At 38.9% G+C, this 56,383-nt stretch carries 56 protein-coding genes and 2 pseudogenes (1 of these 58 only partly in view); 12 read left to right on the forward strand and 46 right to left on the reverse strand.

Going from position 1 to position 56,383, the window contains the following annotated elements; all coding sequences use genetic code 11:
• Positions 1-598, reverse strand: partial view of an SPFH domain-containing protein gene (locus tag DVW06_RS07735; protein WP_029486658.1) — the 5' portion only. 359 nt of this gene lie to the left of the window's left edge; only the first 598 of its 957 coding nucleotides appear in the window; it begins with the start codon at positions 596-598; its stop codon lies off the left edge, out of view.
• Positions 595-807: a hypothetical protein gene (locus DVW06_RS07740; RefSeq protein ID WP_029486656.1), complete on the reverse strand. Its 213-nt coding sequence runs from the start codon at positions 805-807 to the stop codon at positions 595-597. Before DVW06_RS07740 ends, DVW06_RS07735 begins: the two co-directional genes overlap by 4 nt.
• Before the next feature lie 236 nt (positions 808-1,043).
• Here DVW06_RS07740 and DVW06_RS07745 point away from each other — a divergent pair, with 236 nt between their 5' ends.
• Entirely contained in the window at positions 1,044-1,454 is a 411-nt protein-coding gene (locus DVW06_RS07745; RefSeq protein WP_003126120.1) for an Ohr family peroxiredoxin, read from the forward strand.
• A gap of 57 nt (positions 1,455-1,511) precedes the next feature.
• Positions 1,512-1,943, forward strand: coding sequence for a MarR family winged helix-turn-helix transcriptional regulator (locus tag DVW06_RS07750; RefSeq protein ID WP_003126119.1), 432 nt, complete (start codon positions 1,512-1,514; stop codon positions 1,941-1,943).
• Between the two features lie 109 nt (positions 1,944-2,052).
• Here DVW06_RS07750 and DVW06_RS07755 read toward each other — a convergent pair whose 3' ends face one another.
• The 3 genes from DVW06_RS07755 to DVW06_RS07765 form a co-directional block, all read right to left on the reverse strand.
• Positions 2,053-2,454, reverse strand: a complete 402-nt coding sequence (locus tag DVW06_RS07755; protein ID WP_003126118.1) for a hypothetical protein — start codon at positions 2,452-2,454, stop codon at positions 2,053-2,055.
• Positions 2,455-2,679: 225 nt separating this feature from the next.
• A complete protein-coding gene (locus DVW06_RS07760; protein ID WP_003126117.1) occupies positions 2,680-3,069 on the reverse strand; it encodes a DUF7006 family protein in 390 nt (129 codons plus the stop codon).
• 356 nt (positions 3,070-3,425) lie between these two features.
• Positions 3,426-5,258: a heavy metal translocating P-type ATPase gene (locus tag DVW06_RS07765; protein ID WP_005471057.1), complete on the reverse strand. Its 1,833-nt coding sequence runs from the start codon at positions 5,256-5,258 to the stop codon at positions 3,426-3,428.
• Between the two features lie 333 nt (positions 5,259-5,591).
• Here DVW06_RS07765 and DVW06_RS07770 point away from each other — a divergent pair, with 333 nt between their 5' ends.
• A complete protein-coding gene (locus DVW06_RS07770) occupies positions 5,592-5,768 on the forward strand; it encodes a hypothetical protein (protein ID WP_005471055.1) in 177 nt (58 codons plus the stop codon).
• Between the two features lie 71 nt (positions 5,769-5,839).
• Here the strand turns inward: DVW06_RS07770 and DVW06_RS07775 are convergent, their stop codons facing one another.
• Genes DVW06_RS07775 through DVW06_RS07785 form a run of 3 tightly spaced genes read right to left on the reverse strand, consistent with a single transcriptional unit; the run spans position 5,840 to position 9,620 of the window.
• A complete protein-coding gene (locus tag DVW06_RS07775) occupies positions 5,840-8,002 on the reverse strand; it encodes an L-type lectin-domain containing protein (RefSeq protein ID WP_137264538.1) in 2,163 nt (720 codons plus the stop codon).
• Between the two features lie 5 nt (positions 8,003-8,007).
• On the reverse strand, positions 8,008-9,030 hold the full coding sequence (locus DVW06_RS07780; RefSeq protein ID WP_137264539.1) for a DUF916 and DUF3324 domain-containing protein: 1,023 nt from the start codon (positions 9,028-9,030) through the stop codon (positions 8,008-8,010).
• Between the two features lie 14 nt (positions 9,031-9,044).
• Positions 9,045-9,620, reverse strand: a complete 576-nt coding sequence (locus DVW06_RS07785) for a WxL domain-containing protein (protein ID WP_131732083.1) — start codon at positions 9,618-9,620, stop codon at positions 9,045-9,047.
• A gap of 216 nt (positions 9,621-9,836) precedes the next feature.
• Here DVW06_RS07785 and DVW06_RS07790 point away from each other — a divergent pair, with 216 nt between their 5' ends.
• The gene (locus tag DVW06_RS07790) at positions 9,837-11,357 is read left to right on the forward strand and encodes a helix-turn-helix domain-containing protein (protein WP_086269123.1); all 1,521 of its coding nucleotides are present in this window, start codon (positions 9,837-9,839) and stop codon (positions 11,355-11,357) included.
• 136 nt (positions 11,358-11,493) lie between these two features.
• Here the strand turns inward: DVW06_RS07790 and DVW06_RS07795 are convergent, their stop codons facing one another.
• Complete coding sequence (locus DVW06_RS07795; RefSeq protein WP_137264540.1) at positions 11,494-12,381, reverse strand: SDR family oxidoreductase; 888 nt, start codon at positions 12,379-12,381, stop codon at positions 11,494-11,496.
• A 182-nt stretch (positions 12,382-12,563) separates the two neighbouring features.
• Here DVW06_RS07795 and DVW06_RS07800 point away from each other — a divergent pair, with 182 nt between their 5' ends.
• The 5 genes from DVW06_RS07800 to DVW06_RS07820 all read left to right on the forward strand — a co-directional run bounded on the left by DVW06_RS07800 (position 12,564) and on the right by DVW06_RS07820 (position 16,804).
• Positions 12,564-13,271, forward strand: coding sequence for a DUF1576 domain-containing protein (locus DVW06_RS07800; protein ID WP_029486647.1), 708 nt, complete (start codon positions 12,564-12,566; stop codon positions 13,269-13,271).
• A complete protein-coding gene (locus DVW06_RS07805; RefSeq protein ID WP_005471043.1) occupies positions 13,268-13,615 on the forward strand; it encodes a hypothetical protein in 348 nt (115 codons plus the stop codon). Before DVW06_RS07800 ends, DVW06_RS07805 begins: the two co-directional genes overlap by 4 nt.
• Positions 13,616-13,857: 242 nt before the next feature.
• Positions 13,858-14,223 carry a YxeA family protein gene (locus DVW06_RS07810; RefSeq protein WP_003126104.1) on the forward strand — a complete coding sequence of 122 codons (366 nt, stop codon included), beginning with the start codon at positions 13,858-13,860 and terminating at the stop codon, positions 14,221-14,223.
• A 7-nt stretch (positions 14,224-14,230) separates the two neighbouring features.
• The gene (locus DVW06_RS07815) at positions 14,231-14,983 is read left to right on the forward strand and encodes an ABC transporter ATP-binding protein (protein ID WP_137264541.1); all 753 of its coding nucleotides are present in this window, start codon (positions 14,231-14,233) and stop codon (positions 14,981-14,983) included.
• A 12-nt stretch (positions 14,984-14,995) separates the two neighbouring features.
• Positions 14,996-16,804, forward strand: coding sequence for an FtsX-like permease family protein (locus DVW06_RS07820; protein ID WP_021150003.1), 1,809 nt, complete (start codon positions 14,996-14,998; stop codon positions 16,802-16,804).
• 173 nt (positions 16,805-16,977) lie between these two features.
• Here the strand turns inward: DVW06_RS07820 and DVW06_RS07825 are convergent, their stop codons facing one another.
• The 7 genes from DVW06_RS07825 to DVW06_RS07850 all read right to left on the reverse strand — a co-directional run bounded on the left by DVW06_RS07825 (position 16,978) and on the right by DVW06_RS07850 (position 24,461).
• On the reverse strand, positions 16,978-17,691 hold the full coding sequence (locus DVW06_RS07825; RefSeq protein WP_137264542.1) for a demethylmenaquinone methyltransferase: 714 nt from the start codon (positions 17,689-17,691) through the stop codon (positions 16,978-16,980).
• Between the two features lie 329 nt (positions 17,692-18,020).
• The gene (locus tag DVW06_RS17825) at positions 18,021-18,092 is read right to left on the reverse strand and encodes a hypothetical protein (protein ID WP_081131684.1); all 72 of its coding nucleotides are present in this window, start codon (positions 18,090-18,092) and stop codon (positions 18,021-18,023) included.
• Complete coding sequence (locus DVW06_RS07835) at positions 18,089-20,038, reverse strand: Ig-like domain-containing protein (protein WP_238696170.1); 1,950 nt, start codon at positions 20,036-20,038, stop codon at positions 18,089-18,091. Before DVW06_RS07835 ends, DVW06_RS17825 begins: the two co-directional genes overlap by 4 nt.
• Entirely contained in the window at positions 20,023-21,039 is a 1,017-nt protein-coding gene (locus DVW06_RS17475) for an adhesive domain-containing protein (protein WP_005471024.1), read from the reverse strand. Before DVW06_RS17475 ends, DVW06_RS07835 begins: the two co-directional genes overlap by 16 nt.
• A 700-nt stretch (positions 21,040-21,739) precedes the next feature.
• A complete protein-coding gene (locus tag DVW06_RS07840; protein WP_005471022.1) occupies positions 21,740-22,471 on the reverse strand; it encodes a GntR family transcriptional regulator in 732 nt (243 codons plus the stop codon).
• Between the two features lie 153 nt (positions 22,472-22,624).
• On the reverse strand, positions 22,625-23,971 hold the full coding sequence (celB, locus tag DVW06_RS07845; protein ID WP_131732080.1) for a PTS cellobiose transporter subunit IIC: 1,347 nt from the start codon (positions 23,969-23,971) through the stop codon (positions 22,625-22,627).
• Positions 23,955-24,461 carry a hypothetical protein gene (locus tag DVW06_RS07850; RefSeq protein WP_005471020.1) on the reverse strand — a complete coding sequence of 169 codons (507 nt, stop codon included), beginning with the start codon at positions 24,459-24,461 and terminating at the stop codon, positions 23,955-23,957. The genes celB and DVW06_RS07850 overlap by 17 nt, the downstream gene beginning before the upstream one ends.
• Before the next feature lie 336 nt (positions 24,462-24,797).
• Between DVW06_RS07850 and add the strand changes: the two genes are divergently transcribed.
• A complete protein-coding gene (add, locus tag DVW06_RS07855; RefSeq protein ID WP_003126094.1) occupies positions 24,798-25,820 on the forward strand; it encodes an adenosine deaminase in 1,023 nt (340 codons plus the stop codon).
• Between the two features lie 90 nt (positions 25,821-25,910).
• On the opposite strand, the gene DVW06_RS07860 is transcribed toward add, so the two are convergent.
• The 3 genes from DVW06_RS07860 to DVW06_RS07870 form a co-directional block, all read right to left on the reverse strand.
• Complete coding sequence (locus tag DVW06_RS07860) at positions 25,911-26,708, reverse strand: ABC transporter permease subunit (RefSeq protein WP_003126093.1); 798 nt, start codon at positions 26,706-26,708, stop codon at positions 25,911-25,913.
• Positions 26,705-27,526 (reverse strand): ABC transporter ATP-binding protein, encoded by an 822-nt coding sequence (locus DVW06_RS07865; RefSeq protein ID WP_034704267.1) that lies wholly within the window; start codon positions 27,524-27,526, stop codon positions 26,705-26,707. The genes DVW06_RS07860 and DVW06_RS07865 overlap by 4 nt, the downstream gene beginning before the upstream one ends.
• A 544-nt stretch (positions 27,527-28,070) precedes the next feature.
• Positions 28,071-28,556: a sigma-70 family RNA polymerase sigma factor gene (locus tag DVW06_RS07870; RefSeq protein ID WP_021150014.1), complete on the reverse strand. Its 486-nt coding sequence runs from the start codon at positions 28,554-28,556 to the stop codon at positions 28,071-28,073.
• Positions 28,557-28,724: 168 nt separating this feature from the next.
• Here DVW06_RS07870 and DVW06_RS07875 point away from each other — a divergent pair, with 168 nt between their 5' ends.
• Positions 28,725-29,501, forward strand: coding sequence for a hypothetical protein (locus DVW06_RS07875; protein ID WP_137264543.1), 777 nt, complete (start codon positions 28,725-28,727; stop codon positions 29,499-29,501).
• 249 nt (positions 29,502-29,750) lie between these two features.
• Positions 29,751-29,882, forward strand: a complete 132-nt coding sequence (locus tag DVW06_RS17665) for a hypothetical protein (protein ID WP_005471013.1) — start codon at positions 29,751-29,753, stop codon at positions 29,880-29,882.
• Between the two features lie 219 nt (positions 29,883-30,101).
• Here DVW06_RS17665 and DVW06_RS07880 read toward each other — a convergent pair whose 3' ends face one another.
• The 27 genes and pseudogenes from DVW06_RS07880 to DVW06_RS08020 all read right to left on the reverse strand — a co-directional run.
• Positions 30,102-31,466 (reverse strand): peptidoglycan DD-metalloendopeptidase family protein, encoded by a 1,365-nt coding sequence (locus DVW06_RS07880; protein ID WP_131732078.1) that lies wholly within the window; start codon positions 31,464-31,466, stop codon positions 30,102-30,104.
• Positions 31,467-31,852: 386 nt separating this feature from the next.
• Positions 31,853-32,695 (reverse strand): acyltransferase domain-containing protein, encoded by an 843-nt coding sequence (locus DVW06_RS07890; protein WP_021150021.1) that lies wholly within the window; start codon positions 32,693-32,695, stop codon positions 31,853-31,855.
• 483 nt (positions 32,696-33,178) lie between these two features.
• Positions 33,179-34,354, reverse strand: coding sequence for a UxaA family hydrolase (locus tag DVW06_RS07895; RefSeq protein ID WP_021150022.1), 1,176 nt, complete (start codon positions 34,352-34,354; stop codon positions 33,179-33,181).
• Complete coding sequence (locus tag DVW06_RS07900) at positions 34,354-34,626, reverse strand: UxaA family hydrolase (protein ID WP_034706817.1); 273 nt, start codon at positions 34,624-34,626, stop codon at positions 34,354-34,356. Before DVW06_RS07900 ends, DVW06_RS07895 begins: the two co-directional genes overlap by 1 nt.
• Positions 34,627-34,645: 19 nt before the next feature.
• Positions 34,646-35,047, reverse strand: a complete 402-nt coding sequence (locus tag DVW06_RS07905) for a PTS sugar transporter subunit IIA (protein WP_029486633.1) — start codon at positions 35,045-35,047, stop codon at positions 34,646-34,648.
• A pseudogene (locus DVW06_RS17480) lies at positions 35,044-36,033 on the reverse strand (D-isomer specific 2-hydroxyacid dehydrogenase family protein). Before DVW06_RS17480 ends, DVW06_RS07905 begins: the two are co-directional and overlap by 4 nt.
• 11 nt (positions 36,034-36,044) lie before the next feature.
• The gene (locus tag DVW06_RS07920) at positions 36,045-36,515 is read right to left on the reverse strand and encodes a PTS sugar transporter subunit IIB (RefSeq protein WP_096710649.1); all 471 of its coding nucleotides are present in this window, start codon (positions 36,513-36,515) and stop codon (positions 36,045-36,047) included.
• A 21-nt stretch (positions 36,516-36,536) separates the two neighbouring features.
• Entirely contained in the window at positions 36,537-37,394 is an 858-nt protein-coding gene (locus DVW06_RS07925; RefSeq protein ID WP_137264546.1) for a PTS system mannose/fructose/sorbose family transporter subunit IID, read from the reverse strand.
• Entirely contained in the window at positions 37,395-38,324 is a 930-nt protein-coding gene (locus tag DVW06_RS07930) for a PTS sugar transporter subunit IIC (RefSeq protein ID WP_137264547.1), read from the reverse strand.
• A 559-nt stretch (positions 38,325-38,883) separates the two neighbouring features.
• Positions 38,884-39,714 carry a dTDP-4-dehydrorhamnose reductase gene (gene rfbD / locus DVW06_RS07935; RefSeq protein WP_029486629.1) on the reverse strand — a complete coding sequence of 277 codons (831 nt, stop codon included), beginning with the start codon at positions 39,712-39,714 and terminating at the stop codon, positions 38,884-38,886.
• Positions 39,715-39,769: 55 nt separating this feature from the next.
• On the reverse strand, positions 39,770-40,798 hold the full coding sequence (gene rfbB, locus DVW06_RS07940; protein WP_029486628.1) for a dTDP-glucose 4,6-dehydratase: 1,029 nt from the start codon (positions 40,796-40,798) through the stop codon (positions 39,770-39,772).
• Positions 40,799-40,812: 14 nt separating this feature from the next.
• A complete protein-coding gene (rfbC, locus tag DVW06_RS07945; protein WP_029486627.1) occupies positions 40,813-41,394 on the reverse strand; it encodes a dTDP-4-dehydrorhamnose 3,5-epimerase in 582 nt (193 codons plus the stop codon).
• A 2-nt stretch (positions 41,395-41,396) separates the two neighbouring features.
• Entirely contained in the window at positions 41,397-42,266 is an 870-nt protein-coding gene (gene rfbA / locus DVW06_RS07950) for a glucose-1-phosphate thymidylyltransferase RfbA (RefSeq protein WP_029486626.1), read from the reverse strand.
• 59 nt (positions 42,267-42,325) lie between these two features.
• On the reverse strand, positions 42,326-43,744 hold the full coding sequence (locus DVW06_RS07955) for a lipopolysaccharide biosynthesis protein (protein WP_029486625.1): 1,419 nt from the start codon (positions 43,742-43,744) through the stop codon (positions 42,326-42,328).
• Positions 43,741-44,736 carry an alpha-1,2-fucosyltransferase gene (locus DVW06_RS07960; RefSeq protein ID WP_238696171.1) on the reverse strand — a complete coding sequence of 332 codons (996 nt, stop codon included), beginning with the start codon at positions 44,734-44,736 and terminating at the stop codon, positions 43,741-43,743. The genes DVW06_RS07955 and DVW06_RS07960 overlap by 4 nt, the downstream gene beginning before the upstream one ends.
• 11 nt (positions 44,737-44,747) lie before the next feature.
• Positions 44,748-45,854, reverse strand: coding sequence for an EpsG family protein (locus DVW06_RS07965; RefSeq protein WP_238696172.1), 1,107 nt, complete (start codon positions 45,852-45,854; stop codon positions 44,748-44,750).
• Complete coding sequence (locus DVW06_RS07970; RefSeq protein ID WP_137264548.1) at positions 45,854-46,705, reverse strand: glycosyltransferase; 852 nt, start codon at positions 46,703-46,705, stop codon at positions 45,854-45,856. The genes DVW06_RS07965 and DVW06_RS07970 overlap by 1 nt, the downstream gene beginning before the upstream one ends.
• 33 nt (positions 46,706-46,738) lie before the next feature.
• Positions 46,739-47,965 (reverse strand): glycosyltransferase, encoded by a 1,227-nt coding sequence (locus DVW06_RS07975; RefSeq protein WP_029486621.1) that lies wholly within the window; start codon positions 47,963-47,965, stop codon positions 46,739-46,741.
• 1 nt (position 47,966) lies between these two features.
• Entirely contained in the window at positions 47,967-48,983 is a 1,017-nt protein-coding gene (locus DVW06_RS07980) for a GNAT family N-acetyltransferase (protein ID WP_029486620.1), read from the reverse strand.
• Positions 48,983-49,615, reverse strand: coding sequence for a sugar transferase (locus DVW06_RS07985; protein ID WP_029486619.1), 633 nt, complete (start codon positions 49,613-49,615; stop codon positions 48,983-48,985). Before DVW06_RS07985 ends, DVW06_RS07980 begins: the two co-directional genes overlap by 1 nt.
• Before the next feature lie 11 nt (positions 49,616-49,626).
• Positions 49,627-50,691, reverse strand: coding sequence for a hypothetical protein (locus DVW06_RS07990; RefSeq protein ID WP_238696173.1), 1,065 nt, complete (start codon positions 50,689-50,691; stop codon positions 49,627-49,629).
• The gene (locus DVW06_RS07995; RefSeq protein ID WP_029486617.1) at positions 50,691-51,218 is read right to left on the reverse strand and encodes a GNAT family N-acetyltransferase; all 528 of its coding nucleotides are present in this window, start codon (positions 51,216-51,218) and stop codon (positions 50,691-50,693) included. Before DVW06_RS07995 ends, DVW06_RS07990 begins: the two co-directional genes overlap by 1 nt.
• Positions 51,215-52,345, reverse strand: a complete 1,131-nt coding sequence (locus tag DVW06_RS08000) for a DegT/DnrJ/EryC1/StrS family aminotransferase (RefSeq protein ID WP_029486616.1) — start codon at positions 52,343-52,345, stop codon at positions 51,215-51,217. Before DVW06_RS08000 ends, DVW06_RS07995 begins: the two co-directional genes overlap by 4 nt.
• 16 nt (positions 52,346-52,361) lie before the next feature.
• Complete coding sequence (locus DVW06_RS08005; protein ID WP_117474408.1) at positions 52,362-54,179, reverse strand: polysaccharide biosynthesis protein; 1,818 nt, start codon at positions 54,177-54,179, stop codon at positions 52,362-52,364.
• Positions 54,180-54,191: 12 nt separating this feature from the next.
• Positions 54,192-54,956: a tyrosine-protein phosphatase gene (locus DVW06_RS08010; protein WP_029486614.1), complete on the reverse strand. Its 765-nt coding sequence runs from the start codon at positions 54,954-54,956 to the stop codon at positions 54,192-54,194.
• A gap of 20 nt (positions 54,957-54,976) precedes the next feature.
• Positions 54,977-55,681 (reverse strand): CpsD/CapB family tyrosine-protein kinase, encoded by a 705-nt coding sequence (locus DVW06_RS08015; protein WP_029486613.1) that lies wholly within the window; start codon positions 55,679-55,681, stop codon positions 54,977-54,979.
• A gap of 11 nt (positions 55,682-55,692) precedes the next feature.
• Positions 55,693-56,277: pseudogene (locus DVW06_RS08020) on the reverse strand (YveK family protein); the annotation flags it as partial.
• Between the last annotated feature and the right edge of the window lie 106 nt (positions 56,278-56,383).

Raw genomic sequence — 56,383 nt, forward strand, 5'->3', positions numbered from 1 at the left:
CAGAAGATTTCTCCCCTTGTGCCCGCGTGATCATGGATTCTTTATCCCGTGAAGCAGTGATCAGTTTGTTCATTGATTCAATGATTTCTTGCGAAACTTTGATCTCACCAATATTGATTCGGTCGATCGCCAACCCATACCCCGCTGTGATATCTTTAATGGAAGTAAACAACGCCACGTTGATTTCTTCTGTTCCGTTGAGAACTTCATTTAGATCCATTTTCCCAATGATTCCTCGCAAATTGGATTGCGCATCTTGGATCATAGAAACGACCGAGTTTTCATTATCATAAACAAACGCCCGGACATCTGTGACATGGTATTTGATGGCTTCATCAATTTGAACGATAACATTATCCTTCGTGATAGCACTTTGCGGTTCAATTTCTAAAGGAATCTGTTTAAGTGATACTCGTTCTCTGACTGTATATAAAATAGGGACTAAAAAGTGTAGACCTGGTTCAAGTGTCTTAACATACTTCCCAAAACTCTCAACTACTTTTACTTCACCTTGTCGAACGATAACAGCAGTGCTTGCCAACAGCCAAATCGCGATCGCTATGACAAGAACGATTAACATAATTTGTACGATGATCATTGAATATACCCTCTTCCATTTTCAAATAATGTATTGTTCACTTGTGTCAGCAAGATCCCATTTTCAACGCCGATGATCTCCAGCATCACATTCTCTGCTGGAATACCGGCAACAACCCGATATTCAGTATACGTACCAAAGATTCGAATGAATCCGGCATAATGATCTGTCGTGGAACGAAAATATTTCCCGACTGCGCGGTTTTCCATATATTCTACGATTTTAGTCACCCTCTTCACTAACTAACTATCCTTAGATTCTGTGCTATCATCATATCATGTTTTACCTTGCTACACAGTAATTATTTAAACTTTTACTTTCAATTTAATGTAAAAACAAGTAAAAATAAAAAAACCTGCTTTTGCAAGCAACTTAATTGCTTTCCACAATTAAATTGCATACAATCTAATTGTACAAAATCAAAAAAAAACAGGAGTGAAGTTAGATGAAAAAAATGTATTCTACAAAGATGATCAACACAGGTGGCCGTTCAGGAGAAGTTCATAGTCCTGATCATTCCTTCGAATTATCCATCGCAGCACCTGGTAAACGGGTCGAAAATGCCACTAACCCAGAACAACTTTTTGCCGCTGGTTTTAGTGCTTGTTTCAACAGTGCTCTTGAACTTGTAAAGCAAAGGAAAGGAATTGATGGCGCATCAACTGTAAGTGCACAAGTTTCACTTTATGCCGAGAATGAAAGTAGTTTTGTTTTAGGAGTAGAGATTGAAGGATTCGTAGAAGGTCTTTCATTAGATGAAACACAAGAATTACTAGAAATTGCTCATACCGTATGTCCTTATTCAAAAGCAACAGCCGGCAATATTGAAGTAACCGTCAAAGCTGTTAGTGAGTAGACTTTCCGATACAAAAAAGCTATGATAAGAAGCGTCAGTATAAAAAGGAGTGAGGACATGAATGACTTAGCACTTGAAAACCAACTATGTTTTCCTCTATACGCCGCTTCGAAAGAAATTATCAAGCATTATAAAGGATTACTGGACCCTCTGGACTTGACCTATACGCAATATCTCGTGATGCTCGTCTTATGGGAGCAAGGAACATTGACAGTAAAAGAATTGGGCGATTCCCTGTGTCTGGACTCTGGAACTTTGACTCCGGTTTTAAAGAAACTCGAAATGAAAGGCTATCTTTCAAGAACTCGCAATCAAGAGGACGAACGTTCTTTAAATGTGTCATTGACAGGAAAAGGGCAGCTGCTCCATGATTCTGCGGTGAATATTCCCAGTAAAGTCAAAGACTTCCTGCCATTGTCTCCTACAGAACTAGCTGATTTGCATCGCTTGACGACAAAAATGCTGCATCAGTTTCAGAAAACTAGCTAAAAAAGATCCGACTTACCGGATTGCTCGAAACGTTAGCCGAAAAACTAACTTCTTAAGCGCAGTCCATAAGTCAGATCTTTTTTTGTTGGCTCTCTTTGGACAAGCAAGATCACTGATGGTCTTTTGGCATTGAAAGCTCTTGTTTTTTGGCAGTAATTTTGTCCATTAACATCGCTAACTGCTTTTCTTCGAGACGACCAATCGCCACCTGAAGCATAGCAAAAATCTGATCTTGATTAAGAATCGACTGCAGTACTTCTAATTCAGTCACTTTGGGTTGAAAACGACGTGCTAAAACCGAACCGCTCATTTTGATGCTCGCAACTTCCAGTATGCCTTTATTGACTAATTTTCTGATGACTGATAACGAAGTGTTGCGATTCAAGTTAAAACGCTCACTAAAATCACTGCAACATAGTGGTTCCTGAGCATTCCAAAAACAAATCAGAATCTCCCACTCTTTTTTTGAAAAATTCAAATAATCCATATATGCCCCTTTCTCTTTGCTCATTCCATGAACAATGTTATATAGCTAATTTCCTGAATCCAGTCTAACTGTAACGCTGAATTGAAAAGACTTTTCAGTTATTCTTCATTCATACATCAATAATAATCTATATTTACCATTTTTTCAAAATATTTTTAAGATTATTGAATAAACTAAGCGTAAATTTAAACAAATAAACAGCCGACCACTGATGCTGGTCGGCTGCTCCTTGCGATTTTAGGAAATCATTTATTTGATATTGAAGATAAGGCTTTCATGTTCCTGATCTTTCAAAGAATAACCGCAAGATTCTTTATTTAAATGAGTATAATCGGTTTCGATCATTTGGATGATTTCTTCTTCTGTCAAGAATTCATCTCTTACTAGAATCAATGAGTTCAATAAAACAAACCGTGAATCATACCCAAGTATTTCTGGAAAAAGTTCCCAAAAATTTGAACCATCTATTTGTTGGACAGCACATTTGAAAGAATCAATCAATTGGTGGATGTAAGTATATACCTTAGGGTACTCTACTTCCACAAGGTCAAGCACCTCTTTATCGATCACTTTCTCCAAATAGTCGGCTGTTTCTTTATAGAGCATTAAATCAATCACGCGAATTATCAATCCTTTCATGCGGACAGTTCACAGTCAATCTACTGAAACTTCCTACGTATATATATATCATAAAATCGGCTAAAATTATTCTCATTTTGAGGGAATAACGAAGAAAAAAATGAGAATAACATCACAAAGTATGAGTGAAGCTGAATTATACTCAACAAAACAATGATTTTAGCTAAGAAAAATTCGTTATATATAACGGTAGTATTATTAAAAAAAAGGAGGATTTTTACGGACCTGCTTTAAGAATCAAAAAGGCCCGTAACTTATAAGGCAAACATAGCCAGATAATCTAAGTGTCTTGCATCTGCTATCACAAAAATCACAGTTATCAGGTTTGTTTGCTCTTAGTCACGGACCTGCACCTATTAATGTGCCTGATGATTGACTGAAAGAGATGATGCTGTGCTAGTAGAATGATCATTCTTAGCACGAAGTGCAGATAGAATGGATACTGTATCGATCACTTCTTGTAACAAAGCGCCAAACAACGCTGGGATCACACCCGTGCTGGCAATCAACATTAAAACGATACAAATGAAGATTCCTAGCAACACGGATTGGCGGGCGATTCTCATCGTGTCTTGAGAAATCTGTACGGCTTGAGAGACCTTGCTGAGATCATCTTGTAGTATTACCGCATCTGCTGCTTCCGTTGCAGCACTAGTACCATGGGCTCCCATAGCAATGCCTATATCAGCTGCTGCTAAAGCTGGGGCATCATTGACCCCATCCCCCACCATGATGATCGGGCGTTCAGCTGGTTCTGTTTCTTTTATAACGGCAATTTTTTTTGCCGGCAAGCAGTCTGCTAGAACGGTTTCGATCCCTGCTTCAGCTGCGATCTTCCGAGCAACGAATGCTTGGTCACCTGTCAACATGATCGTCTTTTTCAATCCTTGATGACGCAACTGCTCAACCGTTTGTTTGGCTTCCTTGCGTAATGTATCTTCAAAAAAGATCGTTCCTATCCATTGGTCATCTTTCCCAACACAAACATTGGTTTTAGCTTCATCTACACCAACTGCTCCAACAAATTCAGGTTTACCGATTTTGATCTTGTGTCCAGCAACTGTTGCTTCGATCCCTTGCCCTACCACTTCTTTCAAGTTGGTGACTGGCAGCAAAGTCAGCTTTCGTTCCATAGCAGAAGCAACCAGAGAGCGGGCGAGAATATGAGTGGAATCCTGCTCAGCACTAGCCGCAATGCGCAAAAGCTCTTCGACCGATAGTTGATCAGCAGTCACAGTTATTTTTTCAACGTGCAACTTTCCCTCTGTCAATGTGCCTGTTTTGTCAAAAGCGATCGTTTTTGCTTTGGCTAATTTTTCGATCGTGGTGCCGTTTTTCATGACAATCCCATTGCGGCTTGAGCGACTCATGCCTGCTACTAAAGCTACTGGTGCTGCCAAGATTAATGGACAAGGTGACGCCACTACTAGGACTTCCGCAAAGCGGACAGGATCTTTTGATACAAACCAAGCAATCCCCGCAATCACATAGGCTGCCAACGTAAATGGTACGGCATACTGATCCGCTAAACGAACAAAGCGCGCAGGTTTTGCTTCAGATTCTTTGACTAAACGAACAAGAATTTGATATTGGCTATCTGCTGCTTTTTTCGTCACTTCAAAAGTAATCGCAGTTTCCCCATTGACTGAGCCAGACATCAATTCATCACCAGGATTTTTCTCTACAGGTCGTGACTCACCAGTCAAGGATGATTCATCGACAAGGGTATTTCCTTCAGTGACACAGCCGTCTACGGGAACGATTTCTCCCGGGCGGACGATGACCAGATCACCAATAGCTAGTTCTTCAACCGGAACATCTTTTTTATCATTCAGCCGATGGGCGGTCTGTGGAGAACGTTGCAACAGTTGCCGAAGTTCTCGGCTGGCTTGTTTGCTGGCGTATTCTTCCAAACTATCGCCGCCTGTCAGCATGATCAAAACCATCAAACTGGCCCAATATTCGCCAACAGCAAGTGTAGCAACAATGGCTGTGATCGCTAACAGATCCACGCCATATTTTCCTGAACGCAATGTTTGGATCATGTCGATCAACATCGTCAACGCTGTCAATCCGCCGATGATCGCGATCAAACCAAAAGCAATGGGAGGTCGATCAAAGCCAAATTCAGCGATCAACGCCGCAGCTCCTACGCCGATGGCAATCAAAAATTTACTTAAACGATTCATTTTATGCACCTCACCTTTCACCAAAAGCGTACCACTTGCAGGAATGAAATGAAACAAAAAACCGTTAAATGAGAAAGAGAATCGTTAACGTAGCAGGCTTTCAAGCCGTTTTCAAAGTTCATCCGCCTCATTGTAGATAAACCTACTGCTGGTGTTTTAAGGTAGCACGTCAAATCTCCCGAATCATTCATACCCAAGAAAATAGCCTATCCGCGTTCACTGATTGCTTTGCGAGGAGAACAGCGTTATCTCGGACATAAACCCGTTGTCCATGTATAATTGATAGTAAGAGATTGATGAAACATCGATAAAATTGTAAAGGAGACGGATCAAATGAAAAAACACTGTAGGTGCGGAAAAAAACTAGATGGTGCTGAAACGAAATGTGCTGCTTGCAAACAAAGCAAAAAACAAAAAATCGAGTCACTTGAGAAATTTGTCAAGTATGGCAGTTTTGCCTTGGCCGCCCTTTCTTTAGTACTAAAAGTAGTCAAAGATCGGGAAAGCTGAGTTCTTATCCTTAGACAGACAAAAAAACGCCGAAATGGCGTTTTTTTGTCTGTCTTTCTGACCAACGTGCATTAGTCTGTGATCGTGCTGTCTAACTGCCAATTGACTTTTCCTTGATAGGTTCCTGGGGAAAGGGTCTCTATCTTAGGGGCAAACCGTAAATAACAATCATACTGACTTAAATCGAGAGAGAGAGCTTTATCGCTAGGCGTCTGCTCAAAAAGTACTTTTTTATCTGAAGTAATGGTGCAAAACAATGAATTATCAGTAGAATCGTATAGAACTAGTTGGACTTCATCAGCCAATGAGGCGCCACTATTCATAAATGGGGTGGTTTGTCCCGATAATTTCCATGTACCTTCACTCGTATTGCTGATTGCGAGAGGCTTGCTGGTTGTTGCAATTGGAACTTTTATTGGTACCAAGCCATTAGAATCCATTGCTCGAGCCAACTCGTTGATTGTGACTGTTGTTCCTTTGAAAGATTCTGGGACTGATTTTAATTCGACGATTCCTCGAAAATCAATGGCAAAGTAATGGATTGCTGATGAATTGCCTTCTGTGTCGACGACATATGTTGCAAAATAATAGGTAGTCCCTGGGGAAAGATCACTCGTCTCTGACTCTAAAGTGTAGTGGAAGGGATCTGACAAATCTGTTCGTTCAAGAACTGTTTTTAGAGTAAAGTCTTCTTCCTGTAATTCCTTCTCTTGTGAAAATAAATCACTTATAAATAATTGCGCCTGCGTAGAATTACTATCTTCCACAGAGATGTCAGTATAGGCATTTCGATTTTGTCGAAGGATCGGCGCAGTTTTCTGCGCTTCTGACATTGTGGCTTGTCCGCTGGTCAATGTTGGTGGGAATTTGCCTTTTACCGTATAAAAATGGGTAGCGGCTCCTCCTGAAGTAAAACTGGATATAAAAGCATTTCCACTAAAGGTAGTCTCAACTGGTATTACTTCATCAATATTCGCATCTATAGGGGTCCCACTATACTTGACCCTAAAATGAACAATATAGGCATTCCCTTTTTCCAATTTCGGCAATACTACACTTATTTGTCCTGTCTCTCTTATATATTCGATTGGGGACCCCCCATCAGGAAAACCGTTGATCATGGTATCTTCTGGTTTACCAAAATAGACAGTATCTTTCACAGATACATTATCTGGAAGTGTGAGTTTGAGTTTAATCCCTGGATTCAAACTTGATAGATCGCTTGTTTGTTTAAAATCAATATAGGTTGCATAAGTAATCTCTTTACTTGCATCCACTTCAATTGGTTTATCCATTACTGTTCCCGTGTCCAGCATAAACTGATCTGGCTCTCTTTGGAAGACGCCCGTCCGCATATCAATTTCGACTAGACCTTGAACATCGACGAAAGCGACTGCTTTGTTTTGGGCAAATCCGCCATTGGCACCGGTAAAACCAAAATAAACTGGCGCCGAATTTGTTAAATTAAGATTGTTTTTAAAAGTATCATCGACAGGAATCGATACATCTACATTAAAATCTGGAACAGCATAATGAAATTGTTGCGTAGATTCATTGTAATCCACGATAAAGGTATGCCAATTTCCATCGGAAATGTCCGTAACGCCAACCGTGTTATAGTGATTTAAGACTTTATCCACCATCAGCCAGCCGTCTGTCGTATAAGAAGCATCGGAACCAGGGTAAGACCAAGCAATATGGTGTCCCTTTGTTGTCACATCACGATCCATCATCCGATCAGTAGCAAGGATACCGCCATTATTGTTGTAATATGTATCAAATTCAATTGCGATACTATTTGCGATTGCACCTTGACTAAGTGGGTCTGATCCAGAAATATTCGACCAAACTCCAATTGTTGATCCAGCTTCTGAAGCTAGTGCTTGAGGCCCGCTACTTTGCAACACAAAAGCCAGTCCGTCGCTATCATTAGCCGTATTCTCAATATAGAAAGCCATTTCCAAATGGAAATCTCGTGTGAAAGAAGTCGGATTGTTGAACCAAACTGCCCCGCTAGAATTTATGGTTGTGTCATTGATTTGAACGTAGTTATGCCCTTCTACACCTTGCAATGAACCTGCTTTACCTGCAGTAGAGATCATTACTTGATTAATTGGTAAAGTAGCAAAGTCCGGCGCAGTGACCGCCGCAAAGACTGTTTGCTGTCCTTGCAACAGCCAAAAAGTTCCTATAAAAAGAAGCGATAAACAAAAAGATTTTAGCATTTTTTTCATTCTTCTCACTCACTTTCATCGGAGTTTTTACGCCGCTTCACTAACAAGAAAAGGATGATTGCAATCAATAGAATGATTAAAGCAATCAATAGATAGAACAGAAAATTTCTTTGAGCGATAGCCGCTGCATATATCGTAGTTCGGTTGACAGCTTTTGCTGCTTGACGATCGATAACGACCTTATCATCAAAAACCCATGTGCCTCGCTGAGAGGATAATTCGATGCGAATCGTATAAGTGCCCGGTTTGAGTTCTTCTTGTTCAAATTCACTATAGAGATCTAAGACAGAGTTTTGTGCGAATTGAAAATTTTCTGACTTAAAGCCACCGACGATAGCTTGATTCTTGTCACGTATCATCGTATTCACGGAAATATTCCCAAATGCGACGGGACGAATATTACTGATACTGCTTTTTAAAGTTGGCTTGCCATTTTTTTCGACTGCTTTAGTTTCAACTAGTTTTAAATCTGGCTTTGGCAGCTCTTGTAGACTTTGACGCATTCGTACCCCTAACTGCAACTGATAGTTTGATTCCAAACTTGCATCAGCTTCGTGAGCCGTTTCCTGAGGTTTGACTTCTTCGAACAAAAAAGCCCCTAAGATTTCTCCGTCAAACACTTTTTCCTTTAAATCAAGTGTAAAAATCACCTTTCGTTCCTCACCAGATTTTAGGCGTACTTCTTGAATGGGGTTTGAAACAAAGCTAGTAAAAGACTTACCTCCATAGTCTTCGGCCGTTTTCTTTCGTTGATAACTGATGATTCCAGTGGAAGCAGAATAACTATTCAGTGCATCAGCGGTGATCGTTATCTCTTCGGAACTCGTATTGTGTACGGCGATAATCAATTCCTGAACAGTCTCTTTATTTACCAGCAAATCGAAATAAGTTGCTTCACTTGCTTGATTTTGGGGAAGTTCTGGTATAACAGTAAATCTGGGGGTCTCAGCATAACCACGAGTCACAGGAAAATAAACAAAGCTGATAAATGAAAAGATCCATACTGCATTCTGAAGAAGTCTTCTCATTGTCATCCATCCTATTACTGTGCTTGATAAGAATTAGATAATGTCCACGTAATCGTTCCTGTATAGTCACCACTATAAACATTTTGTTGGGGAACGGTCAACGTTGTGGTCGAAAAATCAAAGGTATTGATTGCTAACCCAGTTGCGCCATCTGCGGTTGCTACTGAAGTAGGATCGGTAGCTCCAGCAACCAATTCAGCATTTGCTGATAAAGCTGCATCTCCTGCTGTTTCGGTACCTTTTAGTGTAATCTTTGCATTTGCTAATTCTTTTTGATCGGCATTCGAGATTTTTGATAATTTTGCTGTTAATTGCCAACCAACTGTGTTTGGACCACGAAAATCAGAAACAGATGACGTTTCATTTGATACCGTGGTGATCACTTTCTCTTGTTGAGCGAAATCTGCGATATTCCCAGTACCAAAATCAAAATTTGAAACACTACCAAGGGACAAAATCCCTGGATTGATGGTTAGTGCTGCTTCACTGGTCATTGAAGTAGATGGATTTGCTTCCGCAGCTAAACCAGTCACTGGGACCCCTAAACTACTTATTCCTAAAATACCTAATGCCAACACCATTTTTTTCATAAGTCATTCCTTCTTTTTTGTTTATTAAACAAGATGCCAATTTTCTGGCAATACTTTCATTTTTTCAACCACAAAAAAATGATTGTTTCTTCATCGCCTCACATTGACTTCTCATTTGTACTTAGTATAATCAAAAGTACCAAAAAAACGGATCACAAAACCTTACAAATAGGCTTCATATTGTGCGTAAAAATGGAGCAAAAAAGGAGAATACTGATGTACCGAGAGTTCATTTCTCCCGCAGAGGAAAAAAAGCTTGATATATTCAAAGCAGTATGTAACACCAATGGAATCAGCTTATTAAAATTATCAAGAGTATTGAAAATCCCCATCAAAAGCTTGCAAAAACATATCTACTTTTTGAATGAAGACTTGAAATATCTGTCCGTCAACCTTTGTCTCGCCAAAAATTCCTACAACCAATATTGTATCGAAAGAAATGGAGATAGTGCCGAACCTTCTTATTCACTGCTGGTCTATCATTACTTGCTCAGTTCTCCACAATATCAACTGGTTCAGTACCTTATTGGGCATACAGATTCTTCAATGTCCCAGTTATGTTCGGATCTTCACGTTAGCCAATCTCACATGTATCGTCTGATAAAAAAAGTCAGTCTAATATTAAAGAAATTTTACCTCTCAATCTATTCCAATGAAGAAAATATTGTCGAACTTGCTGGAAGAGAGTTGGATATCCGCATCTTTATTTATAGTTTTCTTACGCAAAGTGCACCAACCGAGTTTCAGCTTTTATCTGATCAATATATAACAGAATTCGAGCAATTCAACAGCTTTTTTGATGCTACTCTCTTAGATCAGTTGACTAAAAATAAATTGTTTGCCTTTTGGAAAACAATTACCATCCGACTTTCTCAAAAGAAATATTTGCCTGAAATCGAGAAAAAAGCTCAAGCACTCTTGAACTTTTACTCCTTTTTGCCGATGGAAGTTCTCGATTCGTTCTTTTTCTCCAAAACTAATTTAGATAAACGGATCGCTCAAGCCGAATACTTGTATTTAAATTTCTTTTTGCATATTTTCCTTCCTGCAGTTGTTGATCGCCAAAAGATTCAAGAGAGTATTGCGCTGGTTTACCAATCAAAAAAGCCTCTCGTTCATTTTTTTATTGATATGATCGAAGATTGGCGACAAAAATTTGTGCCGACTATGAAGCAAGATTCATTTGACCAACTTCTAAACAGTTGTCTCTTATTTTTTAATCTATCGATTTTTATCGATGTTGATTTGCTGAAAGTTTGGAATTTAGACTATAACTTGCCCGATGAAAGTTCGATTGACAACAATAGTCAAACTTATACAGCAATTGCTCACTTGTTAACAGAACATGTCAATACCTTTCCAAACAATGATTTAGACAAAGAATTCTTTCACCGTAAACAATTGCGTTATCTTGCCCAACTACTCTATCTGGAAACCACCATGCATGAAAGTCCAACTATTCGGATTTACTTTCGAACAACGATTCAATATCGAACCAAAATGCTGATAGAAGCCCGTATCCGATCCATCTACTCAGAGAAGTCGGTCTCATTCACTAAAGATATCGAAGGGGCGGACTTGATTATTACCGACAATTACGAAGAAGTAGCGATAACGGAAAAGCTTCTGCTACTCTCAGATATACTTAATATGTATGAATGGGAATCTTTGTTTGCAAAAATCAATCAAGTAATTACCAAAAAAATGTTTGCCCTCACTTGCAAATCCTCTTGTTGAAACAAATTTTTTATCATGATTCCATAAAAAAAGCGAAGCTGAAATATCAGATGGGTTCCTTGCTAAAGCAATGCAAGGCCTCTGTATTTCTTACTTCGCATTTTTTATTGTCGTAAGCGTTTTTTAACAACGGGTTTTAAGCAAAGAAGCTTCCGCCTGTTACACTATAGACTTGTCCTGTGACATAGCTGGCTTCATCTGACGCTAAGAAAACATAAACTGGCGCTAATTCAACGGGTTGGCCAGCCCGTTTTAATAATTCTTTTTGTCCAAACTCAGGGATCGCTGATTGTGGTTGTCCTCCTGAAATTTGTAGTGGTGTCCAGATTGGTCCTGGTGCTACAGTATTCACGCGAATACCTTTTGAACTCAATTGTGCTGCCAATCCTTTACTAAATGAAGTGAGCGCTCCTTTGGTTGCTGCATAGTCTAACAGATGAGCACTAGGTTCTGCACTTTGGATGGAAGTAGTGGTAATGATACTGCCGCCAGCCGGTAAATAATCCAGGGCTTCTTGAACTGTCCAATACATGGAGATGATATTCGTTGTAAATGTGTCCGTGATTTGTTGGGTGGTCAAATCTTTAATATCTTTGACCGCTTGTTGCATACCTGCATTCAAGACCAAAATATCTAAACCATCCAACGCTTTCGCTGCATCATGAACCAACTGACGCGCAAAAGATTCGTCTTTCAAATCGCCAGGAATCAATACAGCTTTTTGACCTGCTTCTTCGATGATAGTCTTCACTTCTTGGGCATCTTCTTCTTCAAAAGGCAAGTAGTTGATAGCCACATCCGCGCCTTCTTTAGCAAAGGCAATGGCTGCTGCACGACCGATGCCTGAATCCCCGCCTGTGACTAATGCTTTGCGGCCTGCTAATCGTCCTGAACCATTGTAGCTAGTTTCACCACAATCTGGTACTGGCTGCATTTTTCCTTGGACCGCTGGTGCTTCCTGTTCCTGCTTTTCAAATGTGCCGTTATAGTACTTCGTTAATGGATCATTGATTTTTTTTGACATGTTCATTTCCTCCTTATTTTTTTCATGCTCGTCATGTAGAACCATGACCTTACTTAAAAGTGTAGAGGAATGTTCATGAAATGAAAAACGAAACGCTCACTTCATGGAAAAATGCGTTTTTCTTGCAATTTTTGAAAAAAAGGACCACGAATCCTTAAGGATTCGTGGTCCTTTGATTTATTTTGCGGTTATTGTTAATAGCGCGTCACGGAGAGCCTCATAATCAGATGCTGTTTGTAGGAACAGATCTGGCTGACTTTGGTGACTATCTACCGTATTTGACGACTGAGTACAGTTCCTTTTTACTCTTCTTTTTGTGCGGCTTATGCGGGTTGCTCTTTTTAACCGGTTATTTATTGAATCACCGTTCTTTCCAAGGATTGGCTCATCTATTCGATGTTTCCGGTAAACTGGTGACAGACTTCGTCACGATTTTTGCATTAGGGGTCACACTGATGAACATGGCGATCATGGGGATGCTGCTGCTTGTATTCATCTACTTGCTTGGGGGCCAGCTATCAGGCCCATTACTTGGTGCTGTTCTGACAGTGGTTGGCTTTAGTGCTTTCGGAAATCACTGGAAAAATAGTCTGCCGATTTTGATTGGGGTCGTTCTTGCCACACGTTTAGGCTTTACCACTGAGACTTCGACCTTTCAATTGCTGTTGACTGCGATTTTTGGAACAAGTTTAGCACCAATCAGCGGCTACTATGGACCAATTGCAGGAATCTTTGCCGGTATTGCCCATGCGGCGTTAGTAAGCAATATTACCTACTTACATGGCGGGTTGAATCTTTATAATAATGGTTTTTCCAGTGGCTTTGTGGCGGCAGCTATGGTACCTTTGTTAGATGAGATCAACCAAATCAAAAGGCGGATGAACCAATGATAGAAAAGGAACAAGCACGGCGGATCGTGGATGAAGTTGTCACCTACTTTCTTTCCCACGACTGCCCTCATATCACTACTGAGATGTCTTTCGAAAAAACAGGATTTCGAGCCATTATTGCTGGGACCTGTCCAGAAGAGCCCAGTGATTTAGCCGTATTTGCGGAAATGTTGAATACCCCACGAGACATTGCGCTAGAAAGTTATTATATTGAACTTTTAGGCGGGCACCAGTCGATTCATGAAGAAAAAGACTTTTATTTATTAGGATTGTTGATCGATGAAGCAACAATCAGTTACGAAAAGGATCGCTTGATCATTACATTGTTTCGAAAAAAATATTGAAGGCCATGGGATCTCTTTGATGAAGGAGGTCCCATGGTTTTTCGTTTACAACGGTCTCTTGATACACGGAATGCGTTGAAAAGGTGAACCTTTGGTTAACAGCTCCCATTACAAAGGAGGGCATCACGAAATTGTTTTCATGACAAAAATGAAAGTTTATTGATAGGTTTTTCACACTACAATTGTTTTTACGCTCGCTATAATTCTCTTTAGACTTTACAAATTAAAGGAAGTGAGAATAGATGAAGAAATTTTGGATCGGCCTGGGTATCCTAATAATCGTTTTGTTTGCCGGGTTACAAATTGCTGAGAAAGTCATCATGGGCGGCCAAAGTTACTATGTTCAGATCACGACCGATGGCGAAAAGATCGAAACCGAAGACGATCGAGGCAATCAAGTGATCGAATATAAATATGAACTACCTGGTTACGACAAAGACGCAAAGAAGAAAAATCTGGAATTCTTAGGGATGAAAGATCGTCCTTTGAAAAAAGACGCTTACTTAAAAATTACCTGGAATCAAAACAAGGGCGTGACTTCCTATGAAGAAGTGCAAAAGAATGCTATTCCTGAAAAAGCGTTGAAACAATTAGAAAGTGAACGGTGATAAACAAATGGCAAAAATTATTGAAGCAAACGAATTAACGAAAGCTTACGGCAAAAATAATGAGAAAAAAACCGAAGCCCTAAAAGGGATCAGCTTTGCGATTGATAAAGGCGAGTTTATTGGTATTATGGGTGCTTCCGGTTCTGGTAAATCAACGTTGTTGAATATTTTATCCACATTGGACCATCCATCTTCCGGAAACATCCGCATCAACGAAAAAGATATCACAAAATTACGCGGTGATGCATTGGCAGATTTTCGCAGTAGAGAAATCGGCTTTATCTTCCAAGATTTCAATCTACTAGAAAATCTAACGGCTTCTGAAAACATTGCTGTGCCTCTCTCTTTACAAGGCGTACGGCCGAAAAAGATCAAACAGCTCATTCAACAAGTCGCGAATCGCTTATCCATCAGCCAAATTTTGGATAAATATCCTTCCGAGATCTCTGGTGGTCAAAAGCAACGGGTAGCCGCTGCGCGAGCATTAATCACCGAACCAACGATCTTGTTTGGGGATGAGCCAACGGGTGCCTTGGATTCAAAAAGTGCCAAGGATTTATTAGACATGATGGATGATTTAAACAAAAATGACCAAGTATCGATCTTACTCGTAACACATGATCCCCTTTCGGCAAGTTATTGCAAGCGAATCTTATTTATCAAAGATGGTAAGATCCATCAAGAAATCAAACGAAATAATCAAACCCAAGAAGACTTTTATCGTCAGATCTTAGTCATCTTAGGAAATCTGGAACAGTAGGAGGATAATGGTATGCTTTGGAAATTATCACTTACTGGTATCAAAGGCCGCTTAAAAGACTACATCGTCTTGTTTTCTGGTCTGGTTATGGCTTCTGCCATCTTTTATATGTTTCAATCAATGGCTAGTAATGAAGAATTCTTGAAAAACAATTCAACGATTGGTGTCGTTGTCATTATCTTTCACTTTGGAACGGTCTTACTAGGAATCATCACATTTGCCTACATTCTCTATGCCAATTCTTTCCTAATGTCGATGCGGCAGAAGGATTATGCCATGTTTATGATGTTAGGAGCAAAAGGACGAAAAATCGCCCAAATGATCTTCATCGAAACATTTTTTGTAGGGATTATTGCAACCATTACTGGTGCTTTAGCAGGTATCGGATTGACGAAAATTGTCAATGATCTTTTAGTACAACAGTTAAATATAAAGATTACTCATTTTTCGCCATTCAATGTAAAAGCACTTGTGATCACACTGGTCTTTTTTGCCATTCTCTTCCTGATCGCAGCAATCGTCAATGCTTCAGCCATTGCCAAAAAAGCCATCTTGGATTTGTTGAGAGAAACTAGTACACCTGCACAAATCAAGCAAAAATTCCCATTCTTATTGGTTCAAACCCTTTTGGGGATCATCTTTCTTGGAATCGGTTATTATGTTATGAGCGATCTAATGAAATTTCAAATTATGGGTATTGCGATTGCCCTAGTCACGATCGTTTTGGGAACCTATCTAGTTTTCCGCTCTGTGATCGTATTGATTTTGACATTATTAAAGAAATCAGATGCCATCGCACTGAAAAAATTGAATAATTTCACTTTGTCTCAGTTAAACTTCCGTATCCGTGACTATACGCAGATGCTTTCGTTAGTATCCATGCTGTTCGCATTAGCACTGGGCGCATTAACCGTTGGCCTTGGTTTCAGAAATGAAATCCCTAAAATGGCCAAAGCGATGACCTCTTATGACTTGGTTCTGAATAATGCCCAAACTGTCGACCAACAAAAAATTGCGGATTTACACCCAACATTGAATGTCAGCTATCGCCAAAAAGAGGATGACACAGCCGTTTATTACATTCAAGAAGAATTTGACAAAGATCCTTTGATCGTTACAGAACAGGGAGATCTTAGTCAGAGAGATGGTTACCGCTCACTAAATGGCCAAGCGATCGCAGCTGATCTTGCAGAACAGGACCAGCTGCGCAGCTTTGAATTGCCAGAACAGCGAGGGAAAGAAGTCAAGCTGCTTTCTGCCAATGCCTTTGAACAAGTGAACGCACCCGAAACGATCTTACAAGTCATTCAAGTCAAAGACTTTGAAGCTGTCCTGCCAAAATTAACAGCACTTGCTAAGCTGGATCAAAAAAACAATCCATCCTTAGCAGGAGAAAGTAATCTTATGCAACGAGCGGATGCTTATGACACATTCAACGGCATTTTCTCAGGATTTGAATTCATGGGCTTCTTCTTAGGAATTGCCTTTCTAACAATGTTAGCTAGTTGCTTGATGTTCAAAATCCTTTCAGGGGCTAATAGTGATATTATGCGCTACACCATGCTTAGAAAAATCGGTGCTCGCAATGGGCTTCTGAAAAAATCGATCCGCAAAGAGATCGGCGTGCTTTTCTTAGTCCCAGGATTATTAGGAATCGTTCACGTACTATTCGGACTGCAAATGTTTAAAATGCTATTGAGTGATCCCTATGATCAGATCTGGTTACCATTTGCGATCTTTGTTGCCCTTTATGCCGTTTATTATCTTTTAACGGTATGGCTCTACACCAATATCGTTTTAAAAAATACCGGAAAACAATAAGCACCCGCAAAATGAAGACAGTGAAATAGACAGCAAAAAACCTACGTCCAGTGTGAACTGACGTTGGTTTTTATTTTGATCTGAAGAACTCGTCTTTGTTTTCGAAAATGAGCTGATTTTCTCAGCAACATCCCTTTAACAGCTTCTATGTCAACACATGCTTTTTATTGGATTCAGTTGGTTGGGTTATATCCGAGATGCATGGCTACAGTACCTCCACTATAGCTTTTGACAACTATATTAGTCAGTCCTGCTGATTGAAAGTAGTGAGACAACTCTTCTTTGCCAGGAAAATCTCTAGCTGATTCTTGCAACCAAGAATATTCTTGGTAACTTTTAGCAAACAGTTTTCCTAACAGCGGCATAATGAATCGGAAATACGCATAATACAGCTGCCGCCAACCAATTAAAGTGGGCTGTGATGTTTCCAGACAAACCACTTTTCCGCCAGGTTTTACGACCCGCTGCATTTCTTTTAGAACGGTTACAAGATCAGGAACATTTCTCAGACCAAACCCGATCGTCACAACATCAAACGTATTGTCTGCAAAAGGAAGTGCCATTGCATTTCCTTGCATCCATTCGATCTTTGTCTTTTGCTCCGCTGCTTTTTTCTTTGCCACAGCCAACATATTCTCACTAAAATCAATGCCGATCACGTTCCCAGTAGATCCTGTTGCTTCTGCCAGTGCCAATGTCCAATCTCCTGTTCCGCAGCAGACATCAAGGATATCATTACCTGCTTGGACTTGCATCCGTTTCATCGTATCTTTTCGCCAGCGTTTATGTTGTTGAAAAGAAATCACAGTATTCATCTGGTCATAGTTCTCCGCAACACGCTCAAAAACGTGATGGACACGTGCTTCCTTGCCTTTGTCGCCTATCAACCTCTACACCATCCTTTTGCCTTCCAATCACGCAACCTGCGTAACCAAACGATTGAAAGCTTTTTCCATTTACTACAAAATTTAGTGTAGCATGGATAGTCAAAAAAAAAAATTCCTGTTTAAATCTGCATATTTTCTATTAACGTCTCTATTCTTTTCACTCTCAGTTTTCGTAACTCTTCAAACCATTAGTAGAATTGGTGGTAACGCAGCAGAAAGGCTATATAGATTCAGGAACATTTCTAAAAAAAGGCTCCTGCGACATGGACACATCGCAAGAGCTTTCTCTTATAGATCAGCAATTATTTGCTTTGGTCCAGTTTCAGCAGTTACTGATTTTTTTTCTTTCTTGATTTGAAGAAACCAAGACTACCGATCGCAACCAGTGCAGCACCGATCATTGATGCAAACCAAGTACTTTCACTGCCAGTTTCGGCAAGTATTTGCCTCCACTATTATTACTATTGATGTTGTTGCCACCGCTGATGTTCCCATTGCCGATGATATTGATTCCACCGTTATTGCCATTACCGATATTATTTCCTCCGGTATTGCCGCCACCAGTGTTACCACCACCAGTGTTGCCACCGCCAGTGTTACCGTCGTCAACTCCAGCAACCGGTACTGTGCCTGTAGCAGCTGCACTGCGGTATTCTTTGCCACCAGCAACGACACTCGCAACAACATATAAATTATCTTTTGGTTCGACGCGATTGGCTGCTACTACGATCCGGTAATTGCCTTCACTGTCTGTCGTACCAGTGCCCACCACTTCTCCTTGAGCATTAGAGATTTCAATGGTTACATTTGGATCAGCTTTCCCCGTAACCGGATACCCAGATGATTCATTGCCGCTGATTGTTGCAGTAGGTGCGGCAACCGTCACGGGACTAACAACGATACTCATCGGATCACTGACATATTTCCCATCAGTTTGTGCAGTAGCCGTCAACACATCTCCTTCCGATAGCTCGGCTACATTGATACGCCAATTGCCAGCTTCATCCGCTCTTAATTCAAGTGGTGCGGCAAAGGCACGGGTGGTGTTCAACCCACCCAGAATTCGCGCCATCACTGGTGCTGCTTCATTGATGGTCAGAATGACTGAAGAACCTGGCTCTGCGGTTCCGCTGACTGTTTCGTCCCCGGCAATCGCTGGATCAATGAGTGGCGTAGCCGTTTTTTCCATAGGTACTGTGATTGGTGTATTACCACTGCGGTAGTCTTTGCCACCAGCGGTTACGATCGCTGCGACGTTCAAGTTTTCTTCTGGAGCTACTTGATCTGGCGCAATCACGATCCGGTAATTGCCATCACCGTCGGCAGTACCACTACCTACGACTTCTCCTTGGGCATTGGTGATTTCAATGTCTGCATTCGCAGTTGTTCGACCAGCTACAGGATAACCATCTCTCTGGTTACCAGTAATTGATGCAGTTGGTGCAGAAACACTTATTCCGCTGACGATGACACTGACGGGTGTACTTGGCTCTTTGTCACCAACAGTAGCTACCACAGTCACTGTTTCGCCTTCAGAAACTTCCGGTACATTCGCAGTCCAATCACCTTGGTCATTCGCAACGACCGTCACTGGCTCTTCTCCGCTGACAGTTACCACTACATTGGCGTTCGGTTCAGCTGTACCGCTGATCGTTTGATCCCCGGCATTCACCGGATCGATCGACGGCGTTTCAGTTTGGTTTTCTTGAGTATCGGCTGGCACAACAACCGGTGTTGCTCCACTACGATAGTCTTGCCCTCCGGCAGTCACAATTACTGTAACATTCAAGTTTTCTTCTGGGGCGACTCGATCGGGGGCAATTACGATGCGATAGTTGCCATCGCTGTCAGTCGTTCCACTGCCGACAACGTCTCCTTGAGCGTTCGTGATCTCAATCGCTGCATGCGGTGTTGCTTTCCCAATGACCGGATAGCCATCTGTTTCATTGCCACTAATGGAGGCTGTAGGTGCTGCAACGGTCACTGTTTCCCCTTGAGAGACTTCTGGTACCTCGGCTGTCCAGTTGCCTTGGGCATCCGCTACTGCTGTGACTGGCTGTTCATTTCCGATAGTCACTGTTACTGTTGAATCTGGTTCTGCTGTTCCGCTGATAGTGGTGTCACCAGCCGCAACAGGATCGATGGTTGGTGTTTCCGTTTGTTCTGCTGCAGGTTCTGCTGCTAACCAGATGGAATTATTGCCATCCTCATCTGTAAATAAATCAAGTGTGAGTAGATTAGATTGAGAAAAAGTACCTGCAAATCGAGCTTCGTATGGATTCGACGGATTCGTCACACCATTTGCAATCAGCTCTGAAGTCGTTGGTGTCGTCACGGTCGTTGGCATCCAACTGTCGTTTGACCTAAAACAGATGCCGATGCGATTTGATCAGCAAGATCTGTCGTTCCATTCAACACAGCTTGTGCAGCATCGACGGTAACATTCAGAGTGGCTTTAGCTGTGTTGACTGTTTCTTGGACAAGTGTATTGACGCCATCGATCAATGAGCCAATCCCAGGAATGTTACTTGCTCCGCCCAAGATGCTCACTTGGATTTGCGCCTGTTTCAAGTTCTCCAAAATGGATTGGATGCGTTGGTTGACCACAATAAATAAGCCGTCATTCACATTGGCAATCAAGGCACGTTCATTATCTGTCAATCCAGCAGGCACTTCAAAATCGGCTTGTCCAAATTGTCCTAACTGATTCAATAAATCCAATTGTTCATAGATGTCATCTAGATTGACGGATACTACTTGACTGATATCAACGATGGAAGCTGCTTGATACAATAAATTTGGAAAGCCATTAATCGTCTCTGGAATCCCTAATGCATCCGCTAAGTTCTGATTCACAAGAGCATCCACCGTTCCTACCAATGTGTCAACAGCAGGCGTAAGCGTTCCAATCAGTGTTTGGATAGCGGCAATATTTTCAAGTTGCAGAGTGATATTTGTTGATACCCGGGCATTGCCATTTGGTTGTACAAAGCCAGTCAGCCCTTTTGGCACACCAACGATTGCTACTTTATCACCGTTTAAGACGTCAAGCGTCACCGCATTCGATCCGCTGATGGTAAAGTTGACTGGGTTGGTATCTCCAGGATTTGAATATGGCGCTGCAGCACTTGTTGCAGAATCATTTGATGCTTGGACATTACTAAAAATCTCAGCAGAAACCAATGATGCTTCTGCGATCTTTGGTTCCCACAACAATGTAGTGGGAACAACCACAGAACTCGTCAGTAACATCCCGCTGACCGTTAAATTCGCTAGTAGCGATTTTTTGTTTATTGCGCGTCTTTTTCTCCTTGAATTCATTATTTTTTTATAGTCATTGCCCTTCATTCTTACTCCTCCTATTCAAATAAATACAACCAACAAAAGTGACCAACCAACTTTGGCATTCGTCTTTTGATGTTCGCTATGATCACATATTCGGAGAAAGAGATCACAAACAAAAAACGTTTACAAAATAAAAAAAACACCCATTCAAATACTCGAAAAAATCTCAATTACATTTTTCAACATACCAGAACGATTTCCGTGCTTTTTTTGTGATTAAATAACTAAAATATTCATTTATTTAAGCAAATTCTAACATTTTTATTTTTATACAACAAATTATTAACACCATGAAAAATTAAAAAAATTTTATTGGAAATAAAATAACAAAAATCTTTTACTTTTATCGCCATCGTTAATTATTTATTACCTGTGCTCCTCTTTACGCAAAAAAATCATTAAAAAGAGATTTTTTTGATTTTACTCCTTTTTATTAACAAAAATTAGAAAATTTTTAATGTTCTCAGAATACGCTTCCATCTTTTCTTCTAATATTTATTTTGTAAAAAAGTGAAATAAGAATTATTTTCTGAACAGTATTCTGTTTTTTTTAAATCTTTTAAAAAAAACAGAAAAAAACTCCTTAAAAAAGGCGATTTTCACCGCTTTCTCCTTTTTAAAACAATTTTCAAACAAATAAGCCACCAGAAATCGTGAATGATTTCTGGTGGCTTAGACCATTTTATGAGCTACTTCTAAAGGATCAATCTTGTAATTTCTTATGCATAAACAACGTTGTTTCTCGATAGTCATAGAAGATTTTTGAGAAGGCCATCAAATCACCTTCTCGCAAGTAACTGTCGTCTCGAACAACCAAACTAGGGCTCCCCGCGTTCATGCCAAAAAAAGCAGCTTGTTTAGCAGTCAGTAATTCACAGCGGATAAATTTATCGATGAAACTGACAGTCACTCCCTTTTCTTGTGCAAAATATTCAAACATGGAACCGTACATAGCAGATTCTGGGATCTGACCAACGATATCTGCCAGATAATAGGATTTCTCAATCAAATACGGCTGATCATCCAGTGTGCGAAATCGTTCAACTTCAATAAAAAGCTGATTATCAGAAAATCGCTGGTGGCTTGGTGAAAAATCGATCTCAGCGTACGAGACCAAACGCTGTGTTGCTTGAACGGTTTGAATCAGTTTTCCTTCTCTAGCAAGATCTTCGGTAAACCCAAGATCACTTTGGACTGCTTTCTGCTCTTGCGTCAATTGATCATGGACATAGGAGCCTCTGCCTTGAATTTGGTAAATATAGCCGCGTTTACTCAATCTGCTTAGTGCTTGCCTTAAGGAATACCGAGAGACTTGATAGTGTTCCATCAATTCTTTCTCGCTAGGCAACTTTCCGTTGCGATCAGCTAAATCCTTTTTTTCGATTCGTGCGATTAAATCTGCAACTAATAAATCGATCGTCCATTGTTTTGTCATTTCACTTCTCCCCCAATGTTGTACTACTCCTATTTTACCGCAAAAGCTATTGCCTTAGTGGGAATCTTTATTTCTTTAATATCATGAAGACAAAAGAAAACCCAGCTAAGACATGTTTAGCTGGGTTCTGCTGATTCAAACTTACACTTTCGGTCAAGCTTTTCCTTGTTCTTCTGCAAATAGTTTGCCATCATACATTTTGATGAATGGGAACCAAATAAGAAAAGCAACCAAGGCGCAAATTAGCGCAAGGACAAATGCGCGCCAATCGCCACCTGAACCGATAAACCCTGAAAGACCAATTGGGGTTGGCCAAGCGACTTGAGCAATCGGTGGTTTGACAAACCCTAAATTGATTGCAAAATATGCCACCGACATAGAAGCCATTGGTGCCAAAAAGAAAGGAATTGCCGTATAGGGGTTATACACAACAGGCATCCCAAACAAAATTGGTTCATTAATGTTAAAGAATGATGGGACGATCGCGGCTTTACCTAATGCATTTAGTTGTGCCGATTTAGCAAAGAAGGCGATGAAGATCACCATGCCCAGTGTCGCTCCTGAACCGCCAATGGTCACGAAACTATTATTGAATTCACCGGCAAAAGCAATATTTGCACCGCTTTGGTTTTCAACCATGTTGGAAAGAACGATGGGCGTCAAGAATGAGGTCACGATCGTTGCTCCGTGGATTCCGACGATCCACAATGCATGCATCAAGAAATAGATGACTAACAACCCAACCCACGTACTCGTCAATTGCGAAACAAAACTAAAGGGAATCGCAATGAATTTGAAGATATCGGTCCCTAAAGCTACTAAAGCACCGTTGATCACGATCACGACTAAAGCAATCAACGCAGTCGGAATCAATGCAGTAAATGAACTTGAAACACCAGTTGGTACAGTATCAGGCATTTTGATGTAGATATTTCTCTTGACACAAAACGCGTAAATTTTCACTGCAATAATAGCCATAATAATTGCAGTAAAAATACCAGTCGTTCCTAAACGTGTCACACCACCCGCCATTTCCCAACCATCAATGATTTTTTGATCATCGGAAATAAGGGTCACAAGAGTCGCTACTCCGCCTTCAAATACTAATTGAGGTAGACACATGAAGAATGCCATCATTGACAACAAAGCCCCGTTTACAGGACTTAACGAAATTTTTTCTTCCTGCGCTTGGATCTTGGTATATTCATAACCAAAAACAATACAGAAATATAAGGCCAAGATCCCCATTGTTGCAGTATTTCCTAGCATATATAAACTTTGGATCTTATCAAAAGAAGCCGCCCAAATCGATGCTAAAGCTGGAAAACTTTGAGGTAAGACACTAATAATCAGGAACATTGAACCAACGATCGTAAACGGAATCGAAGCCATCCCGGCCGCCATCACCCCACGGACGATTCGAAATTGCGAGATTCGCCCCATTGGTCCCATTAAGTACTTATCCAGAAAGGTAAACATTTTACTATTTTCTGTGTTCATCTATTTTTCCTCCTTTATTCTCAAATGTCCGCAGATAGTTCAAGTAACTATCCCGATCTTTTTCGATCAACCATGCTTTTCGTTCCATATATAAACAACAAATCAATCCCAGAGTCAGACTAACCAGTAAAATCGGTCTGGCCGCAAGATTCAAAAATGGGAAAAATCCGTCTTGCCACCCTAACAGGATAAAAAGGATACCAGTAATGTTGACCCCTGTTTGAATCCAATAACCAACTTTAGTCAAGTGCAATCGATTTGATGTCTGCCAATATTTTTGTGTCTGCTCAAAGATGATGGCGCCATCGACCAAAAGCAAGAACACCGGTACCAGACCCATCACTGTCCAATTTGCTAGACTAAGCAACGCCCAATAAAGATTGATAAAGAAAAAAATTGCTGTCATATAGCGAAAAATCAGATAGCGGTTAAATCGCATATTTTTTTGTGCGTACGCATTGGCACCGGACGACTGATTTTGTCCTCTCATAGTTATGATCCACTCCTCTCTCATCATTTTTATCGCGAATAACAACCAAACTTGTTCGAACAAGTTAATTTTAGCATAAATCAAAAATCATGCAAGCGATTACTTTTTGATATTTGGTTGTAAAAAATAAACTCCTGAAGAAAATCGTCTATATTCGCACAACTTTTTAAGGACTATTCAGGTATCTTCTAGCAAAGTTTTGCTCTTGTGAAAACGGGGATTTTATGTTAAAAATGAATAAAAGGAATGTTGATTCAACAAGATGTTCGCTTTTCAAGTTATAAAAAAAGGTTTTTGGTGTAAAATACTTACTTTAAAAGGAGAAAAACGAAAATTATGGCAAAAGAAGTAACCTACGAATTTATCAAAGAAATTCCCAAAGCTGAACTCCATCTGCATTTAGAAGGAACATTGGAGCCTGATTTGAAATTACGATTGGCACAAAAAAATCAAATTGATATTGGTCAATCAACAATCGAAGAGGTGGAAGCAAGTTATCAGTTCGACTCCTTGCCTTCTTTTTTGAACATTTATTATCCAGCGATGAATGTCCTCCAAACAGAAGAAGATTTTTATGAATTGGCAATGGCTTACTTCAAGAAAGCTGCCGAACATCACGTCACTTATGCTGAAGTTTTTTTTGATCCGCAAGCCCATACCTCTCGCGGTATTTCTTTTGAAACCGTCATCAACGGCTATTATCGAGCGACACAAGAAAGTGAACAAATTGGTGTACGAAGTGCCCTAATTATGTGCTTCTTACGGGATTTTTCTGCTGAATCAGCAGCAGAAACCTTAGAACAAGCACTACCTTTTAAAGATAAGATTTTGGGGATCGGGCTTGATTCGGATGAAAAAGGCAATCCACCACTGAAGTTCAAAAAAGTTTTTGAAAAAGCAAAAGCCGCTGGATTTCATTTGACGATGCACTGCGACATTGATCAGGAAGATTCGATCGAACACATTCGCCAAGTCATTGAAGAAATCCAAGTGGAACGAATCGATCATGGAACAAATATCGTAGAAGATGAACGGTTAGTCGATTATGTGCGGACGCACCAAATCGGATTGACGTGTTGCCCTGTCTCCAACAGTTTCGTCGTGGATGATATGAAAGGAAAAGAAATCATCGAGTTATTGGCAAAAGGCGTCAAAGTGACGATCAATTCAGATGACCCAGCTTATTTCCAAAGCTATATTTCTGACGACCTTTATGCATTGAGCAAAAATTATCAGCTAACAGAGGACCAAATCATTCAATTGGTCAGAAATGCCTTTGAGATTGCTTGGTTACCAGAAGAAGAGAAGAAGTTGTATCTAGCGGAAGTCGATGCTTTTGTCGCGGAGAAAAACAATTAATTTTTATTCTTATACAGGCAAAGCTGCACAAGGGTAAAACAAACAATCACTCCAAATACAGGATTGGAGTGATTGTTTTTTGCTTGTTCACTAAATATGAAGATCTTTCTTACAAAAGACCATGCCCGATGCCACGAACAGGATACACGCTCCAATCAATAGGACAAAGATTCCGATGAGACCACTACGATCTCCTGCGATCAAAGCATCTGGATCAAACAATGTAAAGAAAGTAAAATACTTTACTTTTTCTGCATTTCCGCCGGTGTTGGCAAGCATCTGTAAGACGTACATTAATGCTGGTATCCCACCGCCGACAGCAATACTGTATTTTGAATCATTAAAAACACAAGAAGCTAAGAAAGAGATTCCTGCGATAAACAACTGCAAACAAAGCAACCCACCATTCAGCAGCAACAGTTTGGGAATCTCGAGTTCTCCTTTAAATTGTAATCCGCAAAGGATCTCTAATGCAGTGCCATAGATGATCAAAAAGAAAATACCCGTTAAAAGAACCGACATCTGCGTCATGACAATCGTTCTCCGCTTGATGGGTGCTGCCAGAAGGGCCACCATCGCGTTGCTGTCCACATATTTGGCAATCAATGCATTCCCTCGAAGAATCGAGAATACCATTGGAAAAATGATCAAAATAAAACCATAGAGGTAAGAAGACATGAAACCCAATAATGAGTTAGCACCGGCTTTCATGCCGACTGCCGACATCAATTCTGGCAGCATCTTGCGCATTTCTTCAAGAGACTGCATCATTTCTGGATTGTACATACTGACAATGATTGAGATGTAGAGGGTCATGACGGCACCAAAAATCACAAGCGTCAGGATGCTGCGGCGCAATTCGCGTTTGTAAAGGGTGAAATTGATCATTTCTCTTCACCTCCATAATAATCCATAAAAATCTGTTCCAATGTTTGACTCGTACTGACTTGAACTTGACTAGGTTGTGCCGGATCGATTTCTCCATTGAAATCTGCTGCAAAGGCTGCCGCCAGTTGTTCATTTGGCAAAGTGACGGTATAACGACGCAGATGTTTTTCTCTTAATGTGTCGGTGGAATCCAACGCAACTAATTTTCCGGCACGAATGATGCCAATTCGATCACAGGTCCGCTCAACTTCTTCAAACATGTGGCTAGACATGAGGATGGTTTTGCCGCGCTTTTTTTCTTCAGTAATTAAATCAATAAAACGTGACTGCATCAAGGGATCTAAGCCACTAGTAGGCTCATCTAAAATCAAGATCTCTGGGTCGTGCATGAAAGCCACAACGATGCCAATTTTTTGTTTCATCCCTTTACTCATTTTCTTGATCTTGCCGTTCGGATCTAACTCAAATCGATCAAGTAATTCTTTGGCCCGTCCATTTTCAGCATTTCCCCGATACTTTGCGATAAATTTAATAAATTCGCTTCCGGTCATATCATCAAAAAAAGTCATTTCGCCAGGGATGTAGCCTAAATTTCTTTGGATTTGTTCTCGTTGCTGCCAGCAATTCATCCCATTGATCAAACAGTTGCCGCTTTGAGGTTTGATGAACCCCATTAGATGACGGATCGTTGTGGTCTTCCCAGCGCCATTAGGACCCAGAAAACCAAACGCTCCTGCTTCCACAGAAAATGACAGGTCAAAAATTCCTTTGCCATTGCCATAATCTCGTGTCAGATTGGAAATATCAATTTTCCCCATCATTCATTCCTCCTATTGACCAACGTCTATTCACTAGCAAATCGTTTGCTGGTTTGCCCACTTGCTTTTTGATACTCCCGCTTTGCAAGTGATCAGTCAAGGCCCTCGGTCTTTGCCATACGTATCGTATGATGATAGCCAAAGTATAGACTATGTTGCTGTTTTTGACTACCAAAATATCCACCGTATTCTAGAAATAGTCTGACCAAAAAAAGCGCCTTTTTAAGTCGCGAATTGCCGAAAAAAAGCGGCCTCTTCCATTCGAAGACCGCTTTATTCGACGATTGCTGTTAATATGATTTGGAAAAATGACGCTTCTCATTCAATTAGAACTTAAGGCACCAAATCATGGTCAACATAAAAGGAGTTTATCAAGTACCAAGAAAAACTGTCATTACCTGTCGATAATGCGAAAACAGTTTAGACAAAAGGTGCCTTTTGTTCCTTGATTTCAGTTTACAAAAAGAAGCTGCACGATACAAGAGGAACGAGTAAGAAAGCTCCTGTCTGGGTCCTTCACTTTTATTCTGACTAAATAGAACACCTATTTTTTGCTGCTTGTCGTCTCCTCGTGAATAAATTGCTGCCAACGGGCTCTCAACTTCTGACGATAATAATAGCGAGACTGTTTTGATCCCTCTTGATTGACCCAATCAAGCCACATTTGTCGTTCTTTCGGTTTCAGAAATGCCCAGAATTGCATCAGCAATAGATGATTGTCGATGTCTTCTTTCAGATCAATCGTTTCTTCCTGCTCTGATGCGATTGCTTGAATCAGTTGTTTTTGACGATTACTTTTTCGTTGTAAATCAATCACTCGCCATAGCAAAAAGCCAAATAGATAATTCACTTCATTTTCGTTGCGAAAGATCCCTTCATCAGGATACCTTCGTGCGCGCTCAAAGAGCATGAGTCGCAACTCTTGCAAATAATCTTCAAAATCTGGATGACTGGGGAAGATGCCCGCCCGAATCAGCACTTTGTAAAAGAGGCGCTCATAAGAAGCCATCAGTGTATGCCATTCTTTCATTGTATTCCTCCTTTTGCTTGGTGTTCCCGCGGGTACATTAACCATAGCAAAAAGAGGAAGTGACTATTTTTATCAAAAATCAATAAATCATTTGAATTATGCACTTTTTATTGCAAAAATAGTCAGATAATTTTATAGTTGAAGTATCTAAAATGAAGGAGTTTTTCTATGAAGAGATGCTACTCCCCTATAAGTTCGAATAAACTTGATCCTTATCGTCTGTCCTTTGAGCCAAAATGTAAACGATTCCTCAATTCTAGTGATCAGGCCACTTGCCAGGAACTTGCTGCTTTGATCCGTCCAACCATGACAACTGACTTCGAGAAAGAAATTTTTGCCATTCTGCCTTTTGTTCGTGATGATCGCACGCATTCTTTGATCATTTATCAAGACTATTGTTCACTTCTTCCACAGCCGCCATTTCCTATCATCAAACAGATTCTTCTCCATTTCCATTTTTATGAGTACGCGCTTTTCAAAGATACACTGTACCATTTATTCAGCCAGTCGAATATCAAACGTCAATACAAGATTCCTTGTGCAACTAGCGAATACAGCTTGCTACCACTAACAAACGCCACCAAAAAAGACACCATTTGGGTCAATCCTGGAAAAATCATGACGTTGTCCGCTTCTGGACCGCAGCTGTTCATTGAACTGCACAATCAGTTCTCTTTTCCCAGCTCGGTTGAATCCCGTCGTCTAAAGCAAACCATGCTGATCAGTTTTCTTGCTCATGGCATTATCAAACGGGAACATAGCTATCAACTGCCTCGGGCGAATACTAGCCTCACTGAATTTCTGGACCTTTCTTTTTCTCCTCTCACCAATCATTTACTAGGGGAGCTTCATTTTCACGATCTCCCCGGCAAACGAGGAAGTTTTAGTCTGATTTATCAAGATCTCTATGCAGAAGAAAGCCAACAAAAAATGCGCCAAAAATGAGTGCATTTGGCCAAATTTTACTCTTACCAACGCATTTGATCCAAAAAGGGGCAATTGCAATTAATTTAAAAGAAAATGCAAAAGAAAAAAATTTTTTGATCTTTTCGCGTATTTTATTTTTGAGAAACAAAAAGGTACTAGTTTAAGAAAATAGTGCTCTAAGAAGATAGTGCTTTAAGAAAGTAGTGCTTTAAGAAAAAATTACTTTAAGAAAATAGTGGCGGAATGCTGCGAAGGAGGAAAACTAGTATGCGTATTGTTAAAATTTCAGAGACAGAGATCTATGTCGAAATGACAGGGAAAGAATCATTTACAGTTACTTGCAGCAGTGAGCAGCTCGCTGAGCGATGGCTAGCGTTGTTAGAAGGTTTAGCCGAGTAGAGCAACTGATCTTCGAAGCAAGATCCGCAAGCGAAACCGCAAGTCAGCTGAACCCATTGGCAGTTGGCTGATGCAATGCCTGAAATGCCTTTCTTTTCTCAAAAGAGGACAGCAAGCAATGACCATAATAAAAAGCAGCGGCAAAAATGAAGTGTGTCCGAAAAGTTGACTTTTGGTCCAACTTTTCGGATCACTGCAAGCAGCCGCTGCTTTTTTTATTTAGAGGCCTAATTCAGACGCAGGGTCAAAGAAGCCTGACCATAGTCCTGTCGCCATTCCCAAATGTAGATGGACACCAGTCGAATTTCCAGTTGTTCCCATTCCACCAAGGTATTGACGTGCTGTGACACTTTGACCGCTACTAACAGCAGGCAATGCATTGAAGTGCATGTAATAACTATAGATGCCATTCGGATGCTTTATGATCACATAATTTCCTGTGGACGGACCATAACCGGCTTCTACCACTTTCCCACCTTGAATCGCATAAATCGGTGTTCCACTGCTGCCGGTAAAGTCGATCCCATTGTGCTGGTTGCCGGAAGAGCCCGTTGGATCTGTACGGTATCCAAAACGACTCGAGATATGGACAGAATCGACCGGTAAAGACCAACCGCTTGTTTGATTTCCACTAGCAAGCTCCGGTGTTTCTTGGTCAGTATCTTGATTGGTTTCTTTTTTACTTGTTTCTTCAATGTTGGTCTCTTCATTGATTGGTGTAGAAGCATTAGCGTATGTCGTTGCTTCTGTGCCGGTTTCTTTTGCCGACTCTTTTTCTTGAGAGACCGCTGCTTCAGCGGCTACTTGTTTTTTCGCTTGTTCCTGAGTTTTTTTTGCCTCAGCTTGTGCCTGTTTCTTAGCTTCTGCAGCTAACGCTTTTTCTGCTGCTAATTGTTTCAGTGTTTCTTCCCGTTTCTTTTTAGCAGCCGCTTTTTCTGCTTCCAAATCAGACTTTTTGCTCTCTTCTTGATTCAGAGACAATCGTAAGTCGGCCAATGCCACATCCTGATTCAATCGTACATCTGCAAGCTCTTCTTGCTTTTGTTGCAGCTCGCTCGCATGAGTTTCAATTTCGGATAGTTTTTCTTCTAGTTCTTTTTCGAGCTTGATACTTGTCTCGATGTCTTTTTGCTGTTGCTCAACGATACTATTGCTGGCATTCATGATGGTGACAGATGCAATGGCTCGTTGAATTGCTTCACCTAGTGAGTCAGCATCAAGTAATGTCGTCATCATGGCATTCGAAGGTTCTGAAACTTGAATATCTCTTGCTTGATTCGCCAGTGTTTCTTTCCGTTTGGCGATTTTTTCCTCCAATTCCTTGATTTCAACCGCGATTTTGTTGACCTTTTGCTCGGTGCTAGCCTTTGATGCCAAAATCGAGTCCATTTCAGATTCAAGTTGCTGGATCTCCGTTTCCGTCTTTTGTTTGAACGCCTCTATTGAAGCAGATTCCCCTTTGATTTCATTGATTCGCTGGGTTTGTTGTTGAATTTGACGATCGACATCCTCTGCGTTTGCAACCAATGGAAAACCTATCAACATCAACGAGCTTGCGACTATCAATTTTTCCAGTTTTTTCATGCTATCTCCTTTTGAATCCTACTTTTCATTTCTACTAGCATACCGAATATTTTGCTGCTTTTGGGCAGAATCACAGGAAAAACATCTGGATGCAAAATTCTGACATCTCGTTGCAATCAACTTGTTAGATTCCCGCATGAATCGTAAATTGCTTTTTGATTCTTTTCAGACTAAATAAATCGGAGGTTTGTTACACAAAGAGATAGAGGCATGCTCACTCATTGCGCACGCCTCTATCTCTGTTTGATTTTCATTGAATGATCGACACCACAGTCAATTGAATCGTCCAGTTGCCAAATCAGCTGCAGCTACTACAATCGCTTCTTCAGGAAAAACCATTCCGGTGGTAAAAGCATTGGGATAGTCATGTTCCTACTAGTGCAAAATTACTGCAAGCGCCCGACAGCCGATCCAATCGCATTCCCTGCTAACAGCCATGCCTTCGCTGCTTTTTGTAAGGTGGTGTTTTCGGGATACTTGCTGACATCGTTAGAAATAGTATTGAAGAGCCAGAGTACGCTGTCATTTTTTTCTGGTTCTGTCAACAGCAGTTCGTAGTCATTTCCAAACAAAACGAGGTTGGAAGTTGCTGGCAGCCATTCTTTCAACTTGGGCGAAAGCAGCCAAGTATCCGTCACAATTGGTGCTGAAGCGTATGCAGGAAAGTAGGTTTCAAAAAACATTCTGGCTGACTGATAATTTTCTTGGACTTGCTCATGAACCAGTTTTGCATCTGAAGGGATGTGAAGAGAAAGATAGGTTTGACCTTCAAGTTGTGGTGCTTTGCTCTTATGATCAGCGGCGATCATTTCAAATTCTAGCTGATCGATCCTAAATTCTAATCCGCACAAATACCGCCATGTCCAAAATCCACGATCAAACACATCCTGATTACCGACTTGTTTCGTTTCTTTTAAGAATCGAGTAAATGCCCTCATCGTAGCCAAATAAATCTCATGAGGAATTTGCAGCGGTTGATAAATATGTTTCCAGCTGATGGTCGCTGCATACAAATGGATCGCCAATTCCTTCATCGACTCCTCTTTGTACAGTTGGGATAACCACTTGGCTTCTGCTGAAGCTGTTACTGGATCGAGCAATTTATGTACACTAGTAATCATCTCTTGTTCTTGCAGCTCCTCTAAGGCTGCGTTCACTTTCTCTTGGACTAAAACGGGGATTTCAATTAAATCCATCAATTGCTGTAATGGCTCACTGTTCGCTAACATGTTGTTCCTTCTATTATCAACCTGGAATTCTTCTTATTGATCTATGACATCAAACTTTGCTTGTAATCGCTTCATCTAATTATAAAAAGTCTAGCGCTTAAATGATACTAAAATATACCGGTTTATATTAAAATCCTAACCCATTATTGCTTCAAAGAAGATAGACTCATTTGTGCCTCCTCTCTAGGCATTTTTTTCACGAAGAAATCCGTCCTCTATCCGAAAAGGCCCTCTTACACATTCCTTCAAGAATCTATTCGTAAGAGAGCGCCCTCTATAGGATAGCTGAAACAGCTAACTTCTGGAGGGCGCTACATCGTTTTTCGATAACAGTTCTTGCTTGATTGTACTTTCTTGATATTTCTTTTTTATTGCAGTAATGACGATTGCTGAAAGTGACAGTTTTTCAAAAGTACGATCGACTTAATAGCAACTGCTAAATCACCTAGATAGGATGTTTAGCAGTATTTAGTTGGGGCTGTTTTATAAATCACAGCCCCAGACTTCATTGTTGCGATAAATCGCTAGCTCCTGAAAGCCTAATTTCTCCGCTGCAGTTCGTTTTCCATTTGCTACTTCGATCATTTCCGAAAGGATCCTTTCGCCGCCTTCCTTGATGGACATCTTGCCAGTAATGATCGCAGATAAATCAAGATCCATATGTTCAGACATTTGTTGATACGTCTCATGATTACCGGTAATCTTAACCATTGGTACGATGGGATTTCCGATAGGTGTGCCCCTGCCCGTTGTAAATACACAGATTTGGGCTCCGCCAGCCACCATCCCTGTCACAGATTCAATGTCGTATCCGGGAGTATCCATAATGATCACCCCTTTTTCAGTGGCGATCTCTCCATATTTGACGACTTGATTGATCGTGGCGTGTCCTGCTTTCATGATTGCGCCTAACGATTTTTCTTCAAGTGTCGTCAAACCACCTTTTTGATTACCAGGTGAAGGATTTGCTCCTCGAATATCTACTTGGAGACGTTCAAATTGTTTTTCGAGACCGCCAATGATAGTCTGAATATCCCGTTTGACTTGTTGGTTTTTGGCACGACGGATCAAGATATGCTCTGTACCGATCAATTCTGTCGTTTCTCCTAGGATCGATCGACCGCCTGCAGCTACCAAAAGTTCTGTCGCAACTCCTAAAGCAGGATTAACGGATAACCCACTGGTTGCATCACTGCCGCCACAATTGGTCGCTAAAGTAAGAGCAGATAGTTCAACGGGTTCCCTCACAATCCGGGCAGCCGCGCCTACCAGTCTTTCTAATAAAGGAACGACTGTCGCGATTGTTTTTGTTGTCCCGCCTTCTTCCTGGATGCTAAAAGAGTAGACCGGTTTGTCTGATACCTTCTGAACCCGAGCCACCATTTCGTGAGGCTGAATCGTCTCACAGCCTAACCCGACAAAGACTGCCCCATAGACATTGGGATTTAAGACAAATCCCGTCAACGTTCGTTTGGTGATTTCTACTGCATCTCCAATTTGACCACAGCCTTTTCCAGCTGGGATAAAGACCGTGCCGGCAATTCGTTCAGCCAGACGGCGTGCAGTTTCATTGGCACAGCCCACTGTCGCAATGACTAAAATTTTGTTGCGGATCCCATATTGCCCATCGGATCGTTTATAACCCATTATTGGTTTCATTAGACTCTGATGCTCCTCACATTATGTGTATGCACATGTTCACCTTTGGTAATCGCTGCTGTAGCAATCCCTATCACTTCGCCATATTTGATAATCTCTTCGCCAGATTCAATATCTTTTACAGAAAATTTATGGTAGCTGTCAATAGACTGGACAATCAGGAATTCATTTAAGGTCGCTTGATTAACAATCTTCACGGATGATTCCGCCGGCGTTGGTTGCAAAACCATGGCAACATTGTCCTCGGGACGCATCATTAATGCCGTATACATAGACTGCCTCACTTTCTCTTCACTCATATTTGTCTTGAAAGACAATCGTGTCGATCGCTGCCTGACGCAAATGTGCGACTAATTGTGACAAAGACATCTGTTCACGTTGCATGATTGCTTCAATCACTAACGGCAGATTGAACCCGGCAACGATCTGATAATGGTTAGGGTCAAAAAATTGTGAATTATAATAAGCACAGTTGTAAGGCGTTGCTCCAAACATATCGACAAATACCAAGACCCCATGCCCCCTATCCAGCTTGCGGCTTTGATCTAAAATTTTTTGACGGAAACTGTCGACCTCTTCATTTTCAGCAAGTGTGTCGAACGCCATCTGCTGTGTCTCACCAATGATCATTTGTAACGAATGAACGATCCCTTGGCTGAATTCGCCATGAGAAATAATTTGCATACCAATCATACCGACCAACTCCTTTCATTCACCAGACCAAAGGGTTCTAAGTGCGCAAAAAAGCGCTCAATATTCGTCACTACATGATCTCCCATTCCGGCTAAACTTTCAGAAGTATACGCACCGATATGAGGGGTCAATGTGACATTTTCAAAAGCCAGTAATGGATGCGCAGGATCTAACGGTTCGTGGCAAAAGACATCGGCAGCATAACCGGAAATTTCTTTTCTAGCCAACGCACGGATCAAAGCTGCTTCATCCACCAATTCCCCACGTGCAGTATTGATCAGCAAGACATGCTGCTTCATTTGATCAAAAGCTGCATCAGAAAGCATCCGCTGGTTTTCATCTGAAAGATTGCAGTGAAGTGTGATGACATCCGCTTCTGACAATAATTCCGGCAAAGATACTTTTTTTCCTTTTGCTTTGTGAATGTCTTCAACAGACTTATAAGGATCATAGACTAGCACTTCAGCACCAAAGCCTTCATGCAGAATCTAGCCAACCTTGGAGCCGATATTGCCATAGCCAATCACACCGACCGTTGCGTGCTTGAGTTCAAAACTATTGCAACTCGACCGCAAGTGCCACTCATCATTTTTGATCAGCCGCTGCCCTTTATTGATCTTACGAAGTTCGTTCATTAACAAAGCAATCGCATGTTCTGCTACCGCTTGCCGTTCGATTGGTCCTAAAACTTTGGTCACCAGTACCTGATTTTCGGTTGCAGCACTAAGGTCTACATTATCGACCCCTAGACCATGACGGCAAAGCAGTCCAAGATTTGGTGTATTCTGAAAAAACGTACGATCGAAAGTTGGCGTGACACTAGCGATAATGCACTGATAGTCCCTGAGTGCCTCAGCCAGTTGTGCCCCTTTAATCGTTGGTTCAAACAGATGAAAGTCCACTTCACCAAATGCTTGCAGTCGTTGGATATGTTCCGGAAAAAACTTGCCAAAACTTTTTGAATTGACTACTGCAATTTTTTTCATCGACGTCCCCCCTAAATCGATTTCTTCGCTGCTTCGGGAACCGTTTGCGCATAAATCTTGATGTCCTTTTCAGCTGATAATTGACGCAATTGTTCCAACTCTGTCTCGGTTAGGGCAACATTTTTGATGAAGAACTCGGCCGCTTGTCTTTTTGGCGTGCCGCCTAGATTCAAACAAGGTAACGGTAACCCCAACTCCAAACACTTGATCGCTGTTGCTACCGTTTTGAACAAAGCAAATACTTTATCTGCACCGAACTGATTGGCTTCCCAAGCTGCCAGTACTTCCGCTATGCTGTATACCTTCACTTGAAAACCGTAACGTTTTCCTGAAGCCATATAAATATCCATCGAAAAATCATCGGAACGCACCGCGTCATCGATAATATAAATTGTATTCGCACCCGAAGACTTGGCCCACTTTGTCACGATCTGGCCATGAATCAAACGACTATCTACTCGAGCAAAAGTAATTTTCCCCATTTGTGACACCCTCTTTCTGATTTATAAAATTCCGATCGCTGCCAGCAATCCAACGATAACAGTCAACAATAACATCCCTTTTAGTACATTCAGACCCTTCTTTTCAAAGTAGAAGTACAAGCCCATGACTAGTGAAAGTGGTAAGATGCCTGGCAAGATAGAGTCCAGAATACTCTGTAAAGAAAATTCTCTTTCTGACAGGACAAAAGATAATGAAGATTGAATCGTCACAAACCGTGCCGCCGTCACTCCCATCATGAACATACCAAGAATCGTCAACGCTTTCATGATTAAATTGGCTCTTGTCCCAGCAATCAGTTCTCGAGCCGCTTGCCTCCCTAACCGATAACTAAAGTGGACAAATGCACGGCCATAGAGATACGTCACAACAGAAAAGACGATCCAGGGAATAACCGCACCGAACCATAAACCATCTGCAGCCCAAGGCAGTGCAATCGCAATCAATAGATACTGCAACGTGCCATTATTAATGGAATCCCCGATCCCTGCCATTGGTCCCATCAATCCGACTTTCGTTGCTTCGATCAATTCTGTTGAAACGGTCTGCTCAGAACCTGTTTCTGTCAACTCTTTGGCCCGCTGTTCTTCCAGAGATGCAGTAATCCCAGAAATGGTACTGCCGCCCCAGATCGCATCAGTGTTCCAAAAGGTCAAGTGCCGATTGTAGGCATCCCGCAAGTCTTCAGGATCTTTATAGATTTTTTTGAGCAGAGGCGTCAATGCATACATCAATGCTGGTGCGACTTGTCGCTCATAGGTGCGAGGGATCTCGTTCATCCAGTACCAGCGATTCCAAATCTGGTTCAGTTCCTTTTTAGTCAGTCCATTGTTTTCAGTCGAAGTATTCTCTGCATCCATCTAGGCTGCCTCCTTTGCATTGATCATAATCATGGTGTAAATGCCTGCAGTCACGATACCCAGTACGGCCCAAGTAACCATGGTGATTCCTAAATCTTTCAAAATAATCGTTAAGAAGAATGCCAAAAAGAAAAAGAACATATCGGTCTTTTGACCAATGATCCGAATCAAAATCGCGATCCCAACAGCTGCTAACGCACTGGCGACAACATCCAGTATATGAAAGACAACCGTGCCTTCCAATTGTGTCACAACATTAGCTATCGAATCTGCCCCGAAATATAAAGCGATAAACAATACCGGCACATGAGTCAGCATCGTCAATAGGGTTGGCAACAGACCGATTGCAAAAGTAAATTTCTTGTCCTCCAGATTATTGACCACCCGATCAATGTATTTGGTCACAAAAGAATTCACGATAATTTTTAATGTATATAAATAACTTCCTAGAATTCCGACGGGAATCGCGATTGCTACTGCCGCTGTCGGCTCTAGATTACCCAAGATAGCGACTGCTGTAGCCACAGTTCCCGAGACAGCCGGTTCTGTTGCCATCTGGCCGCCTGGCGCAATCTGACCCATAGAAATCAATTGGATAGCTGCACCAACCGTTACCCCTTGGGCAACATCTCCCAGAACGACACCGACAAATAAACTCGTCATAAGCGGACTAAACCGCAAATTCAAGCCGGCATACCCGAAGAAGCGGGCTTGAATCAGCGCCACCCAAATTGAGATGATCAACGCCTGGATCACTGACATATTTTTTCCTCCGTTTCTAATTCTATCAATGCCAACAGTGAAAAATGAAAGGCGAATAGAAACCAAATCTTGCTTTTTACCTAGGATGAAAGCATTTCTTGATCCGCCAACAAAAGCAGCTTCCAATAACGAAACAGCGTCCCATTCCCATGAAAACCACTCGATCAAGAAACAGCAAAAAAGGCATCAGACCAGCGTGTCCAATGCCTTTGACATAGCGAAATAAACCTCAGGAAAAACGTGAAAATTTCAAAAAATTGCACAAAGCGACTAGTAATCGCTATCAACTTTCGGTAAAATAAACACGTTGGTTCCTTCGGGAAACAACTATGGCAACTTGATTGGTCAGCTGTGTAAACTTGGTGACTGATCAGGGCTTTCTACAGGTGCGCCAACACCCGTAGAAAGTGCCTTTTTTATTTGGTTTCTATTCCATTTCATCATATAGAAAGTGTTACCTTTTGGCAAGAGGGAACGTATGTTTTCGTTGAGTTTTTTTTGAGGGGATTTTTTTGGGAAAGAAAAAGAAGATACGGGGTATCTTCTTAGGGGTGGTGTTTTTAGGCTTTGAGTTAATAAAAGACGGTTAATTGGTGACTGTCTTCCCTCAGTTTTTCAATTTTATAGGGTCAAAATAGCTTTGTAGACCAATGTAATACAGCGTTATAAAACAAACTAAATCTTTGACCTAAAAAAATGATTTTAGAATTGTAATAAAAACAATTCCTTACTTCAACATAAAGTGAAGTGCTTCTTGCCATGTTGGAATTTCAAAGCCAATTGCTTTGGCTTTTGATAGATCCATCACTGAATATTGCGGCCTTTTAGCTTTTTGCGGATATTGCTCTGAGGTCACCGGTTTTACTTCTACTGCAGTCTCTTTCAAGATCTCTTTCGCAAATTCATACCAGGAACAATGATTGTCATTTGACAAGTGATAAATCCCGGTAGGTGCTTTGTGATCAATCACATACTTCATAAATTCTGCCAATGTCCGCGTCCAAGTCGGACGCCCAAATTGATCATTCACTACGGTTAATGTCTCATGATCTTTTGCTAATCGTTGCATCGTGTAAACAAAATTATGACCATATTGCCCAAAAACCCAAGAAGTACGAATGATATAGTAGTCAGTCAATATTTCTTGAACCGCTTGTTCGCCTAATAATTTGGTTCTGCCATACTCATTTTGAGGGTTCACTGGGTCATCAACACGGTATTCCCCCACTTTTTTCGTCCCATCAAAGACATAGTCAGTACTGATGTACACGAGAGTAGCTCCTACAGCTTTAGCTGCTTGGGCCACATTTCGGGTACCCTCAACATTGATTTTTTCGTCTAGCATTTTTCCTTCATCTTCTGCTTGATCAACGGCTGTGTACGCCGCACAGTGGAAAATAACCTTGGGTTTGATTTCTTGGATCTTTGTCATCGTTGCTTTTGCATCCGTAATGTCCATTTCCTGGGAATCAGTTGAGACATATGTAACACCCGTTTCATCCAATAAATGGCGTAATTCGGTACCTAGCTGACCGTTGCCACCAGTAATTAAATACATTTTATTTCGCTTCCTTTCGAAAAAAGCAGGAATCCTCCTGCTTTCATCCTACAGATTATTGTCCTTGTTGGGCATAAGTTTCTTCAACTTGTTCTTTTTCTGCTTGCCACCACGAACGATTGTTTTTGTACCATTCAATCGTATCCGCCAGCCCATCTTTAAAGTTAGTAAATTCTGGCGTCCAGCCTAATTCTTCTCTTAATTTTGTTGCATCGATGGCATAGCGCAAATCATGACCAGGACGATCATTGACATGATCATAGGCATCCTTTGATTTCCCCATCAATTCAAGAATCATTTCAATCACTGTTTTATTGTCTTCTTCTCCGTCGGCGCCGATCAAATACGTTTCCCCAATGGTTCCTTTGGTCAAAATTGCCCAGACCGCGGAAGAATGGTCGTTAGTATGAATCCAATCACGCACATTTTTCCCTTCACCATAAAGCTTGGGGCGAATCCCACTTAATACATTGGTGATTTGTCGAGGGATAAACTTCTCAATATGTTGATAGGGGCCATAATTATTGGAACAGTTAGAGAGTGTAGCTTGAAGTCCGAAGGACCGAACCCATGCCTTGACCAATAAATCCGATCCCGCTTTTGTAGACGAATAAGGACTGGAAGGATTGTAGGGGGTTTTATCGGTGAACTTCTCGCCTGGTCCTTCCCCATGACCTGGTAAATCTTCCCGCAAAGGAAGATCGCCATACACTTCATCTGTCGAAACATGATGATAGCGAACATGGTGTTTGCGACAAGCTTCAATCAATGTGTAAGTACCGATCAAATTAGTCTGGACAAAAGGAAAGGGATCTTTTAATGAATTGTCGTTATGAGACTCAGCGGCATAGTGAACCACCGCATCGGTCTGTTGGACCAGCTCATCAACTAATGCCGCATCGGCAATATCGCCTACCACTAATTTCACACGGTCTTCCGGTAGTCCGGCTAGATTTTCTTTGTTTCCCGCATATGTCAATTTATCCAAAACCGTCACATGAACATCCGGTTGGTGATTGACCACATAATGAACAAAATTAGATCCGATAAAACCAGCTCCGCCGGTCACGATGATTCTTTTCATTTCATGAACACTCCTTAAATTTCTCCGTAAACAAATGGGTTTTCAGCTTCAAATGCTTGTAAGGTTGGATGGTGTTGATCTTTCTCCGAAAGAATCGCTTGTTCTTTGGCAATCGGCCAATCAATCGCCAGATCTGGATCATCAAACGCAATGCCGGCATCGGCTTGTGCATTGTAATAGTTGTCGCATTTATACAAAAAGTTGACATTCGGTGTCAATGTAACAAAGCCATGGGCAAATCCTTTTGGCACCAACAATTGACGATGGTTGCTTTCCGATAAAATATACCCTTCCCATTGACCATAGGTCGGACTTCCTTTTCGGATATCCACAATTACATCTAGCACGGCTCCCGTCACGACACGAATCAATTTCGTTTGGGCCGCCTCTCCTTTTTGAAAGTGTAAGCCCCGTAAGACGCCGGCTTCCACTGACAAGGAATGATTATCTTGCACAAACGCATAGTCTAAGCCTGCGGCTTTGAAATCTTCTTGCGAATAACTTTCGGTAAAGAAGCCCCGGTGATCACCAAAGACTGCTGGTTCAACCAAGACAACATCGGTTAAGTTTGTTTTTGTGATACGTAATTTTCCCATTTCTATTCCTCACTTGCTAGGTGCAATAGGTATTGACCATATTGATTTTTCTTTAATGGTTGCGCTAATTCAATCAGCGCTTCACGACTAATGTAGCCCATGCGATAAGCGATTTCTTCTAAACAAGCCACTTTTAAGTTTTGCCGTTTTTCAATGGTTTCAATAAATGTCGAAGCTTCTAATAATGACTCATGGGTTCCCGTATCCAACCAGGCAAACCCTCTGCCCATCACTTCCACCGATAGTTTTCCTAATTCAAGGTATCTTTGATTGACATCTGTGATCTCTAACTCGCCACGTTCAGAAGGAGTGATTTGTTTGGCAATCTCAACCACCTCGTTGTCATAAAAATAAAGGCCTGTTACTGCATAATTGGACTTTGGTGCTGCTGGCTTTTCTTCAATCGACACAGCTTGCATTTGCTCGTCAAATTCCACCACGCCAAAGCGTTCTGGATCAGTGACATGATAACCAAATACCGTTGCCCCTTGCTCTTTTTGAGCCGCACGTTGCAGCATTTTAGATAAGCCGCCACCATAGTAGATATTGTCGCCGAGAATCAGACAGACACTGTCATTGCCAATAAATTCTTCGCCAATCAAGAAGGCTTGCGCCAATCCATCTGGGCTTTGTTGTATCGCATATTCCAGATAAATCCCAAGTTCATGACCATCACCAAATAATTCTTGAAAGCGCGGAGTATCTTGTGGTGTAGAAATAATCAAGATTTCCTTGATTCCTGCCAACATCAATGTAGACATGGGGTAGTAGATCATTGGTTTATCATAGATGGGCATTAATTGTTTGGATGTTGCTTTGGTCAGTGGATACAAGCGTGTACCTGATCCGCCTGCTAAAATAATTCCTTTCACTTGCTTTTCTCCTCAACATTAATTACTTTTAAGCCACTTAAAACATTATAATTTTCGAATTAATTTTTAGTAAGATTTTTAATATACCTAAAATCCTTTACTAAATTAACTTTATTATAGAAAATGTAACAAACATATATAGTTAAATAAACAAAAAATCCTATAATACTCATAAATACTCGATTGCAAATAACAAATGCAACTGTTATTAAAATTTCGGCAATCACCTGACGTGATACATCAATCTCCAGTTCTTTTGAAAGTAACTTTTCAGCAACTAAACATCGTAAAGTAATACTTAACAAAATAGATACTACTACTAAAATTAAGTTTTCCAAAATAAACACACTAAAATATGCTAGTAAAACAGAGATAATTAATGTGATGAGGTTAGATACTAGAATGTGTTTTTCTTTACGAATAGTTTTTAAGAAAGTGCTAACCAACAAAGACATTCTTCCTTCAAATATGACCATAGGAAATAGTATTCCCATAAATTTTATACTCTCCTTATATTCGGGCAATACGGAAGATATAATTTCAACTAAGGGGAAAAACATCAAAAGAATGGCAAAACTAAAAGCAACAAATATTCCTCGAATATGAAGATATAATTCTTTAAGTATTGCCAAATCTGTCTTCCTTAATAAAGGAAATATAACCACTGAAACAGCGTTAATAAATGTCATAATCATATTTGATACACTGAGAGTAAAAGACAATTTTGCAAACGTACTTATATTCCAATGGTTTTCTACAAATAATCTACTACTTCCAGTAATCAATCCGCTGGCAATAGTGCTTAACATTAAACTACTTCCAGAAATAATATTGTTTTTAATATCCACAATTACTTCACGCAAGGCTAATATTTTAATAAATATTAGATCCTTGGCAATGTAACACCCATAAACTAACATAACAATCTTGGAAAAAATATCGATAAATACTAAAATAAGATAGTTTTTTCCTCCAAGAAAAATGTATGGCAATGCTATTAAAAGAAAAATATACCGATCATTTCTAGCTAAGCTAGCATATTCCTTAATTCGATTTGTCGCTTGAAAAAGTAGTAATAAAAAGGTTCGACAATTGGTGACCACCATAGCTAACGATGTAAACAAAATTACATTAAGTTTATTTTGCTCTTCTATCCATATTAAAGAAATAGCTACAATTATAGAAGCTATAAATATTTCATAAACCAAGTGGTACCAAAACTCGCTCCCAATTTTGCGGTGGTCAATATCTTGATATTCGTTTCCTCCTTCAGCAAGATAAATACCATCAAGCCAGCCAAAATGAAAAAAACCTACATATCCATAATAGAAAAGATATAATTGCCAATATCCATAATTTTCGACACTTAGAAAAATTGGCAAAACAAGATTAGTAATAATGGATATTATCATGACGAATAAATTAGCCGACACTGCATATCTTAAATTTTTTAAAATTTGTTTAGTTTTATTGTTCATTTCGTTCCTCTAATGTGGTTAGCTTTGATTACTTTTCCTTCATTATCTAATATGTGAAAATTATTACGATAAATTTTTGCACAATTATAATCATTATTATTAAACCAACTCGAAGGGGCTATAACTTTCTTTGATTTATTTGAAGACAACTCTTGTCCCCACCATGCAAAACTACTATTTGATATTATAAAGTTATCACACAAAGACATCACGAACAAAGACTCTGTAGGATTTAGGCCATTTACATAATTTAGCTGAGGAAACTCTTCCATTAATATTTTTTTTGCCTCAGATATTTCATCAGAAAAAATAAAAATATTTTCAGTATTGATATTTTCTTTTTTCACAAAATATTTAATTCCTTCTAGGTAATACTCTTTAGTACATATTGGCCAACCCAAACTAACATAGTCAGAACCGCATCTCATACTTACCGCCAAGTTCTTGTCACTTTTATTTATTTGATTATAGAGATTACAAACATTTTCATTATCCATGAATTTATTTATAACTGATGGGTTAGATATTACTTTCAACAGATCATCTTTTGAATTATCTACTAACTTATAGTCTTGAAAATAACCGTAAACATACGTATTTGAGCGGTTGTTATAATTTATTTTTCCATTTCCATGCTCAGTAAAATCAAAACCTAATTTTCTGAGTATAGTTTCAATATTCTCTATAGGTATTTTTTTGCCAAATTTCTTATAAACATAGAAGAATAAATGATACAGTTTATATACGCACGAGAATAGAAATTTGTGATAGAAAGCTTCTTTATCCATCCCAATAATAAAATCATCATTTTCTGCCAAATACCTTAACAATTCAAAATTTCTCAGATGATAGTGCTCATAATCTGAGTTATCAATAATTATTTTAACATCTTCATCTTTCTTTTTTAATCCTATTACATAGGCCAACATGAAAAGCTGATTTCCTAAGCCTCCACGCATTTTTATGAATATTTTTTTCAAATTTTTGATCACATCCCATATTTTCAAAATAATACATATGTTACATTATTTATCATTTGCTCAATAAAACCATCTAAACGAATAAAATGAACTACTTGAATTACTAAAATCGGGAGAACAATACTAAGCCTCATCAAATTGCTTTTAAAATATGGAAGACTGCTAAAAATAATAATGCTGTCCAATAAGTAGAATGGTCTAAATATTCGTTCAACATCTAAATTTTGAAACAAAAATGGCACTATGATCAACATAGCAGTATTCATATTCACTAATATATTAATATTAAACTTAACTAGGTCTGGATGATTTTTTAAAAACTGCTGAAGAACGTATTTTGTTATGATTACATAATAAAATAACGAAGCACCAACAAAAATAGCTGATGCTGTTGAACTCCCCTTGCTCAGTATTAAATATTGTTCTTTTCCATCAAGTAAATTTGATACAATAGGAAGTGTCACTATTTGATTACGTAAAATAAAAAACAAAATGATTAATATAGGCAACATTTTCCTAAATAGTAGCCAGTATCCTTTATTATTAAACAATAAAAATATGATATAAACGATTGATGCCTTATGAAAAGAAGTAGCCATCATTATTAAACAGACAAAGATCAGTTTTGTGCTATTATTTTTGTTATTATTATTTAACAATATACAAATAGCGCAAAATGTGATTGAGTATGCTAAAAAAAATCTCATTTGTGTAAGATCATACACAAATGGATAAACAATATATATAGTTGGTAGAACTAGAGAAAACTTGATACGTAATATTTGAGATAATTTATAAAACCCAAATATTATAAAAACCAAGCTTAAAATAAATATTGTTAAACAAAATATTTCAAAATTATTTGTAAATCTGGATAAAACCCACATCAGACACATAAACCCATAATCTGTTTCAAACCCAATATAGTTAGGATTGTTTCCACCATTACTTATAAAAGTCCAAAGTGAGTAATATGCATCATAGTCTGTGAGCGACCCGCCATGATTATTTTGAAAGGAAAAAAGTATTGCCATTACTATTACTGTTGCCATAGCAATTATTGTTTTAGTGAGTTTAAAATTTTGAAAAATAAAAAAAGTTATCATTGGTAAGAACACTATAATAGCCATCATAATTTATCACTACCTTTTTTATAAAAAAGAAAGTCTTTAAATCCTTTATTAAGGCACCTAATTTTTTCAAACTTATTTTTTTGGTAAAAAACAATCATAAAAAATTGCTTAATTGTTCCAAGGAGTGGTATCATGATTTTTTTAGGAAATATATTGTGCTTATAACTAATATACCATCTATTTCTAGACATATAATAAATTCTAATCGCCGAATGCTCTGAAATTTTTCTTCCAAACACGTATTTTGTCTCACCAAGTTCTTGTTTTAAAAATACATAATTAACTTTTATGATGGAATAATTCATTTTTTCAAGTAACTTACAATAGTCATAGTCAACCCTATCAATAAATAGAAACTCATCAAATCCTTCTGTCATTTTATAGGCATTCAAATTTAAAAAACTTCCTGACGAAATAGCCCATTTTACTTGCTCATAACCTTCTTTTTTTTCTGAAATGTTATTATCATGTTGGTATTGTATTGTTGGTACAAACATTCCTACTCTTTCAGAATGTTTAAATTCATCGATAAAAGTAAACATACTTTTTATATCTATTTCTGAAAAAAGACTGTCTTGATCTAAAATCAATAAATAATCAGATTCTCTTTTCATTGCTATTTTGCACATTATATTATAAGCAATAGAAAGCCCTCTATTTTTTCCATTGCCTATATATATAATTCCAGCATTTAGAAATTTTCCTTCTACTTCTTTTGCTTCTTTTGTTGAGTTATACGGTGTATTATCAAAAACAAGTAACAGATCAAAAACATTTTTTTTTCTTATTACATCTGAAATTTGTGTACTAGTTGGAAAATATAGAACCACTCCACATCCATATTTCATGAATTATTTTTCCTCTCATATAATAAAAATATTTTAATTTATAGTATTAAGGACAATTCCACAGAGGTATTTATAGGTTTGTCTTCTATCAAATAACTCATTACCTAACCTACGATTATTACTCCCCCATTTCGAAATTAACTCTCTATGACTAATGATTTTTTTAAGACTTTTGGCTATCTGATTGCTATCATTAATAGTATTAATTCCAATCTGGTAATCTTTTACTAAGGTTCTATACTCAATATTTTCTTGTGTATTGATAACTGGTAATGATGCAGCAGCATAATCTCCAACTTTATTAATAATGCTTTGTGCCGCTCCATCTCGTATTGGATTAATAGCAACATCCATTTCTCCAAGATTACCTACTAAATCATTATAGGGTAGTCTACCATGAAAAAAAACAACATCTGTTAAACATAATTTTACAACTTTATCTTCAAATGTTTTTCTTAGGGGACCATCACCAAAAATATGAAATTCAAATTCTATTTTCAAATCTTTAATTTGTTTGAAAGCCTCGAAGACTTGGGATAAATCATAACTGTGTCCTAATGTTCCTACATAAGTAAATCTTATAATATTTTCTTTACTGTTTTTTTTATTAAAATACTTATCGAAGTCTTTGAAGTCCGATCCCAGATATATCACATCAGTCTTAACATCATTCTTTCTATATCTGTCAATTATTTCTGCGTAAGTATTTGATACTGCAATTGTGCGTGTCGCTTTCGAATATATATTCCGTGATAACCTCTTGGAGTTAAAGAACAATATGTCATTAACAATTTTAGGAAAAGGACTAACCATTTCAAATGCATCTGGCCAAATATCTTGTACATCTGCGATGGTATTAATCTTGTTCTTTCTAGCAAAATTTACAACTTTATTTCCATACTCTAACGAAGGAACTGAAAAATAGATCACATCCGGTAAATTTCCATTTTTCTTCATACTTTTCAGATATTTAGACACGCTCTTAGCAAACACTTTATTTGATAAAGTTCTTTTAAGAGAAACATTTTTTTTATATCCCAATTCCGATAAGAAAGTAATCTTAATTGCTTTCTTATCAATAAAAATTTTTTTTTCATTTTCTAATCGAAAAACTTTTTTAGCATGTAAAAAATTTGATGTAACTATCTCAATCTCAACATTTCCTTCAGCTAATAATTTCTTAGCCAGATACATGAATCGAGAGTTTCCACCTTCTTCATCTAAAATTAGATAGTTAACAATGAAGAGTATTTTTTTCACTTTAATCCTCCCTATTTTTTTTTCTATATGCTGGGAAGAAATCATTTTCCTTAGTTGTACCCATCACCGTACAAAATTCATCATACTTCTCTTGGTTCCAAATTTTGGTTCCTAAACAAAAATTGAACTGAGTACGTTGACCAAACCGTTCTTTGAATTCCCTCAAACTATCTTCAGTAGAAGAAGTTTTTCCTCCACCGTAATGAATAATACTATAACCATTTTCTTTACCATATTCTAGAAATGCTTGTTTCAATATATAGGCTGGAGAAAATTTCAAAAATTCGGTCAGCGTTCCTGAAAGATGTGTATGTAGATACTTGCCATATCTAAAATAGAGACCCATTCCAATTAATTCACTTTTTTCATTACTATCAAGAAATATTTTCACAGTAACTAAATTATCAGGAAAATATTCGATTAATTTATTAAAATACTCATCGTCAAAATAATACTCATCCATCGCAGATTTTCTATCCATAGTCGAATAATATATTTTTTTAAAATCGTTTAAGTTTTTAGGATGTTCATCATATACATAATGAATTGGATATTTTTTTAGGAGTTTATTAATTTTCTTTTTTGCGGAATTTGAAAAATCATAAGCTATAGGATCATTTTGAGTTAAATCAGTTCCAAATGTAGTTCTATCAACTTTTATTTGATATATACTATTAAAATCTTCCGCATTTCTTACAATGGGATGAAACCTGACAAATTCCGAAACAATATTATTATCATCCGCATAATTTCTGAAGGCTTTGTTGTAGGACTCAATTAATTTTTCCTTATATGAAGGAGAGTTTAGTGACTCGATTATAGGGCCTCCATATCCGTACGGAGTAATTATGTCATAAAATTTATCTTGAGAATCATTCAATTGTATGGGAATAATACGTTTTATAAACTTGTTAGTTACACAACCATATTCATTTTTTAAAACAAACTTTTCGAATATCTCGCTTGGTTTCTTTTCATAAAGCCTACCATAATTGTCTTCAAAATAAATATCCAGCACTATTTATCACCGCATCTTTCCATATTTCGACGTTCTTCATCAAAATCGATCACTTTTCGATCATTTCCCATCACTATATCTTCTCTTTTTAAAACTTTTCTAATTGTCAATATAATAATTTTTAAATCATTAATAAAAGAAATGTTTTCAACATAAGCTACATCATATTCTAATCTCAGATTCCAGTTTACAGTATTTCTTCCGTTGACTTGAGCAAGCCCTGTTAAACCAGGACGAACTTGATGCCGTTTCTTTTCAGTTTTCGAGTAATAAGGCAAATATTGAACTCTAAGTGGTCGAGGTCCTACTATTGACATTTCTCCAATAAATATATTATATAACTCAGGTAATTCATCTAAACTCGTTAATCTCAAAAATTTACCAAATGATGTAAGTCTATAATTATCATCCAATAATCTACCCAAATTGTCTCTTTCATCAGTCATCGTTCTAAACTTGTAAAGTTTAAAGATTTTTTCATTTTTTCCAGGTCTCTCTTGCTTAAAAATCACTGGACTACCCAATTTTACTCTTACCAAAAATGCAATAATCAGAATTGGAATACCTAAAATTACTAATCCTAATCCTGAAATAACTAAATCGAGAAATCTCTTAACATATTTTTCATACATAAATTATTCACCTAGCCAACATTTGTTATATTATCAATCATAAATTTCATATCTGCAACAGAATATCTTTGATCACAAACCAATGATATTTCATTTTCCCAAATGTTACTTGTACCTGATAAATGAATCGGCCAATGGGTTGGAAGATATACTCCTTTCCTTGATAGCTTGTTTTTTAATTTAGACAGATCACCATGGAATTTATAAGGAAGAAACAGAGGAACATCCATATTTTTATAATCAAACATTGGTTCAAAACGAGAATCCTTGAAATTGGTAACAATAACCTTTGCGTTTTCCCTTCTAATTTTAATCAGATTGTCGAAATCAACTTGATTCCAAAAATTTAGCGACCTATTATCAATTTTATATCTCCAATCAAAATTGCTTAAAGATCTATTAAATAGCGCATTCATTTCATATAATTCTCTCTGATTCGTTAAATAATTATTCTTACTTTTCTCTAACATATACTGCCATTGCTTACTCACAATTTCATTACTATCTTTGTAAGGAATAACCAAAAACCTACCATTATTTTTTCTTGCTTCTCCCCCAGAAGCAACTGCACACCACTTTCTTAAACTAGCTATTTGGTAATCTGCTAATATATCCCCATGTTTAGTTCTAAAATAGGAGTGAGTAATGTCTTCAATTAAAATAACATTTCTTTCAATTAAAGAACACAGCATGCTCTCTATGTAATCCTCATTGCCTAAAGAAAAGCCAAAATAGGACATAAAGACAAACATATCCCCAGAATTAATTATAGATGTGTCAAGTTTTCCAACATGAAGCTTTTGTTTGCTGTCATAATTTACTTTATAAAAAAATATGTTGATATCTTTTTCAATAAAAGGTTGTAGCATTGTCAAGCAACAATAATCAGGGAAAAAAACGCGTTTTGGATAATGTCCATGCATGCGAAAATAATCCTCTAAAACCAACTGATATGCAGCTCTTCCTGATAGGGTATACTCTACGTTATCACTTTTTTTCCCCGTAGGTTCACTAAACGAAAATAAATCAGCTTTTTTTTCTAAAGCAAAAAAACCACCAATATCATTATACTGCATCATTTACTTATATGTCTTTCATTAAATTTAGTGAAATGTACTACATCGTGATAATTTCCATTTTTGAAAACCCTTGATTTACTTATTCCTTCTTGGACAAACCCCAGTTTTTGAAACAAACCTTTAGATTCATGATTATTATCTAAAATATTCGCATAAACTAAATGTAAGTTAAATTCATCAAATAGATAGTCGCAAAAAATTTGCATTGCTTTATATGCGATTCCTTTACGTCTAGGCGCGTCTTCATCGAGCTTAATATGGACATTTGCATTGCTATTTTTCAAATCGATATTGGTGGCTCCTATAAGACCTACTTTTATTCCATCCCACTCGATAATCAATTTGACATCTTTAAAAGTATTCTGAAAAGTATTATGCCATTCAACTTGACTATTATGAGAATGGGGGAAAGACCAGCCTAAAACTTTGCTTTCAATACTACGACTGTTGATCATTTTCAATAGAAATGTATTATCTTCATTCTCAATAGCCCTCAATGTAATTGTAACATCGCAAATGTTCATACATTTTCACCATCTTTTATAAATATTTCTTTAATTACCTGAGTTACTCTGCGCAAATCCTTATCCGTCATTTTTGAATCAGAGGGTAAGCAAACGCCTGTTTCGAATAAATTTTTTGCCACGTTGTTACCAATAAAATCGTATTTTTCAAAAACTGGTTGCAAATGCATCGGTTTCCAAACTGGTCTTGATTCTATATTTTCTTTTTCTAATTTGTCCATCAATTTGTTAGGATCCATGTCTTTTAAAACAATTACGGATAACCAATAATTGGGTTCGTTCCAATTATTTTCAGGCATGAAAGAAATTTGAGATATACCACTCAATTCTTGTTTATAGAAGTCATGGATATATCTTTTTTTGACAATTCGATCATTCAAGACTTTTAACTGACCACGACCAATACCAGCCACAATATTGCTCATTCGATAGTTATATCCAACTTCACTATGTTGATAATGTCTAGCTTTATCTCTGGCTTGTGTTGCCCAAAAACGTACTTTGTCAATACGTTCTTCATTCTTCGAGACAAGCATTCCTCCGCCAGAGGTTGTAATGATTTTATTTCCATTAAATGAAAAAATACCGTAGTCACCAAAAGTTCCAGTGTATTTTCCTTTATATGTCGTCCCTAAAGACTCAGCGGCATCTTCAATCAACGGTATATTATACTCTTTGCAAATTGAAATAATTTCATCAAGTTTGGCCGATAACCCATACAAATGTACTACAATAACAGCTTTAGCACTTGGATATTTTTCTAAAGCCATTCTTAGAAGCTCCGGATCCATATTCCATGAGTTTTTTTCGCTATCAACAAAAACGGGTGTAGCGCCTTGGTAAATAATTGGATTTACTGTAGCTGAAAAAGTTAGTGATTGACAAATAACAATATCCCCTCTCTCTATTCCAACTGCTCTCAATGCCATATGAATAGCAGAAGTACCCGAAACCAAGGCCGCCGCATGTCCCTCACCTAAAAAATCTACTAATTCGTTTTCGAATCCAGTCACATTTGCCCCTAGAGGAGCAATCCAGTTAGTATCGAAAGCTTGCTTTACAAACTCTTGTTCATAGCCTTCATCACTCATGTGTGGAGAAGACAATAAAATCCTCTTATTTCTCAATTCACAATCCTACTTTCTATTTATTTGAAGCATTGGCAAAAGCAACAACATCTTTTGCTAGCTGTTTGTCATCATCAGATAATTGTTCAACAAATTCCATGACTTCTGCTATTGAATAGCCAGTGATATTGCCAACAAAAATTTTCTCAAACACGGCTTCATCGTTTCGTTCTTTATCTAATAGCAGTTCTTCATAGAGTTTTTCCCCAGGACGAATCCCGGTCTCAATAATTTCTATCTCATCTTCACTATAGCCACTCAATCGAATCATATTTTTTGCCAAATCAATGATTTTGACTGGCTCACTCATATCTAGAATAAAGATTTCTCCACCTTTAGCCAAAGCTCCTGATTGAATTACCAATCGGCTGGCTTCCGGAATGGTCATAAAATAGCGCGTCATGCGAAAATCCGTGATGGTAATTGGTCCGCCATTTGCGATTTGTTCCCTGAACACGGGAATCACACTTCCTCTAGAACCTAACACATTCCCAAAGCGGACAGCCGAAAATTTCGTACATCCTGCTTCATTTAATCCGGTAACGATCATTTCGGCGATTCGTTTCGTCGCTCCCATGACATTCGGAGGATTATTTGCTTTGTCAGTTGAAACCATGACAAAGTTTTTGACTTTAGCTGCTTTAGCCGCTTCAGCGACATTTTTAGTTCCGTAGACGTTGTTTTTAACGGCTTCTCTTGGATTGTACTCCATCAATGGCACATGTTTATGGGCCGCAGCATGGTAGACAATTTCTGGTTGATAATGTTCCATGATTGCAAAGATTTTCTTACGGTCTTGGATGTCTGCGATAATAGGCACAATTTCTGTTATATTTTCTTGATAATTGTTTCTTAATTCGCGATCAATCAAGTAAATCGAGTTTTCTCCATGACCTAACAGCAATAGTCTTCGGGGATTGAAACGGATGACTTGACGACAAATTTCTGAACCGATTGATCCCCCGGCGCCTGTCACGAGGATCGTTTTTCCTGTGATTTGATCTTTAATGGCATCAATATCCAACTGAACTTCATCTCGCCCTAATAAGTCAACCACATCGATTTCTTTTAAACGAGAGAGATTGATTTTTCCTGAAGCGACTTCCTCCATAGATGGCATACTGTTTACTTTCACATGCAATGGCTCGATCAATTCAAAGATCTCACGCAGTTTTTTGCGGGAAAGCGAAGGAATCGCGATAGTTATCATAGCAATTTCATACTTATCAACTAGTTCTGGCAAGTCTTTGATAGAGCCAAGCACTTTCTTACCAGAAAGATAGGTATGTCTTTTATTGGGATCATCATCAATGAACCCAACGACATTGATATCCCCGGCAGTCTTTGATCCTAACAAGCTATTATAGAGAATTCGGCCACCCTCGCCTGCTCCTAGAATTAAGGTGTTCTTTACTTCTTCACTAGGTATGCAACGGCTGTTTTTCTTCTCGATGTACAAGCGCCAAACTAATCGACTAGCAATGATAAAGAACATCGAAAGAAAGTACGTAGAGATCACCAGACGCATACTATAATTTTCCTTACTGAAAAAAAGAAGAAGAATCGTTGTAATTGAACTTAATGTCAGCGCTAAAAAGATAGCAATCATTTCTCGCAGATTCGTGTAACGATTAATTCTGGAAAAGACACGAAAAATCCAGCCAAATAGCCAGTATAAGACAATTGAAAGAACAATTGAAATTTGCATAAAATCCATCGGAATCAAAACAAATGGTTTCATAAAATAATACGAAGCAATATTGGCAAAAACCAATAATATGCTGTCCACTAGAATCAACGTGGCTATTTTTCTTCTTCTTGTTAATTCAAACACCTCAAAAGCCCCCTAAAATAACCCAAACTTTTTCTTTTTTATTGTTGTGTATTCTGGATAATCGATTTGATCCCCATTTATCAAATCTTTCGCCACTTGTTGCATTAAAGTTACTTTGTTTGGTTCAAAATCTTTGGCGATCTGCTCATACGCTTCCTTCATATAAAAAGTCCGTTTATTGACTCCATGAGCATCTGACGCTACCATCTGAACCAAATTGTGTTCAACCATTATTTTCGCTGTTTTTTGAATGTCTTTCCCAAAGACTCCCATATAGCTTGGAGCTGTCAATTGTGCTAAGCATCCCATGTCTAGGAATGGAAGCAAATTATTCGGATCTTTTCTAAAATAGGCATTTCGCTCTGGATGTACGATGACTGGTGTTTTGCCAAGGCTCTTTAGTTCAAATAAGACTTGTTCGGAATATGTTGGTACTTCCATGGTAGGAAATTCTATCAAAATATACGTATCGTCCAGATCCGTAAATAAAATCTCATCATTACGAATATCCTCAATTAAATCTCCTGTTATCCGTACCTCTTGTCCTTCTAATACGGTCAAGGGCAAATTTCGCTGGTCTAATTCTGATTGCAAAGAAGAGACCAACGAAATAACGTCAGATTTTGGATTGTGATATTTCCCGTTGTTGTGATGTGGCGTACACAGGATGTGAGTGATTCCTTGACTAATGGCTTTTTCTGCCATCGCAATACTTGCTTCCATCGTTTCGGCACCATCATCGATACCAGGTAAAATATGACAATGTAAATCAATCATTTCGTTCGTCTCCTAATTCATTAATTCCCGTAATAATAGTAATAGCCTGAATCTTTGTTATTCTCTGCTCCGTTGTAGACTACCCCTAATACGCGAGCTTGCACCATATTCAATAATTCTTTTGCCTTTGTTAATGGCTCTTTGCGGGAAACATTTTCGCGCACAACGAGAATCGTCCCATCCGCTTTGGACGCCATGATCTGGGCGTCCGTTACTGCCACTACTGGCGGCATATCAAAAATCACGATGTCATAGAGTTTCTTTGCTTCCGCCATCACTTGGTTCATTCTAGATGATCCCAATAATTCCGAAGGGTTTGGTGGTTTAGGACCACTTGGTAAAATGGAGAGATTGTCGATCACTGTTTGTTGGGCTGCCTCAGCTAGATTCGTTGAAGTGCTCAAAACTGTACTAACGCCCACATTATTCAGTAAATTAAACGTTTTGTGGACGGTGGGTTTCCGCATATCTGCATCCACTAACAATACTCGTTGTCCTGATTTTGCAAAAACTACTGCTAAGTTCGCAGATGTGGTCGATTTGCCTTCGCCTGGTCCCGAAGAAGTGACGACTAATGTTTTTATTTGTTGATCCGCTGAAGACGCAAATTGAATATTGGTTCGAATCGTCCGATATTGTTCTGAAATAGGAGAAGAAGGATCCACTAAAGTGATCAGACTTACTGCATGGGTTTGGATCCCTTTACGTTCTTGTTGTTTAGCCATGTCTCTTCCTCCTATACTCTCGAACGGCTGCGACGAGATTCCGTCGTTTTGTCATTCGTTGGTTTCTTCAAAGTTGGTCTTGTTGGTTTCTTTTGGATCGTCGCATTTAATTCTTTTTGCGACATTTGAGGTACAGTCCCTAAAATCGTATAGCCAATCGTATCGGTAACAAATTTGTCGTCTTTTACGGTACGATCTAATAATTCAAATAAGAAAGCAAGTCCGACACCGACCATCAGCCCCAGCACTAATCCAATAGCCAAATTTAATTTATTATTTGGCGATACCGGTGATGTGCTGGCAACAGCACTTGAAATGATGGAAATTTTGTCCACATTCATGACGTCTTTGGCATTTTCCTGAAAGACTAGTGCTGTGGTGTTGGCAATTTTTTGTGCGGTTACAGCATTTGGATTGGTTGCTTGGATCGAAAACATTTGGGAATTTTGTGACTGATTGACGGCAATCGCATCTTTGATCTCTCCAGCCGTCATTTTGACATTGCTTTCTGATTCCAGACGATCTTTGACTTCGTTCAATACTAAGTCACTGACGATCATGTCTTTATACGTATTGATCATTTGCAGATTGGGGTTCTGTTGCAAAGTTTTAAATCTACTATCAAATAAGGTAGAATAATAGAAAAAGATAGCAGGAGGAATGACGATGAATCATTTTAAAGGAAAGCAATTTCAGCAGGAT

The sequence above is a fragment of the Enterococcus sp. ARL09-542 genome, from assembly GCF_005234805.1.
Taxonomy (GTDB): Bacteria; Bacillota; Bacilli; order Lactobacillales; family Enterococcaceae; genus Enterococcus_D; species Enterococcus_D gallinarum.

Bases quoted from the DNA above. Each gene is read 5' to 3' on its own strand.
- DVW06_RS07740 (WP_029486656.1), bottom strand. From the start codon at position 807: ATGGAAAACCGCGCAGTCGGGAAATATTTTCGTTCCACGACAGATCAT.
- DVW06_RS07745 (WP_003126120.1), top strand. From the start codon at position 1,044: ATGAAAAAAATGTATTCTACAAAGATGATCAACACAGGTGGCCGTTCA.
- DVW06_RS07750 (WP_003126119.1), top strand. From the start codon at position 1,512: ATGAATGACTTAGCACTTGAAAACCAACTATGTTTTCCTCTATACGCC.
- DVW06_RS07755 (WP_003126118.1), bottom strand. From the start codon at position 2,454: ATGAGCAAAGAGAAAGGGGCATATATGGATTATTTGAATTTTTCAAAA.
- DVW06_RS07760 (WP_003126117.1), bottom strand. From the start codon at position 3,069: ATGAAAGGATTGATAATTCGCGTGATTGATTTAATGCTCTATAAAGAA.
- DVW06_RS07765 (WP_005471057.1), bottom strand. From the start codon at position 5,258: ATGAATCGTTTAAGTAAATTTTTGATTGCCATCGGCGTAGGAGCTGCG.
- DVW06_RS07770 (WP_005471055.1), top strand. From the start codon at position 5,592: ATGAAAAAACACTGTAGGTGCGGAAAAAAACTAGATGGTGCTGAAACG.
- DVW06_RS07775 (WP_137264538.1), bottom strand. From the start codon at position 8,002: ATGAAAAAAATGCTAAAATCTTTTTGTTTATCGCTTCTTTTTATAGGA.
- DVW06_RS07780 (WP_137264539.1), bottom strand. From the start codon at position 9,030: ATGAGAAGACTTCTTCAGAATGCAGTATGGATCTTTTCATTTATCAGC.
- DVW06_RS07785 (WP_131732083.1), bottom strand. From the start codon at position 9,620: ATGAAAAAAATGGTGTTGGCATTAGGTATTTTAGGAATAAGTAGTTTA.
- DVW06_RS07790 (WP_086269123.1), top strand. From the start codon at position 9,837: ATGTACCGAGAGTTCATTTCTCCCGCAGAGGAAAAAAAGCTTGATATA.
- DVW06_RS07795 (WP_137264540.1), bottom strand. From the start codon at position 12,381: ATGTCAAAAAAAATCAATGATCCATTAACGAAGTACTATAACGGCACA.
- DVW06_RS07805 (WP_005471043.1), top strand. From the start codon at position 13,268: ATGATAGAAAAGGAACAAGCACGGCGGATCGTGGATGAAGTTGTCACC.
- DVW06_RS07810 (WP_003126104.1), top strand. From the start codon at position 13,858: ATGAAGAAATTTTGGATCGGCCTGGGTATCCTAATAATCGTTTTGTTT.
- DVW06_RS07815 (WP_137264541.1), top strand. From the start codon at position 14,231: ATGGCAAAAATTATTGAAGCAAACGAATTAACGAAAGCTTACGGCAAA.
- DVW06_RS07820 (WP_021150003.1), top strand. From the start codon at position 14,996: ATGCTTTGGAAATTATCACTTACTGGTATCAAAGGCCGCTTAAAAGAC.
- DVW06_RS07835 (WP_238696170.1), bottom strand. From the start codon at position 20,038: ATGCCAACGACCGTGACGACACCAACGACTTCAGAGCTGATTGCAAAT.
- DVW06_RS17475 (WP_005471024.1), bottom strand. From the start codon at position 21,039: ATGAAGGGCAATGACTATAAAAAAATAATGAATTCAAGGAGAAAAAGA.
- DVW06_RS07840 (WP_005471022.1), bottom strand. From the start codon at position 22,471: ATGACAAAACAATGGACGATCGATTTATTAGTTGCAGATTTAATCGCA.
- celB (WP_131732080.1), bottom strand. From the start codon at position 23,971: ATGAACACAGAAAATAGTAAAATGTTTACCTTTCTGGATAAGTACTTA.
- DVW06_RS07850 (WP_005471020.1), bottom strand. From the start codon at position 24,461: ATGAGAGGACAAAATCAGTCGTCCGGTGCCAATGCGTACGCACAAAAA.
- add (WP_003126094.1), top strand. From the start codon at position 24,798: ATGGCAAAAGAAGTAACCTACGAATTTATCAAAGAAATTCCCAAAGCT.
- DVW06_RS07860 (WP_003126093.1), bottom strand. From the start codon at position 26,708: ATGATCAATTTCACCCTTTACAAACGCGAATTGCGCCGCAGCATCCTG.
- DVW06_RS07865 (WP_034704267.1), bottom strand. From the start codon at position 27,526: ATGGGGAAAATTGATATTTCCAATCTGACACGAGATTATGGCAATGGC.
- DVW06_RS07870 (WP_021150014.1), bottom strand. From the start codon at position 28,556: ATGAAAGAATGGCATACACTGATGGCTTCTTATGAGCGCCTCTTTTAC.
- DVW06_RS07875 (WP_137264543.1), top strand. From the start codon at position 28,725: ATGAAGAGATGCTACTCCCCTATAAGTTCGAATAAACTTGATCCTTAT.
- DVW06_RS17665 (WP_005471013.1), top strand. From the start codon at position 29,751: ATGCGTATTGTTAAAATTTCAGAGACAGAGATCTATGTCGAAATGACA.
- DVW06_RS07880 (WP_131732078.1), bottom strand. From the start codon at position 31,466: ATGAAAAAACTGGAAAAATTGATAGTCGCAAGCTCGTTGATGTTGATA.
- DVW06_RS07890 (WP_021150021.1), bottom strand. From the start codon at position 32,695: ATGTTAGCGAACAGTGAGCCATTACAGCAATTGATGGATTTAATTGAA.
- DVW06_RS07895 (WP_021150022.1), bottom strand. From the start codon at position 34,354: ATGAAACCAATAATGGGTTATAAACGATCCGATGGGCAATATGGGATC.
- DVW06_RS07900 (WP_034706817.1), bottom strand. From the start codon at position 34,626: ATGTATACGGCATTAATGATGCGTCCCGAGGACAATGTTGCCATGGTT.
- DVW06_RS07905 (WP_029486633.1), bottom strand. From the start codon at position 35,047: ATGATTGGTATGCAAATTATTTCTCATGGCGAATTCAGCCAAGGGATC.
- DVW06_RS07920 (WP_096710649.1), bottom strand. From the start codon at position 36,515: ATGGGGAAAATTACTTTTGCTCGAGTAGATAGTCGTTTGATTCATGGC.
- DVW06_RS07925 (WP_137264546.1), bottom strand. From the start codon at position 37,394: ATGGATGCAGAGAATACTTCGACTGAAAACAATGGACTGACTAAAAAG.
- rfbD (WP_029486629.1), bottom strand. From the start codon at position 39,714: ATGTATTTAATTACTGGTGGCAACGGTCAGCTAGGTACCGAATTACGC.
- rfbB (WP_029486628.1), bottom strand. From the start codon at position 40,798: ATGAAAAGAATCATCGTGACCGGCGGAGCTGGTTTTATCGGATCTAAT.
- rfbC (WP_029486627.1), bottom strand. From the start codon at position 41,394: ATGGGAAAATTACGTATCACAAAAACAAACTTAACCGATGTTGTCTTG.
- DVW06_RS07955 (WP_029486625.1), bottom strand. From the start codon at position 43,744: ATGAACAATAAAACTAAACAAATTTTAAAAAATTTAAGATATGCAGTG.
- DVW06_RS07965 (WP_238696172.1), bottom strand. From the start codon at position 45,854: ATGGCTATTATAGTGTTCTTACCAATGATAACTTTTTTTATTTTTCAA.
- DVW06_RS07970 (WP_137264548.1), bottom strand. From the start codon at position 46,705: ATGAAATATGGATGTGGAGTGGTTCTATATTTTCCAACTAGTACACAA.
- DVW06_RS07985 (WP_029486619.1), bottom strand. From the start codon at position 49,615: ATGTATGAAAAATATGTTAAGAGATTTCTCGATTTAGTTATTTCAGGA.
- DVW06_RS07990 (WP_238696173.1), bottom strand. From the start codon at position 50,691: ATGCAGTATAATGATATTGGTGGTTTTTTTGCTTTAGAAAAAAAAGCT.
- DVW06_RS07995 (WP_029486617.1), bottom strand. From the start codon at position 51,218: ATGAACATTTGCGATGTTACAATTACATTGAGGGCTATTGAGAATGAA.
- DVW06_RS08010 (WP_029486614.1), bottom strand. From the start codon at position 54,956: ATGATTGATTTACATTGTCATATTTTACCTGGTATCGATGATGGTGCC.
- DVW06_RS08015 (WP_029486613.1), bottom strand. From the start codon at position 55,681: ATGGCTAAACAACAAGAACGTAAAGGGATCCAAACCCATGCAGTAAGT.